Origin of the sequence: Caulobacter sp. S45, assembly GCF_009765965.1 — a bacterium.
GTDB lineage: Bacteria > Pseudomonadota > Alphaproteobacteria > Caulobacterales > Caulobacteraceae > CAHJWH01.
Window position 1 is genome coordinate 236,958 of the sequence record NZ_LMUL01000017.1, and the last position, 55,889, is coordinate 292,846.

Here is a 55,889-nt window from a genome sequence, read left to right on the forward strand (position 1 = left end):
TTCCCGCCGCCGCGCGCGCCGTGCTCGGCGGGTTCGACCTGGTGATGGGGCAGGACGACGAGGCGGCTACGGGCCTGGTCCGGCTGGGCGCGCGCGACGATGGGCGGCTGAACCTGAAGCTGGCGGGCGAGTCGCTGCCGGCGGATGCGGAAAACCTGGCGCGTCTGCGCGGGGAGATCGGCGAACGCCCGATCCTGCTCGCTGCCTCGACCCATCCCGGCGAGGAGACGTTGCTGCTGGAAGTGTTCGCCTGGCTGAAGGATCGGCCGGAGCGTCCGCTGCTGGTGATCGTTCCCCGCCATCCCGTCCGGGGCGAAGGCATCCTGATGGAGGCGCAGGGGCAAGGTTTCGTCGCCGCCCGCCGCGCTCTCGCCGAACCCTTGACGGGCGCGACCGAGGTCTATGTCGCCGACACCCTGGGCGAACTCGGGCTGTGGTTTCGGCTGGCGCGGCTGGCGGTGATCGGCGGCTCTCTGGTCGAGGGCGTGGGCGGTCACAATCCTCTGGAAGCGGCGCGGCTGGACTGTCCCGCATCGGCGGGCCCGCATGTGGTCAACTGGCGCTCGGTCTACGCCGCCCTCGAGGTCGAACATGCCGTCCGGCGTGTCGATGGCGCGGCGGCCCTGGCCGGCGTTATGGCTGAAGCCTTGACCGATCCCACGGCGTTGAGGGCGGAAGCCGGCCGGGCGAGGGCGTTTGCGGATCGCGAGAGCGGCGCGGTTCGGCCAGCCGCAGACTGGCTACTGGCCCTGATGAGGCGCATATGAAGCTCGCGACACCGCGCTGGTGGTATCGGCGGGAGGATGCGCCGGCGCCGCTGACCCGCGCCTTGCTGAAGCCGGCCTCCTGGGTCTGGGCGGCGGCGACGGCGCGGCGGATCGCACGGGCGCGCCCTCTCGATCCCGGCGTGCCGGTGATCTCGGTGGGCAACCTCACGGTCGGCGGTTCCGGTAAGACGCCCATCGTGCGCGAGGTGCTGGCGCGGCTTCGGGCCCAGGGCGTGGACGCCCATGGGCTGTCGCGGGGCTATGGCGGCCGGCTGGCGGGGCCGACGCTGGTGGACCTGGAGATCCACACCGCCGAGGACGTGGGCGACGAACCGATCATGTTGGCCCGCGATGCGCCCATGTGGGTGGCGCGGGATCGGGCGGCGGGGGCGATGACGGCCGCGGCGTCCGGGGCCAAGCTGCTGGTGCTCGACGACGCGCACCAGAACCCCAGCCTGGCGAAGACCTTGTCGCTGGTGGTGGTCGACGGCGATGTGCGCGAGGACGAATGGCCGTTCGGCGACGGCTCGGTATTCCCGTCCGGGCCGATGCGCGAACCGTTGGCGGTTGGGCTCGCCCGAGCCGATGCGGTGGTCCTGTTGCTGCCGCAGGGCGTCGAGCCCGATCCGGAGTTGCTGATCCTCTTCGGGGCCAAGCCGGTGCTGTTTGCGCGTCTGCAGCCCGATGCGCCGCCGGTGTCGGGACTGCAGCTCGCCTTCGCCGGCATCGCCAAGCCCTGGCGATTCGAGCGCAGCCTGCGCAATGCAGGCGTCCAACTCGTCGACTTCGCGCCGTTCCCCGATCATGCGGCCTTTGCGGAGCGCGACCTCGCGTTCCTGGCCGAACGGGCGCAGGTGGCCGGCGCCGGCCTGCTCACCACCGAGAAAGACTGGGCGCGTCTGCCCGCCGCCTGGCGGGAGCGCGTAGCGCCTTGGCCGGTGCGCGCGCGCTTCGAGGACGAGGCGGCGCTGGATGCGCTGCTCGCCTCGGCATTGCGGCCCGCTTCCCTGTCATCCCGGCCGTAGCGAAGCGGAGAGCCGGGACCCAGGGCGGTTCGCACTGGCCCTGGCTCCCGGATCAGCTTTGCAGGCTGTCCGGGATGATAGCGAAAGTTAATTCAGCGTCGCTGAAGTTGCTCCACATCCCGCACCGCCCCACGCGAGGCAGAGGTGGTCAGGGCGGCATAGGCCTGTAGGGCGGGCGAGACGTGGCGTTCGCGGCCGACCGGCTTCCAGGCAGTCGCGCCCCGGGCCAGCATCTCGGCCCGCCGCGTCTCAAGCTCGGCGTCGGCGACCGCCAGGACCAGCGAGCGGTTGGGGATGTCGATCTCGATCCGGTCGCCGGTCTGAACCAGGGCGATCAGGCCGCCTTCGCCCGCTTCCGGCGAGACGTGGCCGATGGACAGGCCCGAGGTTCCGCCGGAGAAGCGCCCGTCGGTGATCAGGGCGCACGCCTTCCCCAGTCCCTTCGATTTCAGATAGCTGGTCGGGTAGAGCATCTCCTGCATGCCGGGGCCGCCCTTGGGGCCTTCGTAGCGGATCACCACCACCTCGCCCGCTTTCACCTCGCCGGTCAGGATGCCCGAGACCGCCGCGTCCTGGCTCTCATAGACCCGCGCTGGGCCGGCGAAGACCAGGTTGGCGTCGTCAACGCCCGCCGTCTTCACGATGCAGCCGTCCAGCGCCAGATTGCCGGTCAGCACCGCCAGACCACCGTCCTTGGAGAAGGCGTGCTCGGCGTTGCGGATCACCCCGCCAGTGCGGTCCACGTCAACCTCGTCGTAGCGGCGCGATTGGGAGAAGGCGACCTGGGTCGGCACCCCGCCGGGCGCTGCGCGGAAGAAGTCGCGCACGGCCGGACTGTTGGTGCGCGCCACGTCCCAGCGGTCCAGCGCCTGGGCCATGGTCGGGCTGTGTACGGTCGGCAGGTCGGTGTTGAGCAGGCCGGCGCGGTCCAGTTCGCCCAGGATGGCGAACACCCCGCCGGCGCGGTGGACATCCTCCATGTGCACGTCGGCCTTGGCGGGGGCGACCTTGCACAGGCAGGGCACGCGGCGCGACAGCCGGTCGATGTCGTCCATGCCGAACGCCACCTCGCCCTCGTGGGCGGCGGCCAGCAGGTGCAGCACGGTGTTGGTCGACCCGCCCATGGCGATATCCAGGCTCATGGCGTTCTCGAACGCGCCGAAGCCGGCGATCGACCGGGGCAGCACGCCGTAGTCGTCCTGCTCGTAATGGCGCTTGGCCAGGTCCACGATCAGGTGGCCGGCCTCCAGGAACAGCCGCTCGCGATCCGAGTGGGTGGCGAGCGTGGAGCCGTTGCCGGGCAGCGACAGGCCCAGCGCCTCGGTCAGGCAGTTCATCGAGTTGGCGGTGAACATGCCCGAGCACGAGCCGCAGGTCGGGCAGGCCGAGCGCTCCATCGTCGCCACCTCGGCGTCGCTGACCGCCTCGTCGGCGGCGACCACCATGGCGTCGATCAGGTCGACCGCGCGGGTCTCGCCCTTCCACACCACCTTGCCGGCCTCCATCGGGCCGCCCGAGACGAACACCACGGGGATGTTGAGGCGCAGAGCAGCCATCAGCATGCCGGGCGTGATCTTGTCGCAGTTGGAGATGCAGACCAGCGCGTCGGCGCAATGGGCGTTGACCATGTACTCCACGCTGTCGGCGATCAGCTCGCGCGAGGGCAGGCTGTAGAGCATCCCGCCGTGGCCCATGGCGATGCCGTCGTCCACCGCGATGGTGTTGAATTCCTTGGCCACACCGCCCGCGCGCTCGATCTCGCGCGCGACCAGCTGGCCCATGTCCTTCAGGTGGACGTGGCCCGGCACGAACTGGGTGAAGGAGTTGGCGACCGCGATGATCGGCTTGCCGAAGTCCTCGTCCTTCATGCCGGTGGCGCGCCAGAGGCCGCGGGCGCCGGCCATGTTGCGGCCGTGGGTGGTGGTGCGAGAACGATAGACAGGCACGGAAGCGGTTCCTTGGAAGATCGTACCCTTTATAGGCGCTTCAGCTCATGGGCCAAGCATGACCGTGCCGCAACACGCCCTAGATCGGGAGCGAACGCCCCTGTTCGCCGGCCAGGTCGCGGATGAACTGGAACGCCGTGCGTCCCGACCGCCCGCCCCGCAGTTGGGCCCATTGCAGGGCGCGGCGCTCCAGCTCGGGATCGTCCAGGCCGAAACGATCCGCATAGGCGTGCGCGACCTCGAGATAGGTCGGCTGGTCCATCGGCGGGAAGCCGAGCCACAGGCCGAAGCGGTCGGACGCCGAGATCATCTCCTCGGCGTCCTCCGCCGCGGCCAGCCGATCCGCGTTTTCGTGTGTACGGGGCATCAGGTGGCGCCTGTTGGAGGTTGCGACGAACATGACGTTGCGCGGTGGTCCCGCGACGCCGCCTTCCAAGGCGGATTTAAGCGATTTCGCCGCCCCCGCGCCTTCCTCGAACGAAAGGTCGTCGCTCATCACCACGAACCGTTCGGGACGATCTCGCAAAGTTGCGAAGAGCTGCGGAAGCCCATTCACCGCGTCCCGGTCGACCTCGACCAGTTTGAGGGCGGAGTGTTCGGCTGCCAGCGTTGTCACCGCCGTCTTGACCAGGGAGCTCTTTCCCGTTCCCCGCGCACCCCACAGCAGCACATTGTTGAACGGTGCGCCGGCGATGAAACGGCGCAGGTTCTCCACCATCCGCCCCTTCTGCCGGTCGATGCCCAGCAGCAGGTCCAGGGGTAGCTCAAACCCAGGCGCAGCATGGAAGATCTGAGCCTGGGCGTCGTAGTGGAACAGCACGTCCCGGCCGAAGTCCGGCGCAGGAGGCGGCGGGGGGGCCAGACGATCCAGCGCGTCGGCGATACGGGTGAGGACCGCCAGGGCGTCTCGCGAAAATGTGTCGGTCAATCCGGGACTCCTGGACCACAAGGGTTGATGCGGGCCGCTGGCGCGGCTAGCAATATTGCAAATCGTTAAAGTGCGGCGCCACCGTTTGGGCGAGCACACGTTCAGGCGGCGTCAGCCGTGACCATGGAGACCCTCGTGACTCTAGCCACCGTCGTCCAAGGCCTCGATCAGGCGCCGACCCGTCACAAGAAACTTCTCGCCTGGGTGCGGGATGTGGCCGCTTTGACGGAGCCGGATCAAGTCTATTGGTGCGACGGTTCGGATGAGGAGTGGAAGTTCCTCACCGAGGCGCTGGTCGACGCCGGCACGCTGAAGCCGCTCAACCCCGCCAAGCGCCCCAACTCCTTCTACGCCGCCTCCGACCCCAAGGACGTGGCGCGGGTCGAGAGCCGCACCTTCATCTGCTCGGAAAAAGAGATCGACGCCGGCCCGACCAACAACTGGGCCGACCCCCAGGAGATGCGCACCACCCTGAACGGCCTGTTCAAGGGCGCGATGCGCGGCCGCACCATGTACGTGGTGCCCTTCTGCATGGGCCCGCTGGGCTCCAAGATCAGCGCGCTGGGGGTGGAGATCACCGACAGCGCCTATGTGGCCGTGTCGATGCGGGTGATGACCCGGATGGGCAAGGCGGCGCTGGACCTGATCGGCGACGACGGCTTCTTCGTGCCGGCCGTCCATACCCTGGGCGCCCCGCTGCAGCCCGGCCAGAAGGATGTGAGCTGGCCCTGCAACGAGACCAAGTACATCGTCCACTATCCCGAGACCCGCGAGATCTGGTCCTACGGCTCGGGCTACGGCGGCAACGCCCTGCTGGGCAAGAAGTGCTACGCCCTGCGCATCGCCAGCATCATGGCCCGCGACGAGGGCTGGTTCGCCGAGCACATGCTGATCCTCAAGCTGACCTCGCCCGAGAAGAAGACCCACTTCATCGCCGCCGCCTTCCCCAGCGCCTGCGGCAAGACCAACATGGCGATGCTCCAGCCGACCATCCCCGGCTGGAAGGCCGAGACCGTGGGCGACGACATCGCCTGGATGCGCTTCGGCGACGACGGCCGGCTCTACGCCATCAACCCGGAATACGGCATCTTCGGCGTGGCCCCGGGCACGGGCATGTCGACCAACAAGAACGCCATCGACGCGCTGACCGGCAACTGCATCTTCACCAACGTCGCCCTGACCGACGATGGCGACGTCTGGTGGGAAGGCCTGACCGACACCCCGCCCGCGCACCTGACCGACTGGCGCGGCCGCGACTGGACCCCGGCGTCGTCGGAGCCCGCCGCCCACCCCAACGCTCGCTTCACCGTGCCGGCCGGCCAGTGCCCGACCATCGCGGCGGAATGGGAGGACCCCAAGGGCGTGCCGATCAGCGCCATCCTGTTCGGCGGTCGTCGCGCCACGGCGGTGCCGCTGGTGACCGAGGCGTTCGACTGGGACCATGGCGTGTTCCTGGCCTCCAACGTCGCCTCGGAAGGCACGGCGGCGGCGGAGACCAAGCTGGGCGCCCTGCGCCGCGACCCCTTCGCCATGCTGCCCTTCTGCGGGTACAACATGGCGGACTATTTCGGCCACTGGCTGAAGATGGGCAAGAAGACCAGCGCCGATAAGCTGCCGCGCATCTACTTCGTGAACTGGTTTCGCAAGGACGAGCACGGCAAGTTCGTATGGCCGGGCTATGGCGAGAACATCCGGGTGCTGAAGTGGATCGTGGGACGGCTGGAAGGCGAGGCCGAGGCCCGCGACACCGCGATTGGCCGGCTCCCCACCGCCGCCTCGCTGGACACCTCCGGCCTGAACCTGTCGGAGCATCACCTGCGGCTGCTGCTGTCGGTGGACCGTTCGGTGTGGAAGGAAGAGGCTTCCGCCATTCCCGCCGCCTATGAACAGTTCGGTGACCGTCTACCGGCGGCGCTCTGGGCGCAGCACGAAGCCTTGGTCAAACGCCTGGAAGCCTAGCCGAGCCTATCGCGGGGTTTTCGGACCCCATTCGCCCAAGATCCACGAGCCCTTCCCCGACCCTCGGGGAAGGGCTTTGTCGTTCCGGATCGGGGTGGGCGACGCTTGCCCGGCAAAAATCGCCGTCAGTCGGCAAATTCGATTCACCATGCTCACGCGGCGCCTAAGGCAAACGTAGTAAATACAGAGGGTTAATTCCGAGATCAGAAGTGGTCCGGCGCTTGCCTTGCGCATGACCTGTACGCCGTCGACGTCGACAACGACGAGCCGGACCCTGATCTCGGAAGGACCCCCGTGGCATGTCGCTGAACAGTATCAACACCAATGTCGGCGCTCAGATTGCGCTGCAGACCCTGAACTCCACAAACGCCGCCCTCGAGAACGCTCAGAACCAGGTCTCCACTGGCCTGCGCGTCGCCGGGGCCGAGGATGACGGGGCCATCTGGTCCATCGCCCAAGGCCAGCGCTCCCAGATCACTTCGCTGGGCGCGGTGACCGATTCGCTGAACCGGGCTTCGTCCGTGCTGGACGTGGCCGTCACCACCGGCCAGACCATTTCCGACCTGCTGAACCAGCTCAAGGCGAAGGCCCTGGAAGGATCAGACACATCGCTCAGCACCAGCGACCGCGCCGCGTTGAACGACTCCTTCAAATCGCTGGTCAGCCAGATCAACAGCGCGGTGAGCAACGCCAGCTTCGACGGCGGCAATCTGATTTCCAGCGGCGCGCCCAATCTGGTCGCCCTGTCCGGTCCGAGCGGTTCCCAGAAGCTGACCATCGCGGCTCAGTCGCTGGCGCTGGGCGGCGCGAACGTAACCATTTCGGCGTCGGCGTCGTTTTCCACCGCGAGCCACGCCGCTTCGCTGCTGACCATCATCAACACCTCGATCACCAACACCAACGCGGCGGTCGCGGCGCTCGGCACCGAGGCCAATCAGGTGACATCGACCCTGACCTTCGTGTCGAACCTCACCGATTCGCTGACCAGCGGCGTCGGCAACCTGGTGGACGCGGACGTGGCGGCGCAGAGCGCGACCCTGCAGGCCCTGCAGACCAAGCAACAGCTCGGCATCCAGGCCCTGTCGATCGCCAACTCGTCGTCTTCCAACCTGCTCAGCCTGTTCAAGGGCTAAGCGGACCGCATCCTACCCGCCTGAGAGAAGGGCCCTCTCCCGAACGACGGAGAGGGCCTTTCCATTTCAGGGCGCCGTCCTGCCGGTATAGGCGATCCGCCGGACCGGGAGGGAGACCCGCCGTCCCCAGGCCCAGGTCGAGGTTGGCTATTCTCGTCGTTCCTCCGGTTTGCAAGTGCGCTTAGCTCTTTCTAGGTTCGGCGCGGCGCGCTATCGAGAGACGATTGTTCAGATCGCTTTGGGAGACGCGCATGTTGAAGCCGGTTGCAGCGGCAGCTTTGGCGATTTGGGCGATGGCGTCTGCGGCGCCCGCCTTTGCGGCCGGAGACGTCGCCCACGGCAAGTCCCTGTTCCAAGATCGCTGTGGAGTCTGTCACACCGGCGCGGCGGACGATGGCGACGGCGGCCAGGGCCCCGACCTGTGGGGCGTGATGGGCCGCAAGGCCGGCGGCGCGCCCGGCTTCAGCTACACGCCCGCGTTGAAGGCGGCCACCATGGTCTGGACCCCGGCGACGCTGGACACCTTCCTGGAAGCCCCCGCCAAGGTGGTCCCCGGCACCGCCATGCCGGTCAGCACCGCCAACCCCAAGGATCGCGCGGACCTGATCGCCTATCTCGGTACGTTGAAGGGCAAGCGCTAAGTCTCCTGCTCGCCGTCGCGGGGGCAGGGCGTTCGCTCTATTCGGCGATGAAGCGGTAGCCCACGCCGGGTTCGGTCACGATGCGATGGGGAGAGGCGGGGTCGATCTCCAGCTTCTGGCGCAGGTGGCCGACGAACACCCGCAGATAGGCCACGTCGTCCACGTGTGCGGGGCCCCAGACGGCGGTGAGCAACTGGCGGTGGGTCACCACCTTGCCGCCGCCCTCCACCAGCTTGGTCAGCAGGTCGTATTCGCGGGGCGACAGCCGGACAGCCGCGCCGTCGCGGGAAACCCGGCGACCGATCAGATCGATCTCCAGTTCGCCGCTGCGGATCACGCTGGAGATTCCCGACTGCGCGATGGTGTGGCGCAGCGCGGCCCTTAGCCGGGCCAACAACTCGCCGATGCCGAAAGGCTTCTCCACGTAATCATCGGCGCCCCGGTCCAGCGCCTCGATCTTCTCGGTCTCGCGGTCGCGCGCCGACAGGATCAGGATCGGGCCCGAATACAGGGTGCGCGCCTCGGTCAGCACGTCCTGGCCGTCCCGGTCGGGCAGGCCGAGGTCCAGGATCATCGCCTCCGGCGGTCGTTGCGACAGGGCGGCGAGCCCCTCCGCGGCGGTCATGGCACGGATGGCCTCGTAGCCGTTGGCCTCCAGCGCCGGACCGAGAAAGCGGTGGATCTGCGGCTCGTCGTCGACGACCAGAATTCTCGGACGGTGGGCGGACATGGACGGGCTGCCTACAGGAGCTGGTAGTGGGTGGGGGTTTCCTTGCGCAGGCTGATCAGCACCCGCGTGCCTCGGAAACCTTGGACCGCGTCGCCGTGGATCGGGCTAGCGGCGGCGATACGGCCGCCCATGATCTCGACGAAGCCTTTGGCGATCGACAGGCCAAGGCCCACGCCCTTGTGGCCGTCGCGGTCGGTGGGGGCCTCGATGCGCCGGAACTTGTCGAACACCCGTTCCAGCTCCGGCGTGGGGATGCCGCGGCCCTCGTCCTCGATGCTGATCACCACGTTGCCGCGATCCTCGTAGGCCGCCACCTCGATGGGCGAGCCGTCGGGGCTGTAGGCGATGGCGTTCTCCAGGATGTTGACCACCGCCTGCTCCAGCAGGCCGGCGTCCACCTTGATCAGGGACAGTTCGGCCGGGAAGTCGCGCACGAGTTTACGCGCGCCCAGCCGCCGTTCGACCCGTTCGATGGCGGCGGCCAGGACGTCGCGCACGTCGGTCCACTCCATCCGCGCATTGAGCGCGCCGCCCTCCAACCGGGTCATGTCGAGCAGGTCGCCGACGTAGCGGTTCAGGCGTTGCGCCTCCTCGCGAATGCTCTCCAGCAGGTCGCGGTAGATTTCCGGCCGCAGGTCGCCGCCGAAGTCGAGCAGGGTGGTGGCGGACCCCAGCACCGTCGACAGGGGTGTGCGCAGATCGTGGCTGATCGAGTTCAGCAGCGCGGCGCGAAGCTGGTCGGAGCGGCGCAGCGACTCGGTCTCGACCGTGGCGGCGGCCAGTTCCGCGCGCTCCAATGCCACCGCGCCCTGGTCCAGGGTGGCCAGCAGCAACCGCTCGGCCCCGCTGTCCAGCGACCGGCCCTTGATCGCCACCCCGGCGACGCCCGAGCGCGCCCGCAGCCCTTGCAGCGGCCAGAAGGTCCAGTCGATCTGGGGCAGGGTGCCGGTGCCCGCGCCCGCCGGTTCGCCCTTCTCCCAGGCCCAGCGGGCGGCGGTCATGGCGGAGGTGTTGAACGGTTTCAGGTCCGGGGAGCCGGCCGCCGGGCGGATCTCGCCCTTTTCCGGCAGCATGACCACGGCCGCGCCTCCGGCGGCGGCGGCGGCCTGCTCGGCCAGGGCCTGGGCGGCTTCGTCACGGGTCGACACCGCCGATAGCCGCCGGCTGGCCGCCAGCAGCGAGGCGATGGCCGAGGCGCGGTTGGCGGTGGTCTTGGCCTGGTCGCGCACCCGTCCGGTCAACCAGCCCGTGGTCATGGCCACGGCGAAGAAGACCGCGAAGGTGATCAGGTCGGCCGGATGACCGATCGACAGGCTCATCCGCGGCTCGAGGAAGAAGAAGTTGTAGGCGATCGCCGCCGCGCCGGCGGCCGCCAGCGCCGCACCGAAACCGAAAGCGGCGCCGGCCAACAGCACGCTGGCCAGGAAGATCATCGCCAGGTTGGCGTTCTGCATGTAGCGGTCGGCCATGGCCGCGATCCCGCCGGCCACCCCCACCATCGCCAGCGCGCCAGCGTATCCGCGCCAGGCCTGCCGCTGCATGTCCAGCACCTGGCGCACCCGCACGGCCGGTTCGTCGTGGGGCGCGGAATCGGTGATCACATGCAGCGCCGCGCCGCGCGTCTTCTCCAGCAGCACGTGGGGCAGCGAGCGGCCGAACAGGGCGCGGGTTCGCGAACCGGAGGTGCGGCCGATGACGATCTGGGTGATGTTGTTGCGCGCAGCGTATTCCTGCACCGTGGCCAGCAGGTCGTCGCCGGCGACAGTCACCACCCTGCCGCCAAGCTGGTCGGCGAGCTTGAGCGCCACGGCGGTCTGTTGGGCCGTGTCGGGCGTGGGCGGATGGTTCGGGCGCTCGACGTGCAGCACCGTCCACGGCGCGTCCATCATCAGGTCGGCCAGCCGGCGGCCCGCGCGCACCAGCGAGCTGGAGACCGGATCGCCGCCGATCAGCACCAGGATGCGCTCGCCGGCCGCCCACGGCCCCTCGATCCCCTGGCGGCGCATGGCGCCCACCAGCTTGTCGTCCACCGTCTGGGCGGCGCGGCGCAGCGCCATCTCGCGCAGCGCGGTCAGGTTCTCCGGCCGGAAGAAGCGGTCGGCCGCCAGGCGCGCGGTCTCGGGCACATAGACCTTGCCCGCCGCCAGCCGCTCGCGCAGCTCGTCGGGGGTGACGTCGATGATCTCGATCTCGTCGGCGCGGGACAGAGCGCTGTCGGGCACCGTCTCGCGCACTCGCACGCCGGTGATCTTCCAGACCACGTCGACCAGGCTTTCCAGGTGCTGGACGTTCAACGTGGTCCAGACGTCGATCCCGGCGGCGAGCAGTTCCTCCACGTCCTGCCACCGCTTGGGATGGCGCGAGCCCGGTGCGTTGGAATGGGCGTATTCGTCCACCAGCAGCAGGCCGGGACGCCGTGCGAGCGCCGCGTCCAGGTCGAATTCCATCAGCAGGCGGTCGCGATATTCGACCGGCTTGCGCGACAGGGTCTCGAGCCCCTCGCAAAGCGCCTCGGTCTCTTTGCGGCCGTGGGTCTCGACCACCCCCACCACCACCTCCACGCCCTCGGCCTTGCGGCGTCCGGCGGAGGTCAGCATGGCGTAGGTCTTGCCCACCCCCGGCGCCATGCCGAGGAATACGCGCAGTTCTCCGCGCCCCTCGCGCTTGGTGGCCGCCAGCAGGGCGTCTGGGTCGGGGCGGCGGGGTTCCTCGGGTGTCATCCGTTCAGGTCAGAAGCGATGGGACACGCCCATATAGGCCTGCCCCGCCGGGGTCTGCCGATTGAGGCCAATGTTGACCCCCGTGTCGAGCTGCAAATCATCGGGAAGTCGGCCGTGTCGCCGCAAGGTTGGCTGGATATCGTTGGATCGGCCTTGCGGGGTCGGAGCCTATCCGCAGGCAGTCGGCGGGGAGGAGACCCCGCCGACGCCTTTGACCGGCGCCGCGAACGACGCCGGTCTCGGTCATGCGATCAGAAGTGGATGATCGCATCGCCGGACAGGATCAATTCCTGCTGGCGGGCGTCGGGGACGCCGATGTTGCTGTTGCCGTCGAACGCCTTGCCCGCGTCGGCGCGGTAGTAGGCGATTTCCGGACGCAGCTCGATCTGCGGCGACAGCCAGTGCTGGACGCCGAACGCCACGCCTTCGTAGCCGGTGGCGACGCCGGTGCGCTGGCCCTGCATGTCGTCGAAATATTCTGTACGCAGGGTCAGGTTGGTCAGTGGCGTGAGCTGGTAGTTCCAATAAGCCAGCTCGGCCTGGACGTTGCTACGGCAGGTCAGTGTCGCATGGTCGTTGCACTGAGCTCCATCGGGGGCGTTGAAGCGGAAGTTGGGGCCGGAGAAGGGCGTACCTCCGTTAGACTCGATATTCAGCACCGTCGGGTTGTTCACGTTGGGAACATTGGTTTCGTGAACATTGTATGTTTCGAACGCGACGTGGAACTTGTCGGTGAACTTATGGTAGAGGGTAAAGCCCTTCCACTGGAGGTTATTGTAGCCATACGTGCCGCTATTGATGCCGTTGATGCAGGCATAGATGTCGGTGTTGGCGTCGCTGGTTTGATAACGGACGCACCCGGAGAACGACGGTATGGCGCCCGGGTCCTTCTTGAAGGTGCTGTTGGGGTAGATCGGGTTCGGGAAGGGGTTGGTCCTGTTCACCCCAGCGTTGCCGGCGAAGGTGTCGGTGCCGGCGACGATCCCTGCTTGCACCCACAGGTTCTTGGTCAACGCCAGGGTCGCCATGACCCCGGTGTTGGTGAAATTGTCGAACGTGTACGTCATCGAGTGTGAGTACATGTAGTTGTTCGGGGCGAGCTGGGCCTCGATGTCCGGGATCGAGATGAAGCGGCCGGCCCGGATCAGCAGGCCCTTGGCCACCTGCGGGATGTACAGCTCGGCGTACTCCATGGGCAGGTCCCAGCCGTAGTTCTTGTTCGACTTGGTGAGCTGGTTGCTGCCCAGGCCGTCGGAGATCGTATAGCGATAATCGACCCCGTAGATGCCCGAGATGCGGAAACCCCAGTCGATGTGGTCGCGCTGGACGGTGTCGGGCGTGCGCTCGATATAGAGCACCGTCTGGTCCATCTGGGCGGTGTTGGGGTTGTAGTCGTAGCCGGCCGGCGCGTTGCCGCCCTTACCGTGGCTGGTGCTGAGGTTGGCGCCGGCTTCCACCCAGCCATAGGCCTGGATGTGGGCGTCGCTCAGGAACTTGCCGAAGCCGGTGGGGGCCAGGGCCACCATCAGCGGGCTGTCCACCGAGTTGGGCCGGTTAGCGCCCAGCAGGGTCGCGGCGCCGTAGGGCCACTCGGTGAAGGGGTAGGGCGGCTGGGTGACGGGCTGAGGCGGATAGTCGTCGCGTCGCCCGGCCGGGGCGTTCGGATCGACCGGCGGGCCGGCCTGGCCCCACTCCAGCTTGTAGTAGTCCGCCATGCGCGTGAACACGTTGCCGCCCGTGGGTATCAGGGAGACGTTGTAGGCGGGCGTCGAGGCGGCGGCGGGCGTGGCGCCGTCCGTGGTTCCATCGGAAGCAGACGCCGGGATGTTGATATCCTCTGCATGGGCCGCGGCGGCTCCGATCGCCGCGGATAGCGCCAACGCCATCGCGCAAGAGGCGAAGTGACGGGAATTCATTCGAGTAGTCCCCTGGTCAAGTCTTGTTACGTGGCGCGATGTTGCGCCTTACGACCGCGCCGGATGGAGCGGATACTGTGCGTCCAGCGCGCGGTTCACGGCCAACACGTTTACGTGTGGCTGGCCGATGAAGCCGAGGGCTGGCTGCATGGTGTTGCGGGCGATGACCGCCTGCACTTCGGTGGCCGGGACGCCGCGCGCCTGGGCGATGCGCGGGGCCTGGCGGGTGGCGTTCTCGGGCGAGACGTCGGGGTCGAGCCCCGAGCCCGATTGGGTGACGGCGTCGGCGGGGATGGGGACGCCGGGCGCTTCCTTCTTGAGGGCCGCCGCGTCGCCGGCGATGCGGTCGGCGAGCTTCTTGTCCATCGGGCCGAGGTTGCTGGGCGACGAAGCCGTGGCGTCGTAGCCGTTCCCCGCCGACGAGCCGCGAGGATGCAGGTATTCCGGCTTGGCGAAGGCCTGGGCGATCAGGATGGAGCCTTCGATGGAGCCGTCGGGGCGGTGAAGCAGGCTGCCGCCGGCCTGGTAGGGCAGGGCGACCTTGGCGATCCCGGTGATCGCCAGCGGGTAGATCAGGCCGGTGAGGATCGTGAACAGCACGATCATCACCAGGGCGGGACGGATATGGGCGAGCATGGTTTTCGCTCCCTCAGGCCAGATGCAGGGATGAGACGATCAGGTCGATCACCTTGATGCCCACGAAGGGCGCGATGATCCCGCCGAGGCCGTAGATCAGCAGGTTGCGGGTCAGCAGGGCCTGGGCCCCGATGGCCCGGTACTTCACCCCCTTAAGCGCCAGCGGGATCAGCGCGATGATGATCAGGGCGTTGAAGATCACCGCCGAGAGGATCGCGCTCTCGGGGCTCGACAAATGCATCACGTTCATCGCGCCGAGCGAAGGCATCGAGACCACGAACAGGGCCGGGATGATGGCGAAGTACTTGGCCACGTCGTTGGCGATGCTGAAGGTGGTCAGCGCGCCACGGGTGATCAGCATCTGCTTGCCGACCTCGACGATCTCGATGACCTTGGTCGGGTCGCTGTCGAGATCGACCATGTTGCCGGCCTCGCGGGCGGCCTGGGTGCCGGTCTGCATGGCCACGCCGACATCGGCCTGGGCGAGTGCGGGCGCATCGTTGGCGCCGTCGCCGCACATGGCGACCAGGCGGCCCTTGCCCTGCTCCTCGCGGATCATCCGCAGCTTGTCCTCGGGGGTCGCTTCCGCGAGGAAGTCGTCGACGCCGGCCTCGGAGGCGATGGAGGCGGCGGTGACGGGGTTGTCGCCGGTGATCATCACCGTGCGCACGCCCATCCGGCGCAGGTCGGCGAAGCGTTCCTTGACGCCCGGCTTCACCACGTCCTTCAGGTGGATGACGCCGACCAGGCGATCACCTTCGGCCACCGCCAGCGGCGTGCCGCCGGAGCGTGCGATGCGGTCGACCGCGGCCTGCACTTCGCGCGGCAGATGGGCGCGCTCGGTCTTCAGGTGGCGGCAGACCGCGTCGACGGCGCCCTTGCGCCAGGTCAGCGAGCCGACCTCCAGGCCTGAGAGGCGGGTGGTGGCGGTGAAGGGGATCGATACCGCGTCGGCCGGGGCCTCGGCGACGACGCCCTTTTCGCGGGCCAGCTGCACGATCGAGCGGCCTTCCGGGGTCTCGTCGGCCAGCGAGGCCATCAGGGCGGCGCGCATGGCCGCGCCTTCCGGGATGCCGGGCGCCGCGATCACTTCGGTGGCCATGCGGTTGCCGAAGGTGATGGTGCCGGTCTTGTCCAGCAGCAGGGTGTCGACGTCGCCCGCGGCTTCCACCGCCCGGCCCGACGTGGCCAAGACGTTGAACTTCAGCAGGCGGTCCATGCCGGCGATGCCGATGGCCGAGAGCAGGCCGCCGATCGTCGTCGGGATGAGGCAGACGAACAGCGCGCCGAGCACTACCGGGTCGAGCTTCACCCCGGAATAGGCGCCCAGGCCCACCAGCGTCACCACCACGATCAGGAACACCAGGGTCAGGCCAGCCAGCAGCACGGCCAGCGCGATCTCGTTGGGGGTCTTGCGGCGGTCGGCGCCTTCGACCATGGCGATCATGCGGTCGAGGAAGCTGGAGCCGGCGCCGGCGGTCACCCGCACCTTGATCCAGTCCGACACTACGGTGGTGCCGCCGGTGACGGCGGAACGGTCGCCGCCGCTCTCGCGGATCACCGGCGCGCTCTCGCCGGTGATGGCGGCCTCGTTGACCGAGGCCACGCCCTCCACGATCTCGCCGTCGGCGGGGACCGCGTCGCCGGCCTCGACCAGCACGATCTGGCCGACCTCCAGCTTGTGGGCGGGGGTGGGGACAGTGGCGCCGGTCTGGGGATCGACCAGCTTGGCCATGGTGTCGACCCGCGCCGAACGCAGGCTGTCGGCGGCGGCCTTGCCCCGGCCTTCGGCCACGCTCTCAGCGAAGTTGGCGAACAGCACCGTCGCCCAGAGCCACAGGGCGAGCTGCAGCGGGAACAGGATTGGCTGATGGCCAAAGACTGCGGCGATGGTGGAGATGGTGGCGAGCGCCGCCACCACCTCGGTGGCCAGGATCACCGGGTTGCCGGTGAGCTTACGGGGGTCGAGCTTGACGAAGGCGTCGCGCGTGGCCCGGCCGAGCATCGCGCGCTGCGACCCCGACTTTGCGATTGCGGAAGGCATCTTCAGACCTTGCTTGAAAGGGTCAATGCGAGACGGCGGAGAGCATCTGGAAATGCTCGACGATGGGACCCAGCGCGAGCGGGGGGAAGTATTGCAGGCCGCCCAGGATCAGGATCAGACCGATCAGCAGGCCAATGAACTGCAGGCCGTGGGTCGGCAGGGTGCCGGCGGTCGGCTGCAGCTTGGGCTTGGCGGCGAGCGCGCCGGCCATCGCCATCACCGGGACGATGTAGGCGAAGCGGCCTAGCGCCATGGCGATGCCCAGCGTCGTGTCCCACCAGGGGGTGTTGGCGTTCAGCCCTCCGAAGGCCGACCCGTTGTTCCCCACCGCCGAGGCGTAGGCGTAGAGCATCTCGGTCAGCCCGTGCGGACCGGTCGCCGACACCGATTTCAGCGCGATCGGAGACACCGCCGACACCGCCGCGAACCCCAGGATGGTGACCGGCAGGATCAGGGTGGCGAGGACCGCGTACTTGACCTCGCGCGCCTCGATCTTCTTGCCGAGATACTCCGGCGTGCGGCCCACCATCAGCCCGGCGACGAACACCGAGATGATCGCCATGACCACGATGCCGTAGAGGCCCGAGCCGACGCCGCCCGGCAGGATCTCGCCGAGCTTGATCATGAACATGGCGGTCCCGCCGCCCAGCGGCGTGAAGCTTTCCAGCGCGCCGTTGACGCCGCCGTCGGAAGCGCCGGTGGTCATGGCGGTCCACACCGCCGTCGAGGGCGCGCCGAAGCGGACCTCCTTGCCTTCCATGTTGGGGGCGGCGGCCACGCCGGCGTGCAACAGGGCGGGGGTGACGCGGGTCTCGCTGGCGTAGATCGCCGCCGATGCGCCGACCAGCAGCACGACCATGGCGATCACCAGGGCGCGGGCCTCGCGGCCGGCCATGGCCACGCGACCGAAGGCGATGACGCAGCCGAAGCCGACCGCGTTCATGGCGATCTCTTCGATCAGGTTGGACCAGGCGTTGGGGTTCTCGAACGGATGGGCGGAGTTGGCGCCGAAGAAGCCGCCGCCGTTGGTGCCGAGTTGCTTGATGATCTCCTGGCTGGCGACCGGGCCGACCGAAATCCCCTGCTTGGCGCCTTCCAGCGTGTGGGCGTCGATGTGGGCCATCAGGGTCTGGGGCACGCCCGAGGCGACCAGCACGATGGCGAACACCACCGAGATCGGCAGCAGGATGTAGAGGGTGGTGCGGGTCAGGTCGGCCCAGAAGTTGCCGAGCGTCTCGCCCCGGTTGGCGGCGAAGGCGCGCGCCAGGGCGGCCGCCACCGCGATCCCGGAGGCGGCGGAGACGAAGTTCTGCACCGTCAACCCGCTCATTTGGGACAGGTTGGAGAGCGTGCTTTCCCCGGAATAGGACTGCCAGTTGGTGTTGGTGACGAAGCTGATGGCCGTGTTGAAGGCCAGGTGGGGGCTCATGCCCGCGAAGTGCATCGGGTTGAGCGGCAGCAGGCCCTGAGCGCGCAGGATCAGGTAGAGCAGGAAGAAGCCCGCCGCATTGAACGCCAGCAGCGCGCCCAGATAGGCCATCCAGCCCTGGCCCTTGGTCGGGTCGACGCCTGAGGCGGCGTAGAACAGCCGCTCCACCGGGCGCAGTACGGGGTCCAGCCAGGTCGACCGACCCTCCCAGACGCGCGCCATGTAGACGCCTATGGGCCAGCCGAGCAAAACGGCCAGCCCTAGCGTGAGGGCGATTTCCGCCCACCCCTGCCAGTTCATCGATGAGACCCGTGGATTTTTGTTAGAATTTGTCGGGGCGCACGAGGGCGGCCACCATGTAGACGCCGACCCCGAGGGCGGCGACGGCGTAGATCAGCGCGATCATCTCACAGCGCCCGAAGCAGGCGGCCGTACAGGCCCATGCCCGCAAAACAGGCCGCGCCGAGGATGATGAAGATCAAGTCGTCCATGACGGCTGCCCCTGGGTTTCGAGGGGCGCATAGTCGTTCAAAGCCACGTCAAGGTTCGAGTGCGCAGGACCGACGCGCTCGTAAAGGTTTCGTAAAGATCGGACGCGGAACCCGTAAGGATTCCGCGTCTTTGGCCTGTTTTACAAAGGCTTAGCTCAGGATGGGTTTTTCGCCGAGCGGCACGATGGCGCGGCCGAAGGTGGCGTTGGTGACCAGGGCGAAGCTGCCGTAGATCGCCAGCGTTCCGCACACCAGGCCCAGCCAGCCGCCCAGATGGCTGAGCGCGGCCTGCTTTAGAACTGCGCCGAAGCCGAGCAGGAAGAAGGTGATCCACAGGGTCAGGAACACCGCGAACACCACCTTGGTGAGCTTGAAGGTGCTGATCCACAGATACAGCGTCAGTACGCCCCACAGCAGCAACGCCACCCCGACCGTGGGGCCGGCGTCCTTGATGTCGATGATCCCGTTGTGGGCGAACAGCAGCAGCAGGGCGAACCACCACCAGAAGGCGCCGTAGCTGAGGAAGGCGGTCATGCCGAAGGTGTTGCCGACCTTGAACTCGAAGATGCCGGCGATCACCTGAATCAGTCCGCCATAGGCCAGGGCCAGCGGGATGACGACGCCTTCGCCGCCTGCCGGCAACAGCCCCGCATTGACCAGGCTGAGCAGCACGGTCGTCAGTCCGAAACCGACGAGGCCAAGCGCTGCGGGGTTCGCAGGCGATACAACCGTATCCGGCATCTTTTCCACCCTGTTGTTCCCGTCTTGCGAAGAGACGGGTGTTGCTTTGGACGAAGGATGGAAGCGGATCGAACCTATGGTCAAGCTCCGTCTTGTGACAATTTGAGCGGGTGTTCGGGGTATGAAAAAGGCCGCTCCGGTTTCCCGAAGCGGCCTTCCATCGTCGTCGCCACGTCGCGTGGCCGGCGACCAAACCTTGGGCGGTTAAGCCGTCAGGCGTGAGCCTTGCTAGAAAGGCTCCAGATCACCGGTTGAGACCGTAGCTGGAGACAATGAGACACTGGGTCACCTCCTTTCGACTGTTGGACAGGGACTCATAGTGTAGGGGACCGATGCGGCTGGCGAAAGACTTGCGATGCAATCCCATGAACAGGGTCCCCAATGAGCGGGGAAGCCATCGAGCGTGAGGTCGAGTGGGTCGGGATCGGCCGGGTCCGCGCCCGCGAGTTCGACGGCCACGGGCTGGAGATCACGGTCGAGGGCCTGACCACCCAGGCCAAGTACTACAAACCCCTGATCTACGAGTTCTTCCGCAAGGAATGGCGGCGCGCGCGACCTGCCTGGGGCGAGTACACCGTCGAGATCGCCATGGAGTACGTCGGCGATCCGCCCTGGCTCGACCTGGACAACCTGGCCAAGGCGCTGCTCGACGCGATCAAGGGTTACGCCTTCCACGACGACGCCCAGGTGGGGCGGTTGGTGGTGGAGCGCCACGCCGGCGAGCGGGAGCGGATCTTCATCCGGGTCAGCGAGCGATAGTCGCCACCTTTGGGGTGCGGCCAACCGTCAGTGCGGGCCGGCGCCGCCGCGGCTGCTGGAGTCGGTCAGCGATTGGCGGGCGTCGGCGCTCATCTGATCCCACTCCGCCTTGGTGTGGCACTCCTTCTTGGAGAACCGCGTACCGGCGGGGGTGAAGGTCTTGCAGACCTGCTTGGCCCCGGAGTCGCTCTGGGCGGTCGACGCCGGAGCCTGGGCCGCTTGGGCCGCCTGTGCGGGCGAGGCGGCGGCCGGGGGGGCGCTCATCGGCGGGGCTTGACTGCTGCTCATGGGCTGGGCGGCGACAGGCAGGGCCAGGACCGAGACGCCAAGGGCCGCGAGGATGACTGCGCTTCGCATGGAGGTCTCCTTTCGCGAGTGCGTACGGAGATCAACCTGCAGCGGCGCGAATCGTTGCGCCCCTCGCTTGGGCGCTACTTCTTACGGAACTGGTCCAGGGAGACGATCTTGGGGCCGTCGCCATCGGGCCGGGGCTCGTCGGGGTCCTCGGCCTCGCCTTCGACGGGCTCGGTGCGCGACCGCATCGGCAGGAACTCGGCTGGGGCGGGCGGGGCGTCCAGTTCCGGCGCCTCGAACTGCAGCAGGAACTGCACGCTGGGATCGTAGAAGCGGGTCACCGCCTGATAGGGCATCGACAGCCGCTTGGGCTGGCCGCCGAAGCGCAGGGTGACGGAAAAGAAGGTCTCGCCCGGCGCCAGGTCCCAGAACTGGTGCTGGACCACGATGGTCATCTCGTCGGGATACTTCTCCACCAGCTCCGGCGGGATCGAGACGCCCGGCGCCCGGGTCTTGAAGGTGATGTAGAAGTGATGGTTGGCGGGCAGGCCGCCGGGGCTGGCCGCCCGCTTGAGCGACGCCTTGACCACGCCACGCAGCGCTTCCTGCGCCAGCGTTTCGTAGCCCATCTGGTCCTGGTCTTGTCCGTCCTGGCTCATCTGAGGGCGATCCTGAACCATGTCCCAAGGCGCGCGGCCAGGAGCGACCGCTTCAGCGGCTGGGTTGAGGGATTGTCGCGGCGACTGCAAGAGGGAACCGCACATCGGGCCGATCCGCCGCTGATATTTGCCGCCCGGCCGACCGGATTAAGGGGAAGGTGGGGGGATTCTGTTGCCAGGCTCCCCCCGGGCCCCGCCTACGGGGGCTAACCCGCAGGGCTTCTAGGCGAGATCGTCAGAACCGCATTACGCGGCGATGGCGAACTCTTCAGCGAAGTTATCGTTCGCATTTACAAAATAGGCCGATCGCGGAGGCCCATACCGAGAGAAAGCAACGCCTTTAGACGTCCGTCGATGCTGATCGGCCCCAAGGTCGTCCACCGATAACGTGGAGGATGAGATTGGTGGAGCCGCCGGGAATCGCACCCGGGTCCAGTCCGCTTATTATACGCGCGTTTATCCCTATATTTCCGCCGAAGCGGAACATGCCGAATATGGGCCCTGATGGCGGGCGCGGCAAGGACCGTTGAGGTCGGCGCGGTATACTATGTCCTGGGGAAGGTTGCTCCGAGGAGCCTGCTCTTAAGCCCTACGCGGCTTCGCGCGCGTGAAGCCAGGCGGTCGACCGCGTCCAAGTGTGGATTTCGGCGCAGATCGCGCATCGAAATGAACGCGTGCCGTCGATCGCGTCGAATTCAGCCGGACGCATCCGATGTCCCGTGTGGACAGGGCGATCTTCGATCGTGCAAGTGAACATCACGGGAGAAATTTGCGTACGGATAGTCTGAGGCATGTCTCACTTTAGTCCATATCCCCTCAATTTGCGCGTTAATTCGGCCGGGGATTAATTTTCCACCACCGCGAGCTTTCGCTTGAGCGCTCCCCATATATTCATACGCTGCAGATGAAGCGCTTCGCGCAACGCTAGCGGTTCTAAGGTGCGTCATGTCCAAGCCTGTCCAGCCTGCGCCGCAATCCAAGTCCGGTCTCACCGATCCTCGTTCGACCGGCGCGCCGTCCCGCCCGCCTTTGGCCGATATCCTGGGCCTTCGGGGAACGATCAAATCTCCCGGCGGCGCCAAATGACGGGGCTCTCCGATCTGTTGGCGGGAATCCGGTCGCACTGGATTCCCGAGCAGGAGGTCCGGGCCGAGGCCTGGGCGCTTGGCGGCCAGTACCAGGGCCGGGTCATCGAGGGGGCGCGTTTGCAGCTCAAGAGTGCGAACCTGCCCTTTCGCCGGGCCATCCTTTTGAGAGCGGTGATCCGCAGCCAGGCCCGCGCCCAGGCCAGGGTCGGCGCAGGTTAGATGCCAGCTTCGCAAACAGCGGCCGGTTACATGTCCGGAGGTCAGTGAATGGATATTTCGGAGCGCCAACTCGTCGCCCTGCGCAATCTCGCGCGCAAGCAGGCGGGCGAAGAGGTCGACTGGATCAACATCAGCGACGCCCGCGCCCTGGTCGAGCTCGGCCTGGCCGAGCGCAGCCGTGAAGGGTGGAAGATCACCACCGCCGGCGAGGCGGCGATCAAGGACGCCCCGGTCGAGGTGGTCGACACCTCGACCGAAGTGGTCCCGATGATCGGGCGATAGGGGCTTAGCGCGTTTTAGCGCCTCAAGCGGCCGTCTTGGGCGCCCGGGCCGTCTCGGTGGTTGGCAGGGCGTGCACGACGCCGGCTCGCTGGCCCGGCTTCATGAACTTCACCAGCACCCGCTGACCCACTAGCAGCGGCGCGTTGTCCGCCGAGACCACCACCTCGACCACCCGCTCGTCGGTACGCTCGGTCGGATCGTCGGACTGGAGCTTGCGGGCGCCGAACTCCTCGGATCGGCGGAGCACGCGGCCGGCGAAAGCCTTGGTCGGATCGGCTTCCGGCACGATCTCGGCGTCCTGGCCGGCATGGATGTTGGGGATGTCGCTCTCGACGATCTCGGCGCGCACGATCCGCTCGGTGTTGGGCACCAGGTCGAACATGTTGGACACGTTCAGGGTCGAGGCGCCGGAGCCCGGATTGGCGTAGCGGCGCACGATGCGGCCGTCGGCCGAGGCGCGCACCTTGGTCAGCTCGAGCTGGTATTCGGCGGCGTTCAGCGCGGCCTGGGCGGTGACGATGGCGGCGCGCTGGGCCTCGATCTGGGCGGCGGATTCGTGGATGGCGTCCTCGGCCTTGTCCACGGCCTGGGTGGCGACGAACTGCTTGATCTTCAGCGGCAGCAGGCGGTCGTACTCGCGCTGGTTATAGGTCCTCTGCACCTGCAGCAGGTCGACCTGGGCCTGGGCCTGGGCCACGGCGGCCCGCGCATTGGCGACGTTCAGCCTTTGCTGGTCGTCCTCGAGCTGGGCCAGCATCTCGCCCTTCGTCACCGCGTCGCCTTCCTTGACGAAGACGGCGCGGATCACCCCGGAGGTGCGTGCAGCGACCTGGATCACCCCGCCCTCCACGTCGGCCTTGCCGTCGGCGATGGCGGTGTAGGGCGTGGGCGCCGCGGCCTTGGCCGCCTCCGCGCGCTTGACCTGGGCCTTCTTGGCGGCGGCCTGGTTGTAGAACACGGTCCCCCCGACCCCGACGGCCAGGACGATCAGCAGGCCGAGCCAGAAACCACGGCGGCGAAGGAAGGCGGGCATTGGGGGATCAGGCTCCGAGCGGGGCGAGGTGGACGGCGGGGTCGTGCGCTGCGACGGGACCGGGCTCGCGCGCCGGACGGACGTCGTCGAGGATATTGCCGTCCTCGATGTGGATGATGCGGTCGGCATAGGCCTGCAGCCGCGGGTCGTGGGTGACGCAGATCACCGCCGCGCCGTGCGCCTTGGCGGCGCGTTGCAGCAGGCGGATGACGATCTGACCGTTCTCGCCGTCCAGCGCCGAGGTCGGCTCGTCGGCGAACAACAGCTTGGGCTCCTTGGCCAGGGCGCGAGCGATGGCCACCCGTTGCTTCTCGCCGCCCGACAGTTCGGCCGGACGAAGGTTGAGCTTCTGGCTGAGCCCGACCTCCGCCAACGCCTCGGCGGCCTTCTTCTTCGCGGCGCCGGAGCTGAAGCCCGCGTGCTTCAGCACCATCGACACCTGGTTCAGCGCATTGATCGAGTTGAACAGGTTGAAGCCCTGGAAGATGAAGCCGCAATTATCCAGCCGGAACTTGTCGATTCGTCCCGAGGACATCTTCCACAGCGGGGCGCCGAGCGCGATCACCTCGCCCTCGTCGGGCCGCAGCAGGCCGGAGAGCATGGCGACCAAGGTCGACTTGCCAGAGCCCGACGGTCCCATGACCATGGTCAGCTCGCCGGCGCAGGCCTCGAAGTCCACCGACTTGACCACCTGGATGCGGGTGCGGCCGGTCTTGTAGCTCTTGAGCAGGCCCCTGGCTTGGAGAGCTGGCGCCTGTAGGACGGGCGCGCTCATCGCAGCAGGTCCGCAGGCTGGCTCTTCTTCAGCACGCCGAGCGACATCATGCCGGAGCCGATGGCGATGGCGAGCAGCAGCACGGCCACGTAGATCACGTTGGACAGGGGGTAGTACATCGGCACGCCGCCGGCTTGGGCCAGCAGGGTCACGCCCCAGACCAGCACGGCGGTCATGGCCAGGCCCGCCACGCCGACCCAGAACGACAGCTCCACCACGATGCGCCGCAGCGCGCCCATGGACACGCCCAGCGCCCGCAGGCTGGCGAATTCCTTGATATTGGCCAGCACCGCGCCGCGCAGGGTCTGGGAGGTGATGCCGACCCCGATCAACACCCCCAGGAACACCGAGAAGCCCAGCATCACCCCGATGATCTGGTCCTGCATCAGCTGGTTGCGATTGGCCTCGCCCAGTTCCGGCTTGGTCCAGGCGCGGTACTGGCCGTGGGCCACCGCGTTCAGGTGGTCGCGCACGATGATGGCGCGGGCCGGGTCGCGGATCTGCACCATCAGCGGGCCGGTGCGCTGCTCGTTCTGCACCATCTTCAGTAGGCGGAAGGTTTGGCGCGAGACGAAGATGTTGGGCTGGGAGATGTTGGGGTAATTGTCCAGGATCACCCGCACCTTGGCGGTCTGGTTGTTGAGCGAGGCGACGTCGCCGAGCTTGGCGCCCAGCCGGCCGAGCGCGCTCCGGTCGATGGCCACCGCATAGGGTTCCTGCAAGGCCAGGCGGGTCTGTTCGCTGAAATCGGTGGGTAGGGTCAGGGCGCCGGGCTCGGTGTCCACCGCGATCACGTCGACCCATTCGCGCTTGCGGGTCTTGGTGTTCTTGGCCTGGTTGGCGAAGGGCGCGTTGTTGTCGCTCATGTCGGCGACGTTGACGACCTCGGGGTCCATGTACACCAGGGGACCAACCCGGCGCGGCAGGCCGGAGGGACCGCCGAACAGGTTGTTGGCCTTGGCCCCCAGCACGAAGATATCGGCGCGCGAACGGTCGATGTTGGCGGTGTAGGCCTGGGCGATGCCGGAGAACATGCCGATCTGGGCGAGCACCAGCAGGCCGGAAAAGGCCAGGGCGACGACCGCAGCCAGATAGCGTCGCCATTCGAAAAGGACGGTGCTCAGCGCCAGCGACATGGCTGTTATATTTACCCGTACGCGTTGAAGATTTCCCTAGTGAAAGGCCTGGCGCGGCAGGAGCCTAGTTAAATCGCAGTAACGCCCGCGCGACCGCTGGGTCCGCGTCCATCGCTTGTCATCGCCGCGCCCTTCGTGGTCATACGGATCGGACGCGATCGCCCGGGGGGGACGCATGTACGGCTGGAACAACGCCCAGAGCCTGATCGGGCTGTTCGGGATCATGGCCGTGTGCTGGCTGGTCTCGGAGGATCGACGCCGGTTCCCGTTCAAGCTGGCCGCCGGCGCTGTGTGCGTGCAACTGGCGCTGCTGCTGGTGCTGTTCGGTTTCAAGCCGGCCCAGGGCCTGCTCAACGCGGTGGGCGCGGGCGTCGACGCCCTGGCCGGCTCGACCCAGACCGGCACCCAGTTCGTGTTCGGCTACCTGGCCGGCGGCGACCAGCCGTTCAGCGTGACCAATCCCGGCCCGCTCTACCTGTTCGCCTTCCGGGTGATCCCGGTGATCCTGGTGGTCTGCGCGCTGGCGGCGCTGCTCTGGCACTGGGGCGTGCTGCGGGTGATCACCCGTGCGTTCGGCTTCGTGTTCCAGAAGACGCTGGGCCTACGGGGCGCCCCGGCGCTGGGGACCGCCGCCACCATCTTCCTCGGCCAGGTCGAGGGGCCGATCTTCGTGCGGGCCTATCTCGACAAGCTGACCCGTTCGGAACTGTTCACCCTGATGACGGTGGGGCTAAGCTGTGTATCCGGCTCGACCATGGTGGCCTATGCGGCGCTCTTGAAGGGCACGCTGCCCAACGCCGCCGCCCACGTGCTCACCGCTTCGCTGATCTCCGCGCCGGCTGGCGTGCTGCTGGCCCGCATCCTGATCCCACCCAAGCCCGGCGAGGAGACGGAGGCCGGCGAATACGGGACCGACCGCCGCTACGACAGCTCCACCGACGCGGTGATCCGCGGCGTCGGCGACGGGCTGCAGGTGGCGCTGAACGTGGGGGCGAGCCTGATCGTGTTCGTGGCCCTGGTCTCGCTGGTCGACCGTCTGCTGGGCCTGGCCCCGCGCCTGGGCGGACAGCCGGTGACGGTGGAGGGCATGCTCGGCGTGGTCTTCACCCCGTTGGCCTGGGCCATCGGCGCGCCCTGGCGGGAAGCGGCGGCGGCGGGCCGACTGCTCGGGGTCAAGCTGGTCCTGACCGAGTTCTCCGCCTTCATCCAGTTGGGCAAGACGCCGGCCGACGTGATCGGCGGCCACACCCGGATGATCCTGACCTATGCGATCTGCGGCTTCGCCAACATCGCCTCGGTCGGCATCACCGCCTCGGGGTTCGGGGTGCTGGCGCCGGAGCGGCGGGGCGAGGTGTTCGGCCTGGTGTGGCGCGCGCTGATGGCCGGCTTCCTGGCCACCTGCATGACCGGCGCCCTGATCGGGGCGTTGCCGAACGTGCTGTTCGGGGTCAAGGCTTAGGGCCATGAAGCTCTACAGCGACCCCTTCGCCCCCAATCCGCGCCGCGTGCTCTGGCTGATGGCCGAGAAGGGCATCGACGATATCCAGGTGGTGCGCACCGAGACCATGAAGGCCGAGCACCGCGCGCCGGCCTACCTCGCCAAGGCCGGCCTTCCCCTGGTCCCGGCGCTGGAGCTGGACGACGGGACCGTGATCTCCGAATCGATCGCCATCTGCCGCTATCTGGAAAGCCTGCATCCCGAGCCGAACCTGTTCGGCCGCGATCCGCTGGAGACGGCGGTGATCGAGATGTGGACCCGCAGGGCTGAATTGCTGTTCGCCACGCCGCTGATGCTCGCGGTGCGCAACAGCCTGCCGGCGCTGGCCACGCTCGGGCCGCAATCGCCGGAGCGAGCCGCGAGCGAGGGCCGCATCATCGAGACCTACCTGCCGCTGTTCGAGCGCCGCCTGGGCGACAGCCCCTTCCTCGGCGCGGACCGGCTGACCATGGCCGACATCGTGGCGGCGGCCTCGGTCGGGTTTGGCCGGCTGATCCGGTTCGAGTTCCCCGGGGACTGCCCGAACCTGCGCCGTTGGTGGGACGTCATGCGCGAGCGGCCGGGCGCGAAGTCGGGGCGGTGAGGGGGGGCTTCGCGCCACCCATTGCCGTGCGGCCGTTTGGCCAGCTAAGCATTACGTCATGAAAGCGTCCCTCCTCGCCGCCCTGGCGGCCGGCCTGCCTGTCCTCGCCTTCGCCGCCGAGCCGCCGCCGCAAGGCGCGCTGACGCCCGAGCGGGTGTTTTCCAGCCCGTCCCTGTCGGGCCCCTCGGCGCGGGGCGTGGAGGTGTCGCCGGACGGGCGCTGGGTCACCTACCTGAAGGCCGAGACCACCAATCAGAACAAGCTCGACCTGTGGGCCGCGCCGGTGGCCGGCGGACAGGCCCGCCTGCTGGTCTCGGGCCAGACTCTGGAGCCGCCTGGCCAGCAGTTGACCGAGGTCGAGAAGAACCGTCGCGAGCGCCAGCGCGTCGCCGCCCTGTCGGGCGTAATCGACTATCGCTGGGACGAGCAGGGCAAGCGGATCCTGATCCCGGCCGGCGGCGATCTCTACACCGCCGACGCCGTCAGCGGGCAGGTGGTCAAGCTGGATGCGGGCGGCTCTGGGATCAGCGACGCCAAGGTCTCCCCGCTCGGCCGCTACGCAAGCTATGTGCGCGACCAGAACCTGTACGTGATCGATTTCGCCGACGGCCATGAGCGGGCGATCACCACCGCCGGCCAGGGACCGGTCAGCTACGGGCTGGCGGAGTTCGTCGCCCAAGAGGAGATGGACCGCTACACCGGCTACTGGTGGGCGCCTGGCGACAAGGCCATCGCCTATGCGCGGGTAGACGAAGGCCCGGTCGATATCCTGCCGCGCCTGGAGATCGGGGTCGAAGGCTCCAAGATCACCCAGCAGCGCTATCCCAAGGCCGGGCGGCCGAATGTCGGGATCGAACTCTATATCCAGGCGCCCGAAGCCGGGGCCAAGCCGGTGAAGGTCGATCTCGGCGCCGATCCGGACATCTACCTGGCGCGGGTGAACTGGTCGGCCGACGGACGCGACCTCTATGTCCAGCGCGAGACCCGCGATCAGAAGACCCTCGACCTGCTGCGGATCGATCCCGCCACCGGCGCGGCCAAGACGATCCTGACCGAGCGCCAGACGCCTTGGATCAACCTCAACGACGACTTCTACGCGCTGAAGGACGGTGACTTCATCTGGGGGTCCGAGCGCACGGGCGCCAATCACCTCTATCTCTATCATCGCGACGGGACCCTGGTGCATGCGATCACCCACGGCGACTGGCCGGTGACCGGAGCCGCCTCCGGCGCTGGGGCGCATGCGACCGGCGTGGCGGGCGTGGATGAAGCCAAGGGCCTAGTCTACTTCTTGGCGTCCAAGGACACGCCGGTGGAGCGCCAGCTCTACGTCGTCTCCTACCGCACGCCGGGCGAGCCCCAGGCCGTCACCCACGGCCACGGCTGGTGGACCGCCACCATGCCGAAGTCGGCCAAGGCGTTCGTCGGCTATTATTCCGACCCGCTCACCCCGCCGCAGACCGCCCTCTATGCACCCGACGGCCGTCGCCTGAGCTGGATCGAGCAGAACGCGCTGGACGCCGGCCACCCGTTCTTCGCCTACGCCCGCCGCTATCCCGAGCCCGAGTTCGGGGTGCTGAAGAGCGAGGACGGCCAGGACCTGCATTATATCCTGCAGAAGCCCGCCGGCTTCGATCCGGCCCGCAAATATCCCGCCATCGTCCAGGTCTACGGCGGTCCCGGCGTGCAGCAGGTGCAGCGCGCCTGGCGGCCGCCCAACGAGAAGCTGTTGCTGGAGGCGGGCTACGTGCTGTTCCAGCTCGACAACCGCGGCTCGGCCAACCGCGACATGAAGTTCGAGGGGGCGATCGCCAACCGCCTGGGCTCGGTCGAGGTGGACGACCAGCTGGTCGGCCTGGAGCACCTGCGCTCGCTGCCGTTCGTGCAGGCGGATCGGGTGGGGGTGATGGGCTGGTCGTACGGCGGCTACATGACCCTGCGCCTGCTCACCGATCCGCGCACCCACTTCCGGGCCGGCGCCTCCGGGGCCCCGCCGACCGATTGGCGCGAGTACGACACCCATTATACCGAGCGCTACATGGGCATGCCGCAGACCAATGCGGCGGCCTACGACGCCTCCGCCGTGGTCCCGCGCCTGGGCGACCTGTCGGGCCGGCTGCTGCTGTTGCAGGGCATGGCCGACGACAATGTGCAGTTCTCCAACTCCATTGCGGTGATGGCGAAGCTGCAGGGCCTGGGCACGCCGTTCGACTTGATGCTGTACCCGGGCCAGCGCCACCATATCGACGACGACCACCGGCCGCTCCAGCTCTGGCGCACCTATCTGCAGTTCTTCGCGCGCGAGCTGGGTGGACGCTGAATCTCCTTCTCCCCTTGCGGGAGAAGGAAGGGGCCCGCGTGTCGATAGACGCGTGGGAAGGTTGAGGGGTCGACGAACACCTAGCGTCTTTCCCCGGCGCGACCCCTCACCCTCCCATCGCTGACGCAACGGGCCCCTCCCTCTCCCGCAAGGGGAGAGGGGCTATGCACTTGCCCACGCGCAGCGCCGGGTCTAGACCGCCCGCCATCAATGACTTGAACGGCTCTGGAGACTCCACGCGATGGCTCGTGCGAAAATCGCCCTGATCGGCGCCGGCATGATCGGCGGCACCCTGGCCCACGTGGCCGCCCGCGAAGAGCTGGGCGACGTGATCCTGTTCGACATCGCCGAGGGCGTGCCCCAGGGCAAGGCGCTCGACATCGCCGAAGCCACCAGCGTGTTCGGCTCCGACGTCTCGCTGAAGGGCGCCAACGCCTATGCCGATATCGCCGGCGCCGACGTCTGCATCGTCACCGCCGGCGTGCCGCGCAAGCCCGGCATGAGCCGCGATGATCTGCTGGGCATCAACCTGAAGGTCATGAAGGCCGTGGGCGAGGGCATCAAGGCCCATGCGCCCGACGCCTTCGTCATCTGCATCACCAACCCGTTGGACGCCATGGTCTGGGCGCTGCGCCAGTTCTCGGGCCTGAAGGCCGAGAAGGTGGTGGGCATGGCCGGCGTGCTGGACAGCGCGCGCTTCGCCTACTTCCTGTCGGAGAAGATGGGCGTATCGGTGCAGGACGTGCATGCCTGGACGCTCGGCGGCCATGGCGACGACATGGTGCCGATGACCCGCTACTCCACTGTCGGCGGCCTGCCGCTGAACGTGCTGGTCGAGCAGGGCGCTCTGTCGCAGGAAGACCTCGACGGGATCGTCAAGCGCACGCGCGGCGGCGGCGGCGAGATCGTCGCCCTGCTCAAGACCGGCTCGGCCTTCTACGCCCCGGCCGAGAGCGCCATCGCCATGGCCAGCTCTTATCTTAAGGACAAGAAGCGCGTGCTGCCGGCCGCGGCCCACCTCTCGGGCCAGTACGGCCTCAAGGACATGTATGTCGGCGTGCCGGTGGTGATCGGCGCGGGCGGCGTGGAGCGCGTGATCGAATTCCCTATGGACGAGGCCGAAAAGGCGATGTTCGCCAAATCGATCGAGTCGGTGCAGGGCCTGGTCGAGGCCTGTAAGGGCATCGACGAGAGCCTGAAGGCCTGACCCCGTCCGGACCCCTTCCTTCCGTCGGGAGGAGGGGAGTCCTTCGTTGACTCGGGCGGCTGGATCACTATAGTCCGCCGCTCTTCGCCCGCGGGCTCGCTCGCGGGCGCTTCATTTTTGCGCGGATCCCGCGCCGAATTTCAGGGCGTTTTCCTATGTACGCGGTGATCAAGACCGGCGGAAAGCAGTACCGGGTCCAACCCGGCGATCTCCTTGTGGTGGAGAAGCTTGAAGCCGACGTCGGCGCCAATGTCGCCTTCGACCATGTGCTGATGCTGGGCGGCGCCGACGGCGAAGTCACCATCGGCGCCCCCGTCGTCGACGGCGCGGTGGTCAACGCCACGCTGATCGAGACCCGCAAGGGCGACAAGGTGAAGGTCTTCAAGAAGATCCGTCGCCAGGGCTATCGCCGCACCAAGGGCCACCGTCAGCTGGAGAGCGTCCTGCGCATCACCGGCCTCGAAGGCGCCGGCCAGAGCATCAAGTGGGACGGCGAGGTCGATCTGACCACGCGTCTGATCCTGCGCGAACGGGCCCGCAACCTGGCCCAGCGCGGCGCGACCTCGGTTGTGACCGAGACCGCTCCGGCGGTCGAAGCCGCTCCCGCCGTCGAGGCTGAAGCGCCCGCCAAGAAGCCGGCCCGCGCCAAGGCCCCCAAGGCCGAAACCGCCGTCGAGACGTCGGTCGAAGCGACGGCCGCCGAGACTCACGTCGAAGCAGCGCCCGTCGAAGCGGCCACCGAAGACAAGAAGCCCGCCAAGCCCGCCCGCGCCAAGAAGGCCGCGGCGGACGACAGCGAAGCCTGAACCCTAAGACCGTAGGAGAGCAAACATGGCTCACAAGAAATCCGGCGGCTCCTCCCGCAACGGCCGCGACTCGGCCGGCCAGCGCCTCGGCGTGAAGAAGTTCGGCGGCGAGAAGGCTCTTGCCGGCAACATCCTCGTGCGTCAGCGCGGCACCAAGTTCTGGCCGGGCGACAACGTAGGCCTCGGGCGCGACCATACCCTCTTCGCCACGGCGACCGGGGCGGTGAAGTTCACCACCAAGCGCAACGACCGAACCTATGTGAGCATTATCCCGGCGAACGATACCGTCGCCATGGCCGCCGAGGCCGCTGAATAGATCGCGATCCCTTCGACCGGATCGCCCTGACGATCCGGATCGCATCGAAGTCCCGCGGGGGAGTCCGGATCGCCGGGCTCCTCCGTTTTCGTTTCCCCTCGGGCGCGCCGGCTGGACCGGCGAGGGGGAGATATGTGCGCGCTACAACCCGAACCCAGGCCGAGGGCCAGGATCGAAACGGACCGGCTGATCCTGCGCTCGCCTGAGCTTGAGGACGCGGTCTACATCGCCGAACTGGCCAACGACGCCGAGGTGGCGCGGATGACCACCGGCATCCGCCATCCCTATCGCCTGTCCGACGCCGAAGCCTTCATCTCTCAGATGGCGGCCGGCGACGGGCGCGAGGACCGGCCTCTGCTGATCGAACACCGCGATTTCGGCCCTATCGGCATGACCGGTTTTCACCGCCACCCCCCGTCCGGCCTGATGGAGGTCGGCTACTGGTTGGGCCACACGTTCCGCCGCCGCGGCTTCGCCACCGAGGCCGTGCATGCAGCGCTTGTCTGGGCGCACGAGGGATGGGGCAAGCGGGCGGTGCTCTCCAGCCACTTCGCCGACAACCTGGCTTCCGCTCGGGTGCTGGAGAAGACGGGCTTCCTCTACACCGGCGACGTGGAGCGGCGCTTCAGCCTGGGCCGTGGCCAGGAGGCCGATACGCGCATGATGGTCTGGCTGGCCCCTTGATCCCTCCCCCTCGTAGGGGGGAGGGATCCGTTGCGACAGCAATGGGAGGGTGGGGGTGGTTGGCGGCGCCTTATCCTTTAAGCACGCTGCTTCCACCCCCACCCCGGCCCTCCCCCGTTCCAGGGGGAGGGAGCAAGATCACGCCGCCTTCAGCGTCTCCATGTCGATGACGAAGCGGTACTTGATGTCGCTCTTCAACATCCGGGCGTAGGCGGCCTCGATGTCGTGCATGGCGATCATCTCGACGTCGGCGACGATGCCGTGCTCGGCGCAGAAGTCGAGCATCTCCTGGGTTTCGGCGATGCCGCCGATGACCGACCCGCCAATGCTCTTGCGGCCCATGATCAGGATGCCGACGTTGGGCGAGGGGTGCGGGGTGGCAGGCACGCCCACCACCGTCAGAGCCCCGTCCCGCTTGAGCAGCATGGTGAAGGCGTCCAGATCGTGGGGGGCCGAGACGGTGTTGAGGATGTAGTCGAAGCTGCCGGCGTGGGCCGCCATCTCGTCCGCGTTCTTGGAGACCACCACCTCGTCGGCGCCCAGCTTCAACGCCTCTTCGCGCTTGGAGGGCGAGGTGGTGAAGGCGACCACGTGGGCGCCGAGCGCATGGGCGAGCTTAACCCCCATGTGGCCCAGGCCGCCGATCCCCACGATCCCGACCTTGCTGCCCGGCCCGACATTGTGGTGACGCAGCGGCGACCAGGTGGTGATGCCGGCGCAGAGCAGGGGCGCCACCGCCGCCAGATCCTTTTCCGCATGGGTGATCTTCAGGGTGAAGTGTTCGTCCACCACGATGGCGGCGGAATAGCCGCCGAAGGTGTTGGGGCCGCCGCCGAAGGCGAAGCCGTTATAGGTGCCGGTGAAGCCGTGCTCGTATTCGCAGTACTGCTCCAGCCCGTCCTCGCAGGAATGGCAGGTGCGGCAGCTGTCGACCATGCAGCCGACCCCGACCAGATCGCCGACCGAGACCTTGGAAACCTTGCCGCCGACCGCGGTCACCCGCCCGACGATCTCGTGGCCGGGAACGCAGGGATACTGGATGCCGGGCCATTCGCCCCGTGCGGTGTGCAGGTCGGAGTGGCAGACACCGCAGAAGAGGATGTCGATGGCCACGTCCTTGGGGCCGGGCTCACGCCGTTCGACGGCGGAGAGCAAAAGGGGTGTATCGCCGGACTGGGCAGCATAGGCTTTGACTTGCATGTTCATCTCCAAGCCCGGCCCGCGCCGGACGTTGATCGGATTGATATGTACCTATCGCGACGGCGTCGCGACGGAGCATGGGGGTCGGTTAGAGGTCGGCCATGGTGACGAAACGGGTCTGCAGATAGGGCTCGATCGCCTCGCTGCCGCCTTCGGAGCCGTAGCCGCTGTCCTTGATCCCACCGAAAGGCGTTTCGGCGAGCCCCAGGCCGAAGTGGTTGACCGAAAGCATGCCGCTCTGCACCTGCCGGCTCACCTTTTGCGCCGTCGTGGGCGAGGTGGTGAAGGCGTAGGCGGCCAGGCCGTAGGGCAGGCGATTGGCCTCCGTCGTCGCCTCGTCCAGGGTGTCGAACGGCCTAATCAGGGCCAGGGGGCCGAACGGCTCCTCGTTCATCGCCGCCGCCTCCAGCGGGATGTCGGCCAGCACGGTGGGTTCGAAGAAGTTGCCGCTATTGCCGATCCGGCGTCCGCCCGTGGTCAGGCGCGCGCCCTTGTCCACGGCGTCGGCGACCAGTCGCTCCATCGCGTCGAGCCGGCGGGGGTTGGCCACGGGACCCATCTGCGAGGACGGGTCCAGTCCCGAACCGACCTTCACGGCCTTGGCGGCCTTGGTGAAGGCCTCGACGAAGGGTTCGTAGATCGGCCGCTCGATCAGCAGGCGGGTGGCGGTGATGCAGGTCTGGCCGGCGTTGCGGTACTTGGCGCCGCTGATGATGCGCGCGGTCGCCTCAACGTCGACGTCGCCGAACACCAGCACCGGCGCGTGACCGCCAAGCTCCATGGTGGTCAGCTTCATATGCCGCCCGGCCAGGGCCGCCAGATGCTTTCCGACCACGGTGGAGCCGGTGAACGACACCTTGCGCACCAGGGGATGGGGGATGAGGTATTCGGAAATCTCCGCCGGGGTCCCGTAGACCAGGTTCAACACGCCGGGGGGCAGGCCCGCGTCGGCATAGGCCTGGACCAGGGCGGCGCAGGAGGCCGGCGTCTCCTCGGGTCCCTTGGCGATCATGGCGCAGCCAGCGGCCAGCGCGGCGGCGGCCTTGCGGGCCAGCTGGTTGACCGGGAAGTTCCACGGCGTGAAGGCGGCGACGATCCCGATCGGCTCGCGCAGGGCGACCTGGGTGACGTTCTCGGCGCGGGACGGGATGCCGCGCGAATAGATGCGCACCGCCTCGCCGGCCAGCCACTCGTTGGTGTCGGCCGTGCGTTCGACCTCGCCGATCGCCTCGACCAGGATCTTGCCCTGCTCCATCGTCATCAGGCGGCCGATCGCTTCGGCCCGCTCGCGCATCAGCACGCCGGCGCGCCGGATGATCGCCGCACGGTCGCGCGCCGGGGTTCGTCGCCACACCGCCTGGCCGCGCTCCGCCGCCTCGAGCGCGAGGTCCAGGTCGGCGATGCGGGCGTGGGCGACCTGGCCGATCACCTCGCCGGTGGCGGGGCTATGGACCGGCAGGGTCTCCTTGCCCTTTGCATCGGTCCAGCGCCCATCGATGAAGAGCTGCGTGTCGCGATACATCGGATTCTCCCGGAACCTGTCGGCCATGCCTGTAGCGTCAGCGAGCCGATGTCGTGGTGTGCGAACGGCTATCGCGCCGGGCGAAGGCCAGTGAGCAACTAGGCATTCGATCCAAGCGCCGCAATCCCCGTCCCGCGGACTTTTAGGTCTGACGCCAGACGGAAGATGGCCGATCAGGTTCGGGCTGGAGCCAAAAGCGAAATGGCGGCTCGCCAGATGGTCAGGCCTTGATATCCACGACGAGACTGCTTTTCTTCTCTATCTGGTTTTGCATTGCCTGTTTTACCTTCTCGTGTAGTTTTTGATCATGATTAAAATTGAATTGGAAGTTTTCTCACGCTATCGTGAGGCCTTTGGCGAGCGATACCCGCTACGGATTGCCGACATGAGGCGGATTGAACATGCGAATTATGCTAATCCGCACCCTGGATGAGCAACATATATACAGTATATTCACTAGATCGTTATGTGAAGCTTTTCGTGCCTATGGCGTTGATGCCGATGTATTTGACTATCCTGATAACTCCAGCAATTTTGTATCTACGTTAATACATAATCGATATGATGTTGTGATTTCTTTTAGTTCTTTTATGGGTGACGCCACGATTGATAACGGAATATCGATTTATGATGCTTTGGGTGTTAATTTTTTGGGGTGGCAATTCGATCATCCAATATATATTGATCATTTTATATCCAATCCTGCCGTTCGCCGCCATTCGATTTATCCAAATGTCAATCATATAAGGTTTGTCGAAGCTGCGGGTTTGATTGGTGGCAATACTGTTCTATTACCAGGAGCCGATCCTAGCGACATTGTCGTGAAAGATTTCGCGGACCGCAACATGGACGTCTTCGCGGCTGCCACGTGGAATGGTCTTCCGATACGTCATTGGGAGGCTCTTGAAGATAGTCCCGCTAAGCGGATCATTGCGCGCGTCGTAGATTTCTTAATTGAAGATCCCGAGGCGTCTTTAATTGATTCCTATAAAAATACCCTTGATGATCTGGGATATAATGGCTTAGCCTTAAATAAGGATATATTCCCGTTATTGCGCGCAGCTCTAACCTATGTCCGCCATCTTGACCGGATCAAAGCTCTCAAAAATTTGGCAAGCTCAGGTATCTCATTAACCGTTTGCGGTGACGGTTGGGAAGAATTTCTATCTGAGCATAAAAACGTTCGATTTATTCCGAATATTCCCTTTCCGAAGGCAATCGCATTATATGGTGATGCCAAGGTTGCAGTAAATTTGAATGCAGGTAATGGGGGATGCGAGCGAGCTATTAATGCTATGATAAGAGGGTCTTGTGTTGTGTCGGAATTCAGCAGCACATTAAGTGCTTCTTTTTCAAAAGAGGAAATTAAATTTTTTGATCGTAGAAGCCTAAGTGGAATTTCAGAGTCCGTGGCTGAAATACTTGAAAGCGATGGGGCTGAAGATATTGCAGCTCGGGGAATGAAGAAGGCGGCGGGGTCAATGTTGTGGGTCCACAAAGTCGTGACTATAATGGATATTTTTCGGTAAGAATTTTATTGCTCATCTTCTTGATGGCTGGTCCGAAAGCTGCCCGTTCTGGTCTCTCCGGCGTCACGGCGTTTCGTCGATCACCCGCGCCAGCCGGCCGAAGATCTCGTCGATCTGCGCCGTCTCGACGATCAGCGGCGGCGATAGGGCGATGATGTCGCCCGTGACGCGGATCAGCAGCCCCTCGTCGAAGCAGCGGTGGAAAATCTCCATCGCCCGGGCCCCGGGCGCGCCGGGGCGGGGCTGCAGCTCGATCCCCGCCACTAGGCCGATATTGCGCACGTCGATCACCTTGCTCCGTTCGCGCAGGGAATGGGCGGCGTCCTCCCAATAGGGGGCGAGCGCGGCGGCGCGCTGGAACAGCTGCTCGCGTTCGTACAACTCCAGCGTCGCCAGGCCGGCGGCGGCGCACAGGGGGTGGCCGGAATAGGTGTAGCCGTGGAACAGCTCGATGCCGGGGGCCGCGGAGTCCACGATCTGGTCGTGCAGGGTCCGGCTGACCGCCACCGCCCCCATGGGGGCCGCGCCGTTGGTCAGTCCCTTGGCCATGGTCAGGATGTCGGGGACCACGCCGAAAACTTCGGCCGCCGTCGCTCCGCCCAGCCGCCCGAAGGCGGTGATCACCTCGTCGAAGATCAGCACGATCCCGTGCCTGGCGGTGAGCTCGCGTAGCCGTTGCAGATAACCCTCGGGCGGGACCAGCACGCCGGTCGATCCGGCCACCGGCTCGACCATCACCGCGGCGATGGAGTCCGGCCCATGCAGGGCGACCAGCCGCTCCAGCTCGTCGGCCATGTCGGCGCCGGCCTTCGGCTGGCCGCGCGAGAAGGCCGCTTGCGGGCTGTAGGTCGCCGACAGGTGGTCCACGCCCCACACCTGAGCCTGGAAGGCGTTGCGGTTGCCGCCGATGCCGCCCATCGACATGCCGCCGAAGTTGACCCCGTGATAGCCGCGCGCCCGCCCGATCAGCCGAAAGCGCCCGCCCTGGCCGCGGGCGCGCTGATAGGCCAGCGCGATCTTCAGCGCGGTGTCGGCCGACTCCGATCCCGAATTGGTCAGGAAGATGCGGTCCATCCCCTCCGGCATGATCGCGGCCAGGCGGGTGCAGAGTTCGAACGCCTTGGGATGGCCGAGCTGAAAGGTCGGGGCGAAGTCCAGGATCGCCGCCTGCTCTTGGATCGCTTCGACGATCTCGCGCCGCCCGTGGCCGGCGTTGACGCACCACAGCCCCGCCACCCCGTCCAGGATCGGGCGGCCGGTGGGCGTGCGGTAGTACATGCCCTCTGCCGAGGCCAGCAGGCGCGGGTTCTCCTTGAAGAACCGGTTGTTGGTGAAGGGCATCCAGAACGCCGACAGGTCGGGCGTGGAGTTCGCCAGCTCGCGTCGAGCGGCTTCGCCGGACGGGGATTGGGACGTCATGCTTCACCTTCGGCCGAGCTTCATGCACCGCGCATGGATGTCGCCTGGCGCGGGACCCAGCTTCGCCTTCGTTCGGATCGTCCCGCAAGAGGCGAAATACTAGGGCCTGGAACCATCTTGATGGCTTGACAGCCGGGTTTACGGGCGTAGCCTCTGCCTCCTACGGATGTAAGCTGATGAGCATCACACCGGCCGAAAGCCACATCATGGACGCCCTTTGGCGCCGCGGACCGCTGGCGATGGAGGACGTCGCCGCCGAGGTCGCGTCCCAGGGCTGGGGCGGGGCGACAGTGAAGACGCTGGTCCACCGGCTGATGAAGCGCAAGGCGATCCGATCCGAGCGGATCGACGGACGGGTCCGCTACGTGCCCGTGCTGCAGCGCGCCGACTATCTCCAGTCCGAGAGCCAGGGCCTGCTGGACCGCCTGTTCGGCGGTCGCCTGACGCCGCTGGTCGCCCATTTCGCCGAGCATCGCTCCCTGTCCCCCGACGAGGTCAAGCGCTTGCGTCGCCTGCTCGACGAGCTCGACGATGGAAGGTGAGATGTTCGTCCTGACCCTGCTGCGGGCCCAGATCGCGGCGGGTCTTGCGGTGCTGGCGGTGCTTCTCCTGCGCGGGCCGGTGCGGCGGCTGGCTGGGCCTAGCGTAGCTTACGGCCTGTGGGCGTTGGTCCCTGCGGCGGCCGTCTCCAGCCTGTTCCCCACCCTGGCGGAGTTCCTGCGCCAGGACAGCCTGTTCGCCGCCATGCCTACGCGCGCCGGCGGCGGCTGGCTCCGGGCGCTGAGCGACGACGGCGTCTGGAGGGGATGGGCGCCCGGGCTCGCGGCTGCGTGGTTCGCCGGGGCCGTAAGCCTGGCGCTTCTGTTCGGCTGGGGCGAGGCGCGCTTCCGCCGGTTGGCGAGACTTGGCCTGGCGGGTCCCGCGGTGATCGGCATCGCCGCCCCACGGCTCGTGACGCCACACGATTACACGGAGCGGTTCACCGAAACGGAGCGCGGCTTCATCCGCCGGCACGAGCGGACGCACATGCTGCGCCAGGACCATCTCGCCAACCTGATGATCGCGGTGGTCCAGGTGGTGGGCTGGTTCAACCCCCTGATCCATCTGGCGGCGGCGATCGCGCGACTGGACCAGGAGGCGGCGTGCGACGCCCAGGTGCTTGAGGGCCGCCCCTCGGATCGCCGTCCCTACGCCGAGGCGCTGCTGAAGGCGCACATGCAGGGGACACGAACGGGTGGACTGGCCTGCGCCTGGGCGCCGGCGAACCGCCATCCGCTCGAGCTGCGTCTGCGCCTGTTGGCTCGCCCGGAGCCAAGCCTGCGCCGCTACGTGGTGGGTGTGACCACGGTGGGCGCGCTGGCGGTGCTGGCCGCCGCTGCTGTCTGGACGCTGGCGCCACGGCAATCGCCCCGCACGGCGGGCGTTGCGGCCGTCGCCGTCGCCGGGGTCGCGACCACCTCCGTTTCGGCGTGACTTCGCTGGGGGACCGCCCCTCCAAAGGCGGAGCGGCCACGTCGGGACGCAAGCGCTGGAGGCTGGGACGGCCGGGCTCGATGTTGGACGCCGCCCTGCTGGTCGTCTTCGTCGGCGCCGTGCCGATCGGGCTGGGCGCTGTGATCTACGATCATGCGACCCGCGCCGCCGCCCGCACCCGCGCCGAGCGGATATGGACCCAGATGCAGCCGGTCATGGTCGCGCACCTCAAGCAGGGTCGGCCGCTGGAATACGGCGCGGTGTGGGCCACCCATTCCGGCTTGGTCTGCGGGTTGATCAACGGCTGGGGCAGTTTCGGCGGCCTATCGGGCATGACCCCCTTCTATGTCTGGAAGGCCGGCAAGCCGGTGTTCGCGCCCGAGGTCTCAGTCACCGACTTCGCGCCGGGCTGGCGCGACTGCGCCACCGACGCCTGGATCGAACTGGTCAAGGGCTCGATGGAGACCGGCTGGTGCGCCACCCGCCAGGGCGCCAAGACCTGCAAGATGATGAGCGGGTAGGGACGTTCCTTCCCTCGCCCTCAAGCTTGGCCTTTCACAAACCGTCTTGAACGCCCGCTAGGGTGGCGCCGTCTGGAGACGTCTGCGCGGGACCGGGCCATGGCCAACCAACTCGGCAAGATCGACCATATCGTCCAGTTGATGCTGGAGAACCGCTCCTTCGACCAGATGCTGGGCTTCCTCTACGAGGACAGCGGCAACAAATCTCCCGCCGGCCATGACTTCGACGGGCTGACCGGCAACGAGTGGAACCCCGACGACGCCGGCCGGCAGGTCAAGGTCTACAAGATCAAGTCGAGCGATCCCCACCCCTACCTGATGCCCGGCGCCGATCCCGGCGAAGGCTTCCAGAACACCAACTACCAGCTGTTCTCCACCGACGACCCCCAGCCGGGCGCGGTGGCCGACAACATGGGTTTCGTGCTGAACTTCAAGTCGGCGATCGCCAGCGATCAGGCCAAGCACTACAAGGACTCGCTGCCCGGCACGGCGATGACCCAGATCATGGGCATGTACACGCCCGACCTGCTGCCGGTGCTGACGGGCCTGGCCAAGGGCTTCGCGGTCTGCGACGCCTGGTTCGCATCGGCCCCGACCGAGACCATCCCCAACCGCGCCTTCGCGGCGGCGGGCACTTCGCAGGGCCACCTGGACGACCACGTCAAGGTGTTCACCTGCCCAAGCATCTTCGGGCGGCTGACCGACAAGAAGCTGGACTGGGCGGTCTACGGCTACAACCGCGACCCGCTCACGCAACATGACTTCCCCGACGTCTCGAGCGCCGACGAAAGCCATTTCGGTCACTTCCGCGATTTCCAGGCGCGCGCGGCCAAGGGCGATCTGCCCGCCTACACCTTCCTGGAGCCGGACTTCGGCGCCAACGGCAACAGCCAGCACCCCAACTACGACGTGGCGGCCGGCGAGCAGTTGATCCACGATGTCTACTACGCGCTGCGCAACGGTCCGAACTGGGGCTCGACCCTGCTGATCGTCACCTATGACGAGCACGGCGGGAACTACGACCACGTCTCGCCGCCGACCGATGCGACGCCGCCGGACGACGGGACGGTGGGGGAGTGGGGCTTCGACTTCACCCGTTTCGGGGTGCGGGTGCCGACGGTGCTGATTTCGCCGTTGATCGCGCCGGGCACGGTCTATCGCGCCACGGACGGGACGCTCGACCACACCTCGGTGCTGAAGACGATCCAGCAGCGTTGGGGTACGGCTGTGCTGACCAAGCGGGACGCGGCGGCCGGCTCGCTGGGCGACGTGCTGACCCTAGCCGAGGCGCGCACCGACGACCCGCTCGGCGGCGTGGCGGTCCCGGTCTCCAAGGCGACCCATCCCGGCCTATCCAAGCCGTCGAAGATCGACGCGATCCACACCTCGCGCGTCGCCCGGCTCCCGATCCGCAACGAGCAGGGCTACTACACCGAGGCGGTCACGCAGCCGGGTTCGAGCGCCGAGGTGGGCGACTTCATCCGTGATCGGACGGCCGCCTGGAGTCAGCACGTCGCCCGCCAGCGCCGTCGTCGCGGCCAGGGCGGCCCGACGTCTGCGAGCTGACGCCACAGGCCGCCGGCGTTCAGCGGTGGGCGTCCATCCAGTCGGCGATCTGGCCGACGACCTGCGTCTCGATCCCATAATAGCCATGCGGGGTCAGGGAGCCGCAGGCCTTGCGCGACTTGGTCGTCCCACCTGATACGTACATCACCCTGACGCCGCGCGAGTGCGACATGGCCTGGGCGATCCTCGGCGCGTCCTCGGGCGGCGCCACGTTGCAAGCGTCGTCGCGGTTGGCCACCACCAGGGCCGGGACACGCACATCCTGGGGATCGGCGTCGAACACCGTCTCGTGGCTACCCCCCATGCGCGAGACCGACTCGGTCAACACCACGCCCGCGAGCTGACCCGGGTGGGCGTGGGCCGCGCCGTTCATCGCCGCAATCGAGCCCTGGCTGGTTCCGAGCAGGAAGACGGGACCGGAGACCTTCGAGCGGGCGAACCCGACCAGTCCGTCGATCAGGGCGCCGTATGCGGGCGAGCTGCGCAGGCCACGCATGTTCTCGTGATCCAGGGCGTCGGGGATCAGGACCGCATAGCCTCGCGCCACCCACAGGCTGCGGGTGCGCACGACGAAGTTGTCGTCGTGGCGTAAGTCCCCGTCGCGCTCGACGCCGACATCGCCCGAACCGCCGGGCGCCATCACGATCACGCCGCTCGGCCTCGCCGGGCTGGCGTAGAGCACCCGCTGGGCCAGGCCGCCGCCGAGTGGGAGGTCGAGCACGCGCTCTCCAGCCGCCACCGTCTCGTCCATCGTCGCCTGTCGGTCTGGGCGGGGCGCAGCGGCCGCGAATTGAGGGACGAGGCAGCTCCCCGCGAGGAGCAGGGCGAGAACGGGCGAGGCTCTATGCATTGGGGCGGACCTAGGTGAACGGTCGGGACGTGGCGACGATAGGTAACACCCCGGCCTGAACGGCGGCGCCAGCTCGCGCTTCAGCCGCCGTTCACCGCTCAGCCTTCGCCGCGTCCGAGCACGACCGAAGCGTTTACCCCGCCGAAGCCAAAGCCGTTGGACAGGGCGTAGCGCATGGCCAGTTTACGCGGGGCCGATCCGACCAGGTCCAGCCCTTCCGCCTTCGCATCCGGATGCTCCAGGTTCAGCGTCGGCGGCGCGATCCCGTCGCGCAGCGCCAGCACGGTGAACACCGCCTCCAGCGCCCCGGCGGCGCCCAGCAGGTGGCCGGTGGCGCCCTTGGTGGCGGAGATTGCGGCGCCTGAGCCGACGCCGAACAAGGTCTTGATCGCCGCCAACTCGCCCGCGTCGCCCACCGGCGTCGAGGTGGCGTGGGCGTTCAGGTGGTCGATGTCGGAGGGCTGCAGTCCGGCCTGCTTGAGGGCGATCCGCATCGAGCGCAGCGCGCCGTCGCCGTCCTCGGGACCGGCGGTCAGGTGGTAGGCGTCCGCCGTGGTGCCATAGCCCAGCAACTCGGCCAGGATCGGCGCGCCGCGCGCCTTGGCGTGTTCGGCGCTTTCCAGGATCAGCACGGCTGCGCCCTCGCCCATCACGAAGCCGTCGCGGTCGCTGTCATAGGGCCGCGAGGCGCGCTGGGGCGTGTCGTTGAAGCCGCTGGACAGGGCGCGGGCGGCGGCGAAGGCGCCCAGGCTGACCCGGTCGATACAGGCTTCCGCCCCTCCGGCGACCACCACGTCGGCCTCGCCGGACAGGATCAGCCGGGCCGCGTCGCCGAGCGCCTGCACGCTGGCGGCGCAGGCGGTCACCGGCGCGCCCAACGGACCCTTCAGTCCATGGCGGATGGAAATCTGGCCCGCCGCCAGGTTGACGAGGAAGGACGGGACGGTGAAGGGCGACAGCTTGCGGGGGCCGCGCTGGTCGGTGATGCGGGTGGCCTCGATCATGGCCGGGAAGCCGCCGACGCCCGAGGCGATCACCGTTGCGGTGCGCTCGCGCGCCTCCGCGTCGTCGGCAGGCGGCCAGTTGGCCGAGGCCAGGGCTTCTTCGGCGGCGACCACCGCGAACTGGATGAAGCGGTCCATCCGCTTCTGGTCGCGCGGGGTGATGTGGCGGTCGATATCGAAGCCGCCCTCGGGGTCCTCGGCGAGTGAGGGCACGACGCCGCCTACCTTGCATCCGATATCGGCGGTGGTCTCTTCGGGCAGGCTGCGCAGGCCCGAACGCCCGGCGAGCAATCGCTTCCAGGCCAGCTCCGCGCCACAGCCAAGGGGAGATACGACGCCCAGGCCGGTGACGACGACGGATGACTTCACTTAGGGGCGTCCTTGCTCTGCAGGTCGACCGTGGCGGTCACCGACAGGCCAGGACGTAGGCGCCCCAGACCCGATTGGCCAGGGTCGAGATGGATACGCACCGGCACCCGCTGGACGATCTTGGTGAAATTGCCGGTGCCGGGCTCGAACGGCAGCAGCGAGAACTCCGAGCCGGAGCCGGGGGCGAAGCTCTCCACGTGGCCGGTCAGGCGTCGGCCCGCCAGCGCGTCGACCTTCACCGTGGCGGGCTGGCCGACCAGCATCCGCGCGGTCTGGGTCTCCTTGAAGTTGGCTGTGACATAGAGCGCCTGGGTCGGCACCAGGGTCAGCAGGCGCGTGCCCGGCTGCACATAGTCGCCGACTTGGGCCTGGCGATCGCCCACCACGCCGTCGATAGGCGCGCGGATCAGGGCGTGGCCCTGGTCTTGTCGGGCGAGATCGAGCGCCGCCTTGGCGCGCGCCACGCCGGCGATGGCCTGGGCCAGGGCGGCTTGGAGATTGGGGCGGCGCGCCTGGACCACGCTGGCCTGGTTGCGGCTGACCAGGAATTCCGCACGGCTGTGGTCGGCGTCGGAGCGGGCGGCGACGGCGGTGGCGTGGGCGACGTCGACCTCGTGATCGGCCACAGCCCCGCTGCCGGCCAGGTTGTCGTAGCGCTTCTGGTCGGCGGAGGCGCGGGCGTTCTGGGCGTCGGAGGCGGCGATGGCGGTCTGGGCCGCGCGGACCTGGGAACCGGCGAGTTGTTCTTCCGCATCCAGGCTGACCAGGGCGGCCTTGGCGGAGGAGACGTTGGCCTCGGCGTTCTGCAGGTCGGCTGAGGCTGCGGCGACGCGGGCGTCGAACTCCTCCGGGTCGATGCGGATCAGGGGCTGACCGGCCTTCACCACCTGGTTGTCGCGCACCAGGATTTCGGCGATCAGGCCACGCACCTTGGGGGCGACGGTGGTGCTGTCGGCGTGCAGGTAGGCGTCGTCGGTAGAGGCGGAGGGCTTGGCCGCCAGGATGTAGGCGGCGCCGGCGGCGAACAGCAGGGCGGCCGCGCCCACCGCGATCAGTGCGCGGGGCGAGGCCTTGGATGCGCCCTTGGCCCGGGTCGGGGCCTTGGCGGGCGCCTGGACTTGCTCGGGGCCGGCGAGGGTGGCTGTGCTCATGGGGTGATCACCAGCAGGGTCGAGGTTGCGGAGGCGAGCAGGCGGCCCGAGGCGTCGGTCAGCCTGGCTTCGGTGAAGGCGGTGCGACGGCCGAACGAGATCACCCGGCCCTCGGCCCGCACCGTGCCGGTCTCCTTGGTCATGGCCTTGTGGTAGGCGACCTTCAGTTCCAGCGTGGTGTAGGACTGGCCGGGCGCCAGCTTGGCGTGGACGGCGCAGCCGCAGGCCGAGTCGAGCAGGGTCGCCGCGTAGCCGCCGTGCACGGTGCCGATCGGGTTGTAGGCGTGTTGGCCCGGAACGCCTTCGAACACGGCGAAGCCCTCGGCGTCGATCTCGACCAGCTGGAAGTCGAGGCTGACGGCGATGCCGGGCCTGCGCCCGGACGCGATCAGCGCGGTTAGCTGCTCAAAGCCGGACATGGCGGCGAGGGTGGTTTCGTCGGACTGGCTCATGCCTGCGCTCCCAGGCCCAGCCGCTCGGCCACCGATGTGCGGGAGCGTGCCAGGATTGCATCGGATTGTACCGGGTCGGAGATGGCGCGGGCCAGAGAGACGGCGCCGATCATCTCCGCCAGGACGGAGCTGGCTACGACCTCCGCGTTCGGCTGTTCGAGCTGTTCGAGCTGGCCTTGGATCGAGCCGGTCAGCCGCGCCACACCTTTGGCGAAATACTCCCGGGCCGGATCGGTCATGCGCGGCAGGTCGCTCGACAGCACCGGTAACGGACAGCCGCTCTCGCGGGCGTCGCGATGTCCGGCGGAAAGGTAGAAGTCCACGTAGGCCTGCAGCGCCTCGCGGGGCGGTCGGCCTTCGGTGTGGCGTTGGAAGGTGTCGCGCGCGCCGTTGAACATCTCCCCGATCGCCGCCAGCACTAGGTCGTCCTTGGATTGGAAGTGGGCGTAGAAGCCGCCGTGGGTCAGGCCTGCGCGCGACATCACTCCCGCCACGCCGATGCGGTGCGGACCCTCCGCCCGGATCGCCTTGACGGCTTCCTTCAGCACCCGGGCGCGGGTGCGTTCCTTGTGCTCGGCGTCGTAGCGCATCGACCTTGCGTCCTCGCTTTATATGATACATGTAATATGAAGCTGGCGCGGATCGCAAGAGGGACGGCCCATGTTCAACCTGTTCCGCGCCGAAACCGGGGGAGCCACCCCGTTCCGGCCGCCCTCCGAACTGCCCAAGGCCACGAAGTTCCTGATCTTCTTCGTAATGGCGTTCGGCCAGTTCATGGCCCTGATCGACATCCAGATCGTCGCCGCCTCGCTGAACGACGTGCAGGCCGGGCTGTCGGCGGGGCCCGACGAGATCAGCTGGGTGCAGACCGCCTACCTGATGGCCGAGCTGGTGATGATCCCCTTCTCGGCCTTCCTGGCCCAGGCGATGTCGACCCGGGTGCTGTTCTCGCTGTCGGCGGCCTTGTTCACGATCTCGAGCGCGCTATGCGGCATGGCCTGGGACATCCAGTCGATGATCGTGTTCCGCGCCATCCAGGGCTTCGTCGGCGGGGCCATGGTGCCCACCGTGTTCGCCACCGGCTACGCCCTGTTCACCGGCAAGGACCGGGCGATGATCCCGGCCATCCTGGGCATGGTCTCGGTGCTGGCCCCGACGCTGGGTCCCACGGTCGGGGGCTGGATCACCGACGCGATCGGCTGGCGCTGGATCTTCTACATCAACATCGCGCCGGGGATCGCGGTGGCGGTGCTGTCGCTGGCGGTGATCAGAGGGGTGGACCGGCCGAACCTGGGGATGCTCAAGCGCATCGACTACGCCCACCTGGCCGCCATGGCGGTGTTCTTGGGGGGGCTGGAATACGTGCTGGAGGAGGGCCAGAGGAACGACTGGTTCAGCGATCCCAAGATCGCCATCGCCGCCTGGGCCTCCTTCGTCGCCTTTCTGCTGTTCCTGGAGCGCTCGTTCCGTTCGGCCTCGCCGGTGGTCAAGCTGACCCCGTTCCGCAACCCGACCTTCGCCTTCGCCTGCCTGTTCAACCTGGTGATCGGGTTCGGGCTCTACGCTTCCAACTATCTGATCCCGGTGTTCCTGGGGCGGGTGCGCGACTATAACAGCCTGCAGATCGGGCTGACGGTGTTCGTCACCGGGATCGCCCAGCTCGCCAGCACCTTCATCGCCGCGCGCCTATCCCAGCGGGCCGATCCGCGGATCATGATCACCGTCGGGCTCTGCCTGTTCGCCACCAGCCTGTGGATGATGTCCTACATCACCCCGGAGTGGGGGTTTGGGGCCCTGCTGGCGCCGCAGCTGCTGCGCGGCTTTTCGATGATGCTGTGCATCGTGCCGAGCGTCGGCATGGCGCTGGCGGGCTTCGAGGCGGCGGAGCTGCGCTATGCCTCGGGACTGTTCAACCTGATGCGCAACCTGGGCGGCGCCATCGGCATCGCCATCGTCAGCGTCTGGCTCTACGACCAGACCCGCATCCATACCGCGCACCTGGGCGAGGCCATGGACGTTCCCGGCCGCACCGCCGCCGGCTTCGTCGCCAGGCTGGCGCACCAGATGGGGACCGTCACCCCCGATCCCGCCCACGCCCTGGCCATGGCCCGAGGCGAGCTGGCCCGGCTGGTGGGGCGGCAGACCCTGGCGCTGGCGTTCGAGGAGGTGTTCCGCACCACCGCCTGGCTGTTCATCTTCGCCCTGGTCCTGGTCCCCTTCTGTCGCCCCGCCAAGCCAAACCAGGCCGCCCCACCGCCCGAGGCGCACTGAGGTGTGTTGATTTGGACCAAAGCTCTCTTCTCCGCTTATCCCGGCATCCGCCGGGATGAGCGGTTATTAAGTAGGAACCTAAACCAGCTCCACCGCCATCGCCGTGGCCTCGCCGCCGCCGATGCAGAGCGCCGCCACGCCGCGCTTGCCGCCGCGATGCTCCAGCGCCGACAGCAGGGTGGCGATCAGGCGGGCGCCGGAAGCGCCGATCGGGTGGCCGAGCGCGCAGGCGCCGCCATTGACGTTCAGCTTGTCGGCGGGAATGCCCAGGTCCTTGGCCGCCACCATGGCCACCACGGCGAAGGCCTCGTTGATCTCGAACAGGTCGACGTCGCCCACCGTCCAGCCGGCCTTAGCCAGGGCCTTGCGGATCGCCGGGACGGGGGCGGTGGTGAATCGGCTCGGCTCATGGGCGTGGGCGGCGTGGGCGACGACCCGGGCCAGGATCGGCATGCCGAGCGCCTTGGCCACGCTCTCGCGGGTCATCACCAGGGCGGCGGCGCCGTCGCTGATCGAGGAGGCGTTGGCGGCGGTGACGGTGCCATCCTTGGCGAAGGCGGGCTTGAGCGTGGGGATGCGGGCGGGGTCGGCCTTGGCGGGTTGTTCGTCCCTGGCCACGGTCTCCACGCCCTTGCGGGTCTTGACCTCGACCGGGGCGATCTCGCGGTCGAAGGCGCCGCTGTCGGAGGCCTGTTTGGCCTTGGTCAAGCTGGCGATGGCGTAGTTGTCCTGGGCCTCGCGGGTGAATTGGTATTCGCGCGCGGTGTCTTCGGCGAACACGCCCATCAGCTTGCCGGGGTCGTAGGCGTCCTCCAGCCCGTCCAGGTACATGCTGTCCTGCATGACGTCGTGGCCGATGCGCGCGCCCGAACGGTGCTTGGTCAGCAGGTAGGGGGCGTTGGACATGCTCTCCATGCCGCCGGCCACGATCACGTCGGCGGTCCCGGCCCTGAGCGCGTCATGGGCCATGATCGCCGCCTGCATGCCGGAGCCGCACATCTTGTTGACCGTGGTCGCCTCCACGCTCAGCGGCAGGCCGGCGCCCAAGGCGGCCTGACGGGCGGGCGCTTGGCCGAGGCCTGCCGGCAGCACGCAACCCATGAAGATCTGCTCGACCTTGTCGCCCGCGATCCCAGCGCGCTCGAGCGCGGCCTTGACCGCGACCGACCCGAGTGCGGTCGCCTTGACCGAGGACAGCGCGCCCTGGAACCCGCCCATCGGCGTGCGGGCGTAGGCGGCGATGACCACGGGGTCAGCGGCTTGGGACTGGGTGGGCATGGATGCGGCCTCCGAACGGTACGCCTGCACTCTGCGGTCCAGGTCTTGCGTCGGATATAGCGACGGCCGTGCGCCATCTCCAGCTTCGCCGGTTCAACTCACCTTGCGGCGGCGATCTTACAGGATGGTTCTGCCTTCAGCGCGCGCCCGAAGGTCAGGACGCGCCCAGCACCATGCAGGGATGGCCATGGGCCGACAGCGTGCGGCACGCGGCCTTGGCGTCGTGCTGGCTCAGGCCGAGGAAGCGGGCCCGATAGTTGCCGCCGGCGTGCTCGACCTGGCCGCGACCGTCGACCATCGATGCGATCTTATCGAGCTGATCCTTGGCCAGGCTGTGGTTCTTGTAGGCGCCGACCTGGATCATGTAGCCGCCGTCCTTGTGCTTCTCGGACTTGTCGGCGCGGGCGACCTGCGCCTCGTCGGCATGGCAGGCGGCGGCGTGGCGATGATGGCGACCGTGGGCCGTGGGGCAGGGCGCGGCGGCGGCCTGTTCGGTTTCGTCGCGATGGAGCTTGGCCTTGCGCGTCTCCGCCTTGGCGAGAGCCGCCTTGCAGGCCTTGGTCTCTACGTGGCGATGGTGGCGGCGATCGTGGCGCGTCGGCGCGCAATCGGCGGCTGCGGTCTTTTCCGCCTGCGCGGCCTCGCGTTCGGCACGGGCGGTCTCGCGCTTCGGCTCCTCGGACAAGGCTTGGGCGGCGGCCATGACCGGCATGGTGCGGACCTGGGGCTGCACCTCGACCTGCAGGCCGGCCTGATCGGCGGAGCCTTCCTCGATCGGCGGCCGCTCCAGCGGGCCGCTCATGTCGTCGGGCTCGGAGATCAGCGAGGCGATGGTCATGCGTTGACCGGCGGCGCGGCGGTTGATGACGTTGAAGCCGGCGTCGAGCAGCTCTTCGACGTTCTCGTCGCGTGCGGCGGTGGAGGGGCCGCCCAGCACCACGGTGATCAGGCGATGTCCGCCCCGCACCGCGGAGGCCGCAAGGTTGAATCCGGCGGCGTTGGTGTAGCCGGTCTTCAGACCGTCAACCCCGGGCATCTTCTGCAGCAGGTGGTTGTGGTTGATCAGCACCTTGCCGTGGAAGTCGAAGCTGCGCTCGCCGAAATAGGCGTAATATTGCGGATAATCGCGCATCACGGCGCGGGCGAGGATGGATATGTCGCGGGCGGTGACGATCTGTCGGCTGTCCGGCAGACCCGAGGCGTTGACGAAATAGCTGTGGGTCATGCCCAGTTCGCGGGCGCGGAGCGTCATCAGCTGGGCGAAGCGGGACTCGCTGCCGCCGACCTTCTCGGCCAGGGCGACGGCGACGTCGTTGGCGGAGTGCACCGTCACCGCCTGGATCGCCTCTTCGACGCTGAGGGTCTCGCCGGCGTGGGTGGACACCTTGGACGGAGCCATCGAATAGGCGTGCGGGGAGATCGTCACCGTGTCGTGCATCGACAGCCGCCCGGTCGCGAGCGCCTCGAACGTCAGATACAGCGTCATGATCTTGGTGATGGAGGCGGGGAAGCGCAGGGCGTCGGCCCGCTTGGCGTAGAGCACCTCGCCGGAGTTCGCGTCGAGCACGATGGCTGCGTATTTGGGCTGTGAGAACACGCCGAGCGCCGCCGCGGGCGTCGCCAGACCCGCGAGCGCCGTCGTCATCGTGACGGCCAGGCCGACGGCGGTGAAAAGGCGGCGGGCGGAGTTCATCATTGGGGCGTATCCGTTGAGATGGCGGCCCCCCCGACCGCCTTCAGAATGTTTTATGATGAGTGCCGAGTGTTTCTCCAAGGTAAACAATTGGTGACGAACGCGAATGTCGCAACCCTGCCTGTTTTCCGTACAGCCAAGGTTGCGTTGCAGCATGACGTTTTTGTGCACTGCACAAAATTCCATTGACCCTAAGGTTGAGGAGCGTCATTATGTGGTTGTGGCGAGGTTGTTTTTCGCCCACCCCCTGGGCGCGGGCGAGCGCTCAAAAACAATTCGCGCTCTGGGAGAAATCTTATGGCTGAAGCCGCCGTCAAAGAAAACGCCGCCAAGACCGCCGCCACCGAAGCCGAGAAGGCTACGGCGACTGGCGACAAGTTCATGAAGGACGCCATGTCCAAGGCCACCGCGATGGGCGACCAAGCCTTCCGCGAAGGCATGGACAAGTCGCTGAGCTCGCTCAATGAAATGAACGCGCACAGCAAGCGCAACCTGGAAGCCGTGGTGGCCAGCGTCACCGCCGCCACCAAGGGCGCCGAAGCGCTGAGCGCTCAGGCGATGGCCTACACCAAGAAGACCGTCGAAGGTCAGGTCGAGCAAGCCCGCGCCCTCTCCGGCGCCCGCAGCATGCAGGAAGTGGTCGAGCTTCAGACCACCTACGCCAAGTCGGCGCTGGAAGCCTACGTGGCCGAGCTGAGCCGCCTGACCGAGACCCTCTCCAGCGCGGTGAAGGAAAGCTTCCGCCCGCTGAACGAGCGCACCACCGCGGTGGTCGAGACCCTGCAGGCCGTCCGCTAAGCCCGACTTCCTAAACCTAGACGTTAGAGGGCCCGGGACGGCGACGTCCCGGGCCTTTCCCGTTTTGGACCAGTCGTGTCGAGCGCTTCGCAAATGCGGCGTGCATGGGCGCCGAGTTTACTTACCCGCGCAACTTCGGACGGAAGCGACTCCGGACCTACCGATCCGAGGTGCGGGCGACCATATGGCTTAGGGGAGAGGAGCGCCTTTTGGCGGAGTTCATCCCCACGGAGCCCATGTCTCGTGGGAAATCGACGCCTAAAGAGTGAACAGTCCCCATCCTTAATGTCGCGGCCCCTCTGTCAAGGCCTTCCAACCGGGACTGATTTCCATATCTAATCAACAGGCGGCGGAGTCGTTCTGCGCCGTGGAGACTGGTTTGAATGCCCGAGCGGAAACAAGGTAATCCGGGGGACGAGATTGGCTCTGCGGTCGTAACGCAGGTCAAGCCAAAGACTCAAAAGCCGTCGCTTTATCGCGTTCTGATCTTGAACGACGACTATACGCCTATGGAATTCGTGGTCTACGTTTTGGAGCGCTTTTTCAATAAGTCGCGCGAAGAAGCCACGAGAATTATGCTTCATGTTCATCAGCATGGCGTTGGGGTGTGCGGCGTCTTCACTTACGAAGTCGCCGAAACCAAGGTGGCGCAGGTCGTGGATACGGCCCGGCGGCACCAGCATCCGCTCCAATGCACCATGGAAAAGGATTGAGAGGTCCGCCCATGCCGTCCTTCTCGCGTAACCTCGAAGAGACCCTGCATCGGGCCGTCGCCTACGCCAACCAGCGTAAGCACGAGTACGCAACGCTCGAACACCTGCTGCTGTCGCTCGCCGACGACCAGGAGGCGACCGCGGTCATGCGCGCCTGCAACGTCGACCTGCCGGTGCTGAAGAAGAATCTCGTCAACTACCTCGACACCGAGCTGCGCTCGCTGATCGTAGAGGATGGCGAGGACGCCAAGCCGACCGCCGGCTTCCAGCGGGTGATCCAGCGCGCCGTGATCCACGTCCAGTCCTCCGGGCGCGACGAGGTCACCGGCGCCAACGTGCTGGTCGCGGTCTTCTCCGAGCGGGAGAGCCATGCGGCCTTTTTCCTGCAAGAGCAGGACATGACCCGCTACGACGCGGTCAACTTCATCGCCCACGGCATCGCCAAGAAGGCCGGCGCGTCGGAGCCCCGCTCCGCCAAGGGCGCGGTCGCCGATCCCGAGGGCGACGACAAGAACACCAAGACCGGCGGCGAGGCGCTCGAGGCCTATTGCGTCAACCTCAACGAGAAGGCGCGCGCCGGTAAGGTCGATCCCCTGATCGGCCGGATGCAGGAGGTCGAGCGCGCCATCCAGGTGCTCTGCCGCCGCACCAAGAACAACCCGCTGCTGGTGGGCGACCCCGGCGTCGGCAAGACCGCCATCGCCGAAGGACTGGCCCGCAAGATCGTCACCGGCGACGTGCCCGAGGTGCTGTCGGGCGCCACCATCTTCTCGCTCGACATGGGCGCGCTACTGGCTGGCACCCGCTATCGCGGCGACTTCGAGGAGCGGGTCAAGCAGGTGGTCAAGGAACTGGAAAGCCACCCCAACGCCATCCTGTTCATCGATGAGATCCACACTGTGATCGGCGCCGGCGCCACCAGCGGCGGGGCGATGGACGCCTCCAACCTGCTGAAGCCGGCCCTGGCCTCGGGCACGCTGAAGTGCATGGGCTCGACCACCTACAAGGAGTTCCGCCAGCACTTCGAGAAGGACCGCGCCCTGGTCCGACGGTTCCAGAAGATCGACGTGGTGGAGCCGACGCTTGACGACACCATCAAGATCCTCAAGGGCCTGAAGACCTATTACGAGGATTTCCACAAGCTCAAGTACACCGACGACGCCATCAAGGCGGCGGTGGAGCTGTCGGCCCGCTACATCACCGACCGCAAGCTGCCCGACAAGGCGATCGACGTGATCGACGAGGCGGGCGCCTCGCAGATGCTGCTGCCCGAACATAAGCGGCGCAAGAAGATCGGCGCCAAGGAGATCGAGCAGGTCATCGCCAAGATGGCTCGTATCCCGCCGAAGTCCGTCTCCAAGTCCGACACCGAGGCGCTGAAAAGCCTCGAGGACGACCTGAAGCGGGCGGTGTACGGCCAGGACGAAGCCATCGCCCAGCTCTCCGCCGCCATGAAGATGGCGCGCGCGGGCCTGCGCGACGCACAGAAGCCGATCGGCTCCTACCTGTTCTCCGGCCCGACCGGGGTGGGCAAGACCGAGGTGTCGCGCCAGTTGGCCTCCACGCTCGGTATCGAGCTGCTGCGCTTCGACATGAGCGAGTACATGGAGCGCCACACGGTCTCACGGCTGATCGGCGCCCCCCCGGGCTATGTCGGCCACGACCAGGGCGGCCAGCTCACCGACGCGGTGGACCAGCACAAGCACGCGGTGGTCCTGCTCGACGAGATCGAGAAGGCGCACCCCGATGTGTTCAACATCCTGCTGCAGGTGATGGACCACGGCACGCTGACCGACTCCAACGGCAAGAAGGTCGACTTCCGCAACGTGGTCCTGATCATGACCACCAATGCGGGGGCTGCGGACAACAACCGCAACGGCATCGGCTTCGGTCGCGGCCGGGTCTCGGGCGAGGACGACGCGGCGATCTCGCGCCTGTTCACACCCGAGTTCAGGAACCGGCTGGACGCCATCGTCACCTTCAAGACCCTGGCCCCGGAAACTATCCGCCACGTGGTGCAGAAGTTCATCATGCAGCTCGAGGCCCAGCTCGCCGACCGCAACGTCACCGTCGAGCTGTCCGACGAGGCGGCCGACTGGCTGTCGAAGAACGGCTACGACGAGCTCTATGGCGCCCGGCCGCTCGCCCGGGTGATCCAGGAGCACATCAAGAAGCCGTTGGCCGATGAGATCCTGTTCGGTCGGCTGGTGCGGGGCGGTCACGTCAAGATCGACCTGAAGGACGCCAAGATCATCTTCGAGATCGACTCGCTGTCCGGCGAGACGCGTCCCGGCGAGGTCGACGTCACCGCCGGCGACGTGCTGGAAGAGCCGCTGGACGAGAGTGATACGCCCGAGGCGGACGAGACCGCGCTGGTGTGATCTCGATCTTTGCTATCAAGGCGAGTAACGAGGGGCGCTCCGATCGGAGCGCCCTTTTTATTTGCACGAGAGCAATATGAGCTTGGCATTGATAGTTTTTGCCGTGGCCCTCGCGCAGAACGGGCCGCCGCCTCCCGATCTCGTGCATCCGACCGAGATGGATGCCTATGTCGCTTGGCGAAATGCGATCGAAAAGGCCCAAGCCGTTCGGGAACTCGCTGCAGGGTGCCAGGCGATTACGGCTTTAGGCGGCCATTCCGTTGGGACGGTGACGGACCTCGGCAAGCAATTCCAAGCTGAAGAGTTCGAGGGGCCGGCCTTCAAAGAGGTGTATCTGGCTCAAAGTTGCGCCGACAAGGTGCGCCACAACATACTCGTCCTGCGATATAAGGTTGGTGGGTGGCGCGCCAGCAAATTGATGGCAGGGGAGACGCTTCTCGGACCGGAGATGGTCCCTTCCGTAATGAAAGCTGCTTTCGGGGTTGCGGCGCAAAAGGAGCCCAGACTTAGCTGCACCCAGGAGGAAATGTTGAAGACCTACAAGGTCACGGATACCAAGGTGGTTTCCGAGAACTTCTCGGGTGGCGGGAATGGGGAGTGGGTCGAGCGCTGGACGCAGACCCCCTGCGGTTAGGATCGACCGGTGGAGATCCAATATCTGCACAAGTCGTCTGATGGTCCTTTGATTGTCAATCCAAAGCCCCTCTGGAACGCTTCAGGCGCGGTTGCCGGCGTAACGCCTTAGGTCATTCGTCCGGAACGATGATGTCCGGTGATTCCGGCAGGCGGTATTCGAACAGGCCGATGTCCAGCGGCTGTTGCGGCCGCATCGGCTGGAGCGGCTGGCGGGTGAGGGCGGTCAGGGCCTGCACGTCCAGGTCGCGTCCCTCCTCGGTCTTGCGCAGTTGGCGGGCTGCGTGGTCGGGCGTGGCGG

General features: G+C 67.2%; 50 protein-coding genes, 1 other RNA gene and 2 pseudogenes. 26 read left to right on the top strand and 27 right to left on the bottom strand.

Annotated elements, in window-relative coordinates; all coding sequences use genetic code 11:
• From GSQ87_RS22895 to GSQ87_RS22900, 3 genes and pseudogenes are all read left to right on the top strand, one after another.
• Window positions 1–767, top strand: a 767-nt coding sequence (locus GSQ87_RS22895; RefSeq protein ID WP_371416712.1) for a 3-deoxy-D-manno-octulosonic acid transferase, incomplete at its 5' end; no start/stop codon positions are given.
• Complete coding sequence (lpxK, locus tag GSQ87_RS20910; protein ID WP_158918380.1) at window positions 764–1,792, top strand: tetraacyldisaccharide 4'-kinase; 1,029 nt, start codon at window positions 764–766, stop codon at window positions 1,790–1,792. The genes GSQ87_RS22895 and lpxK, both read left to right, overlap by 4 nt.
• Window positions 1,776–1,883: pseudogene (locus tag GSQ87_RS22900) on the top strand (hypothetical protein); the annotation flags it as partial. The gene lpxK and the pseudogene GSQ87_RS22900, both read left to right, overlap by 17 nt.
• A gap of 1 nt (window position 1,884) precedes the next feature.
• Here GSQ87_RS22900 and ilvD read toward each other — a convergent pair.
• Both ilvD and GSQ87_RS20920 read right to left on the bottom strand, forming a co-directional pair.
• Window positions 1,885–3,738 carry a dihydroxy-acid dehydratase gene (ilvD, locus tag GSQ87_RS20915; protein ID WP_158918382.1) on the bottom strand — a complete coding sequence of 618 codons (1,854 nt, stop codon included), beginning with the start codon at window positions 3,736–3,738 and terminating at the stop codon, window positions 1,885–1,887.
• A 79-nt stretch (window positions 3,739–3,817) separates the two neighbouring features.
• Window positions 3,818–4,666 carry an ATP-binding protein gene (locus GSQ87_RS20920; RefSeq protein ID WP_158918384.1) on the bottom strand — a complete coding sequence of 283 codons (849 nt, stop codon included), beginning with the start codon at window positions 4,664–4,666 and terminating at the stop codon, window positions 3,818–3,820.
• 135 nt (window positions 4,667–4,801) lie between these two features.
• Between GSQ87_RS20920 and GSQ87_RS20925 the strand changes: the two genes are divergently transcribed.
• From GSQ87_RS20925 to GSQ87_RS20935, 3 genes are all read left to right on the top strand, one after another.
• Window positions 4,802–6,625, top strand: a complete 1,824-nt coding sequence (locus GSQ87_RS20925) for a phosphoenolpyruvate carboxykinase (GTP) (protein WP_254063186.1) — start codon at window positions 4,802–4,804, stop codon at window positions 6,623–6,625.
• 299 nt (window positions 6,626–6,924) lie between these two features.
• Entirely contained in the window at window positions 6,925–7,758 is an 834-nt protein-coding gene (locus GSQ87_RS20930; RefSeq protein ID WP_158918386.1) for a flagellin, read from the top strand.
• 251 nt (window positions 7,759–8,009) lie between these two features.
• Window positions 8,010–8,399, top strand: a complete 390-nt coding sequence (locus GSQ87_RS20935; protein ID WP_158918388.1) for a cytochrome c family protein — start codon at window positions 8,010–8,012, stop codon at window positions 8,397–8,399.
• A 37-nt stretch (window positions 8,400–8,436) separates the two neighbouring features.
• Here GSQ87_RS20935 and GSQ87_RS20940 read toward each other — a convergent pair whose 3' ends face one another.
• The 8 genes from GSQ87_RS20940 to GSQ87_RS20975 form a co-directional block, all read right to left on the bottom strand.
• Window positions 8,437–9,129, bottom strand: coding sequence for a response regulator (locus GSQ87_RS20940; RefSeq protein WP_158918390.1), 693 nt, complete (start codon window positions 9,127–9,129; stop codon window positions 8,437–8,439).
• An 11-nt stretch (window positions 9,130–9,140) separates the two neighbouring features.
• Window positions 9,141–11,849, bottom strand: a complete 2,709-nt coding sequence (locus tag GSQ87_RS20945; RefSeq protein WP_158918392.1) for a sensor histidine kinase KdpD — start codon at window positions 11,847–11,849, stop codon at window positions 9,141–9,143.
• A 251-nt stretch (window positions 11,850–12,100) separates the two neighbouring features.
• Window positions 12,101–13,765: an outer membrane beta-barrel protein gene (locus tag GSQ87_RS20950; RefSeq protein ID WP_158918394.1), complete on the bottom strand. Its 1,665-nt coding sequence runs from the start codon at window positions 13,763–13,765 to the stop codon at window positions 12,101–12,103.
• Between the two features lie 48 nt (window positions 13,766–13,813).
• Complete coding sequence (gene kdpC, locus GSQ87_RS20955; RefSeq protein ID WP_158918396.1) at window positions 13,814–14,401, bottom strand: potassium-transporting ATPase subunit KdpC; 588 nt, start codon at window positions 14,399–14,401, stop codon at window positions 13,814–13,816.
• A 13-nt stretch (window positions 14,402–14,414) separates the two neighbouring features.
• Entirely contained in the window at window positions 14,415–16,445 is a 2,031-nt protein-coding gene (gene kdpB / locus GSQ87_RS20960) for a potassium-transporting ATPase subunit KdpB (RefSeq protein WP_158918398.1), read from the bottom strand.
• Between the two features lie 22 nt (window positions 16,446–16,467).
• The gene (kdpA, locus tag GSQ87_RS20965) at window positions 16,468–18,174 is read right to left on the bottom strand and encodes a potassium-transporting ATPase subunit KdpA (RefSeq protein WP_158918400.1); all 1,707 of its coding nucleotides are present in this window, start codon (window positions 18,172–18,174) and stop codon (window positions 16,468–16,470) included.
• A gap of 22 nt (window positions 18,175–18,196) precedes the next feature.
• The gene (locus tag GSQ87_RS20970; protein WP_158918402.1) at window positions 18,197–18,325 is read right to left on the bottom strand and encodes a potassium-transporting ATPase subunit F; all 129 of its coding nucleotides are present in this window, start codon (window positions 18,323–18,325) and stop codon (window positions 18,197–18,199) included.
• A gap of 190 nt (window positions 18,326–18,515) precedes the next feature.
• Window positions 18,516–19,106, bottom strand: coding sequence for an acetate uptake transporter family protein (locus GSQ87_RS20975; protein WP_158918404.1), 591 nt, complete (start codon window positions 19,104–19,106; stop codon window positions 18,516–18,518).
• A gap of 381 nt (window positions 19,107–19,487) precedes the next feature.
• Between GSQ87_RS20975 and GSQ87_RS20980 the strand changes: the two genes are divergently transcribed.
• Window positions 19,488–19,865, top strand: a complete 378-nt coding sequence (locus GSQ87_RS20980; RefSeq protein ID WP_158918407.1) for a RusA family crossover junction endodeoxyribonuclease — start codon at window positions 19,488–19,490, stop codon at window positions 19,863–19,865.
• Between the two features lie 27 nt (window positions 19,866–19,892).
• On the opposite strand, the gene GSQ87_RS20985 is transcribed toward GSQ87_RS20980, so the two are convergent.
• From GSQ87_RS20985 to ssrA, 3 genes are all read right to left on the bottom strand, one after another.
• The gene (locus GSQ87_RS20985; protein ID WP_158918409.1) at window positions 19,893–20,222 is read right to left on the bottom strand and encodes a hypothetical protein; all 330 of its coding nucleotides are present in this window, start codon (window positions 20,220–20,222) and stop codon (window positions 19,893–19,895) included.
• A 74-nt stretch (window positions 20,223–20,296) separates the two neighbouring features.
• Window positions 20,297–20,818 (bottom strand): SspB family protein, encoded by a 522-nt coding sequence (locus GSQ87_RS20990; RefSeq protein ID WP_158918411.1) that lies wholly within the window; start codon window positions 20,816–20,818, stop codon window positions 20,297–20,299.
• A gap of 157 nt (window positions 20,819–20,975) precedes the next feature.
• Window positions 20,976–21,342: a transfer-messenger RNA gene (gene ssrA, locus GSQ87_RS20995) on the bottom strand.
• A gap of 558 nt (window positions 21,343–21,900) precedes the next feature.
• On the opposite strand from ssrA, the gene GSQ87_RS21000 reads away from it, so the two are divergent.
• Together GSQ87_RS21000 and GSQ87_RS21005 are read left to right on the top strand one after the other, a co-directional pair.
• On the top strand, window positions 21,901–22,125 hold the full coding sequence (locus GSQ87_RS21000) for a hypothetical protein (RefSeq protein WP_158918413.1): 225 nt from the start codon (window positions 21,901–21,903) through the stop codon (window positions 22,123–22,125).
• Between the two features lie 48 nt (window positions 22,126–22,173).
• Window positions 22,174–22,407 (top strand): hypothetical protein, encoded by a 234-nt coding sequence (locus tag GSQ87_RS21005; RefSeq protein ID WP_158918415.1) that lies wholly within the window; start codon window positions 22,174–22,176, stop codon window positions 22,405–22,407.
• Between the two features lie 22 nt (window positions 22,408–22,429).
• Here the strand turns inward: GSQ87_RS21005 and GSQ87_RS21010 are convergent, their stop codons facing one another.
• The 3 genes from GSQ87_RS21010 to GSQ87_RS21020 are packed head-to-tail and all read right to left on the bottom strand — an operon-like array spanning window position 22,430 to window position 25,351.
• Window positions 22,430–23,440 (bottom strand): HlyD family secretion protein, encoded by a 1,011-nt coding sequence (locus GSQ87_RS21010; RefSeq protein WP_158918417.1) that lies wholly within the window; start codon window positions 23,438–23,440, stop codon window positions 22,430–22,432.
• A 7-nt stretch (window positions 23,441–23,447) separates the two neighbouring features.
• On the bottom strand, window positions 23,448–24,215 hold the full coding sequence (locus tag GSQ87_RS21015; RefSeq protein WP_158918419.1) for an ABC transporter ATP-binding protein: 768 nt from the start codon (window positions 24,213–24,215) through the stop codon (window positions 23,448–23,450).
• Window positions 24,212–25,351, bottom strand: a complete 1,140-nt coding sequence (locus tag GSQ87_RS21020; protein WP_158918421.1) for an ABC transporter permease — start codon at window positions 25,349–25,351, stop codon at window positions 24,212–24,214. The genes GSQ87_RS21015 and GSQ87_RS21020 overlap by 4 nt, the downstream gene beginning before the upstream one ends.
• 175 nt (window positions 25,352–25,526) lie before the next feature.
• Between GSQ87_RS21020 and GSQ87_RS21025 the strand changes: the two genes are divergently transcribed.
• From GSQ87_RS21025 to GSQ87_RS21055, 7 genes are all read left to right on the top strand, one after another.
• Window positions 25,527–26,810 carry a NupC/NupG family nucleoside CNT transporter gene (locus GSQ87_RS21025; RefSeq protein ID WP_158918423.1) on the top strand — a complete coding sequence of 428 codons (1,284 nt, stop codon included), beginning with the start codon at window positions 25,527–25,529 and terminating at the stop codon, window positions 26,808–26,810.
• A 4-nt stretch (window positions 26,811–26,814) separates the two neighbouring features.
• Window positions 26,815–27,432, top strand: a complete 618-nt coding sequence (locus tag GSQ87_RS21030) for a glutathione S-transferase family protein (RefSeq protein WP_158918425.1) — start codon at window positions 26,815–26,817, stop codon at window positions 27,430–27,432.
• A gap of 58 nt (window positions 27,433–27,490) precedes the next feature.
• Complete coding sequence (locus GSQ87_RS21035) at window positions 27,491–29,752, top strand: S9 family peptidase (protein WP_158918427.1); 2,262 nt, start codon at window positions 27,491–27,493, stop codon at window positions 29,750–29,752.
• 241 nt (window positions 29,753–29,993) lie between these two features.
• On the top strand, window positions 29,994–30,959 hold the full coding sequence (mdh, locus tag GSQ87_RS21040) for a malate dehydrogenase (RefSeq protein ID WP_158918429.1): 966 nt from the start codon (window positions 29,994–29,996) through the stop codon (window positions 30,957–30,959).
• Window positions 30,960–31,114: 155 nt separating this feature from the next.
• Window positions 31,115–31,765, top strand: coding sequence for a 50S ribosomal protein L21 (gene rplU / locus GSQ87_RS21045; protein ID WP_158918431.1), 651 nt, complete (start codon window positions 31,115–31,117; stop codon window positions 31,763–31,765).
• 25 nt (window positions 31,766–31,790) lie between these two features.
• Window positions 31,791–32,081 carry a 50S ribosomal protein L27 gene (gene rpmA, locus GSQ87_RS21050; RefSeq protein ID WP_158918433.1) on the top strand — a complete coding sequence of 97 codons (291 nt, stop codon included), beginning with the start codon at window positions 31,791–31,793 and terminating at the stop codon, window positions 32,079–32,081.
• Window positions 32,082–32,213: 132 nt separating this feature from the next.
• Window positions 32,214–32,765, top strand: coding sequence for a GNAT family N-acetyltransferase (locus GSQ87_RS21055; RefSeq protein ID WP_158918435.1), 552 nt, complete (start codon window positions 32,214–32,216; stop codon window positions 32,763–32,765).
• A gap of 138 nt (window positions 32,766–32,903) precedes the next feature.
• Here GSQ87_RS21055 and GSQ87_RS21060 read toward each other — a convergent pair whose 3' ends face one another.
• Window positions 32,904–33,971 carry an NAD(P)-dependent alcohol dehydrogenase gene (locus tag GSQ87_RS21060; protein WP_305764195.1) on the bottom strand — a complete coding sequence of 356 codons (1,068 nt, stop codon included), beginning with the start codon at window positions 33,969–33,971 and terminating at the stop codon, window positions 32,904–32,906.
• Between the two features lie 82 nt (window positions 33,972–34,053).
• Window positions 34,054–35,487 (bottom strand): NAD-dependent succinate-semialdehyde dehydrogenase, encoded by a 1,434-nt coding sequence (locus GSQ87_RS21065; RefSeq protein WP_158918439.1) that lies wholly within the window; start codon window positions 35,485–35,487, stop codon window positions 34,054–34,056.
• A gap of 401 nt (window positions 35,488–35,888) precedes the next feature.
• On the opposite strand from GSQ87_RS21065, the gene GSQ87_RS21070 reads away from it, so the two are divergent.
• Entirely contained in the window at window positions 35,889–37,016 is a 1,128-nt protein-coding gene (locus GSQ87_RS21070) for a hypothetical protein (protein ID WP_158918441.1), read from the top strand.
• Between the two features lie 63 nt (window positions 37,017–37,079).
• Here the strand turns inward: GSQ87_RS21070 and GSQ87_RS21075 are convergent, their stop codons facing one another.
• Window positions 37,080–38,435: an aspartate aminotransferase family protein gene (locus GSQ87_RS21075; protein ID WP_158918443.1), complete on the bottom strand. Its 1,356-nt coding sequence runs from the start codon at window positions 38,433–38,435 to the stop codon at window positions 37,080–37,082.
• A 176-nt stretch (window positions 38,436–38,611) separates the two neighbouring features.
• Between GSQ87_RS21075 and GSQ87_RS21080 the strand changes: the two genes are divergently transcribed.
• From GSQ87_RS21080 to GSQ87_RS21095, 4 genes are all read left to right on the top strand, one after another.
• Window positions 38,612–38,977 (top strand): BlaI/MecI/CopY family transcriptional regulator, encoded by a 366-nt coding sequence (locus GSQ87_RS21080; protein WP_158918445.1) that lies wholly within the window; start codon window positions 38,612–38,614, stop codon window positions 38,975–38,977.
• 1 nt (window position 38,978) lies between these two features.
• Window positions 38,979–39,908: a M56 family metallopeptidase gene (locus tag GSQ87_RS21085; RefSeq protein ID WP_158918447.1), complete on the top strand. Its 930-nt coding sequence runs from the start codon at window positions 38,979–38,981 to the stop codon at window positions 39,906–39,908.
• A gap of 80 nt (window positions 39,909–39,988) precedes the next feature.
• A complete protein-coding gene (locus GSQ87_RS21090; RefSeq protein ID WP_158918449.1) occupies window positions 39,989–40,429 on the top strand; it encodes a hypothetical protein in 441 nt (146 codons plus the stop codon).
• A gap of 99 nt (window positions 40,430–40,528) precedes the next feature.
• Window positions 40,529–41,995, top strand: a complete 1,467-nt coding sequence (locus GSQ87_RS21095; RefSeq protein WP_158918451.1) for an alkaline phosphatase family protein — start codon at window positions 40,529–40,531, stop codon at window positions 41,993–41,995.
• 19 nt (window positions 41,996–42,014) lie between these two features.
• Here the strand turns inward: GSQ87_RS21095 and GSQ87_RS21100 are convergent, their stop codons facing one another.
• The 5 genes from GSQ87_RS21100 to GSQ87_RS21120 all read right to left on the bottom strand — a co-directional run bounded on the left by GSQ87_RS21100 (window position 42,015) and on the right by GSQ87_RS21120 (window position 46,411).
• A complete protein-coding gene (locus GSQ87_RS21100) occupies window positions 42,015–42,716 on the bottom strand; it encodes an alpha/beta hydrolase (RefSeq protein ID WP_216839509.1) in 702 nt (233 codons plus the stop codon).
• Window positions 42,717–42,943: 227 nt separating this feature from the next.
• On the bottom strand, window positions 42,944–44,218 hold the full coding sequence (gene fabF / locus GSQ87_RS21105; RefSeq protein WP_158918453.1) for a beta-ketoacyl-ACP synthase II: 1,275 nt from the start codon (window positions 44,216–44,218) through the stop codon (window positions 42,944–42,946).
• Window positions 44,215–45,369 carry an HlyD family secretion protein gene (locus GSQ87_RS21110; RefSeq protein WP_158918455.1) on the bottom strand — a complete coding sequence of 385 codons (1,155 nt, stop codon included), beginning with the start codon at window positions 45,367–45,369 and terminating at the stop codon, window positions 44,215–44,217. The genes fabF and GSQ87_RS21110 overlap by 4 nt, the downstream gene beginning before the upstream one ends.
• Entirely contained in the window at window positions 45,366–45,821 is a 456-nt protein-coding gene (locus tag GSQ87_RS21115; RefSeq protein WP_158918457.1) for a PaaI family thioesterase, read from the bottom strand. Before GSQ87_RS21115 ends, GSQ87_RS21110 begins: the two co-directional genes overlap by 4 nt.
• Window positions 45,818–46,411: a TetR/AcrR family transcriptional regulator gene (locus tag GSQ87_RS21120; RefSeq protein WP_158918459.1), complete on the bottom strand. Its 594-nt coding sequence runs from the start codon at window positions 46,409–46,411 to the stop codon at window positions 45,818–45,820. The genes GSQ87_RS21115 and GSQ87_RS21120 overlap by 4 nt, the downstream gene beginning before the upstream one ends.
• A gap of 70 nt (window positions 46,412–46,481) precedes the next feature.
• Here GSQ87_RS21120 and GSQ87_RS21125 point away from each other — a divergent pair, with 70 nt between their 5' ends.
• A complete protein-coding gene (locus GSQ87_RS21125) occupies window positions 46,482–48,092 on the top strand; it encodes a DHA2 family efflux MFS transporter permease subunit (RefSeq protein ID WP_158918461.1) in 1,611 nt (536 codons plus the stop codon).
• Between the two features lie 78 nt (window positions 48,093–48,170).
• Here the strand turns inward: GSQ87_RS21125 and GSQ87_RS21130 are convergent, their stop codons facing one another.
• Together GSQ87_RS21130 and GSQ87_RS21135 are read right to left on the bottom strand one after the other, a co-directional pair.
• A complete protein-coding gene (locus GSQ87_RS21130) occupies window positions 48,171–49,370 on the bottom strand; it encodes an acetyl-CoA C-acyltransferase (RefSeq protein WP_158918463.1) in 1,200 nt (399 codons plus the stop codon).
• A 154-nt stretch (window positions 49,371–49,524) separates the two neighbouring features.
• Window positions 49,525–51,066, bottom strand: a complete 1,542-nt coding sequence (locus GSQ87_RS21135; RefSeq protein ID WP_158918465.1) for a D-alanyl-D-alanine carboxypeptidase — start codon at window positions 51,064–51,066, stop codon at window positions 49,525–49,527.
• 294 nt (window positions 51,067–51,360) lie between these two features.
• Between GSQ87_RS21135 and GSQ87_RS21140 the strand changes: the two genes are divergently transcribed.
• The 4 genes from GSQ87_RS21140 to GSQ87_RS21155 all read left to right on the top strand — a co-directional run bounded on the left by GSQ87_RS21140 (window position 51,361) and on the right by GSQ87_RS21155 (window position 55,589).
• Window positions 51,361–51,861 (top strand): phasin family protein, encoded by a 501-nt coding sequence (locus GSQ87_RS21140; protein ID WP_371416714.1) that lies wholly within the window; start codon window positions 51,361–51,363, stop codon window positions 51,859–51,861.
• 383 nt (window positions 51,862–52,244) lie between these two features.
• Entirely contained in the window at window positions 52,245–52,574 is a 330-nt protein-coding gene (gene clpS / locus GSQ87_RS21145) for an ATP-dependent Clp protease adapter ClpS (protein WP_158918467.1), read from the top strand.
• 11 nt (window positions 52,575–52,585) lie between these two features.
• Window positions 52,586–54,955, top strand: coding sequence for an ATP-dependent Clp protease ATP-binding subunit ClpA (clpA, locus tag GSQ87_RS21150; protein WP_158918469.1), 2,370 nt, complete (start codon window positions 52,586–52,588; stop codon window positions 54,953–54,955).
• 76 nt (window positions 54,956–55,031) lie between these two features.
• Window positions 55,032–55,589, top strand: a complete 558-nt coding sequence (locus tag GSQ87_RS21155) for a hypothetical protein (RefSeq protein ID WP_158918471.1) — start codon at window positions 55,032–55,034, stop codon at window positions 55,587–55,589.
• 112 nt (window positions 55,590–55,701) lie between these two features.
• On the opposite strand, the pseudogene GSQ87_RS21160 reads toward GSQ87_RS21155, so the two are convergent.
• Window positions 55,702–55,889, bottom strand: a pseudogene (locus tag GSQ87_RS21160) (hypothetical protein); the annotation flags it as partial.

Coding starts and splice junctions, on each gene's coding strand:
- GSQ87_RS21130 (WP_158918463.1), bottom strand. CDS start 49,370: ATGCCCACCCAGTCCCAAGCCGCTGACCCCGTGGTCATCGCCGCCTAC.
- kdpB (WP_158918398.1), bottom strand. CDS start 16,445: ATGCCTTCCGCAATCGCAAAGTCGGGGTCGCAGCGCGCGATGCTCGGC.
- GSQ87_RS21000 (WP_158918413.1), top strand. CDS start 21,901: ATGACGGGGCTCTCCGATCTGTTGGCGGGAATCCGGTCGCACTGGATT.
- GSQ87_RS21020 (WP_158918421.1), bottom strand. CDS start 25,351: ATGTCGCTGGCGCTGAGCACCGTCCTTTTCGAATGGCGACGCTATCTG.
- mdh (WP_158918429.1), top strand. CDS start 29,994: ATGGCTCGTGCGAAAATCGCCCTGATCGGCGCCGGCATGATCGGCGGC.
- GSQ87_RS20935 (WP_158918388.1), top strand. CDS start 8,010: ATGTTGAAGCCGGTTGCAGCGGCAGCTTTGGCGATTTGGGCGATGGCG.
- GSQ87_RS20945 (WP_158918392.1), bottom strand. CDS start 11,849: ATGACACCCGAGGAACCCCGCCGCCCCGACCCAGACGCCCTGCTGGCG.
- GSQ87_RS21010 (WP_158918417.1), bottom strand. CDS start 23,440: ATGCCCGCCTTCCTTCGCCGCCGTGGTTTCTGGCTCGGCCTGCTGATC.
- GSQ87_RS20990 (WP_158918411.1), bottom strand. CDS start 20,818: ATGAGCCAGGACGGACAAGACCAGGACCAGATGGGCTACGAAACGCTG.
- lpxK (WP_158918380.1), top strand. CDS start 764: ATGAAGCTCGCGACACCGCGCTGGTGGTATCGGCGGGAGGATGCGCCG.
- GSQ87_RS21025 (WP_158918423.1), top strand. CDS start 25,527: ATGTACGGCTGGAACAACGCCCAGAGCCTGATCGGGCTGTTCGGGATC.
- GSQ87_RS21030 (WP_158918425.1), top strand. CDS start 26,815: ATGAAGCTCTACAGCGACCCCTTCGCCCCCAATCCGCGCCGCGTGCTC.
- GSQ87_RS21120 (WP_158918459.1), bottom strand. CDS start 46,411: ATGCGCTACGACGCCGAGCACAAGGAACGCACCCGCGCCCGGGTGCTG.
- kdpC (WP_158918396.1), bottom strand. CDS start 14,401: ATGCTCGCCCATATCCGTCCCGCCCTGGTGATGATCGTGCTGTTCACG.
- GSQ87_RS21035 (WP_158918427.1), top strand. CDS start 27,491: ATGAAAGCGTCCCTCCTCGCCGCCCTGGCGGCCGGCCTGCCTGTCCTC.
- GSQ87_RS21090 (WP_158918449.1), top strand. CDS start 39,989: ATGTTGGACGCCGCCCTGCTGGTCGTCTTCGTCGGCGCCGTGCCGATC.
- GSQ87_RS21075 (WP_158918443.1), bottom strand. CDS start 38,435: ATGACGTCCCAATCCCCGTCCGGCGAAGCCGCTCGACGCGAGCTGGCG.
- clpA (WP_158918469.1), top strand. CDS start 52,586: ATGCCGTCCTTCTCGCGTAACCTCGAAGAGACCCTGCATCGGGCCGTC.
- GSQ87_RS21005 (WP_158918415.1), top strand. CDS start 22,174: ATGGATATTTCGGAGCGCCAACTCGTCGCCCTGCGCAATCTCGCGCGC.
- GSQ87_RS20975 (WP_158918404.1), bottom strand. CDS start 19,106: ATGCCGGATACGGTTGTATCGCCTGCGAACCCCGCAGCGCTTGGCCTC.
- GSQ87_RS21115 (WP_158918457.1), bottom strand. CDS start 45,821: ATGAGCCAGTCCGACGAAACCACCCTCGCCGCCATGTCCGGCTTTGAG.
- GSQ87_RS21065 (WP_158918439.1), bottom strand. CDS start 35,487: ATGTATCGCGACACGCAGCTCTTCATCGATGGGCGCTGGACCGATGCA.
- GSQ87_RS20940 (WP_158918390.1), bottom strand. CDS start 9,129: ATGTCCGCCCACCGTCCGAGAATTCTGGTCGTCGACGACGAGCCGCAG.
- GSQ87_RS20980 (WP_158918407.1), top strand. CDS start 19,488: ATGAGCGGGGAAGCCATCGAGCGTGAGGTCGAGTGGGTCGGGATCGGC.
- clpS (WP_158918467.1), top strand. CDS start 52,245: ATGCCCGAGCGGAAACAAGGTAATCCGGGGGACGAGATTGGCTCTGCG.
- GSQ87_RS21140 (WP_371416714.1), top strand. CDS start 51,361: ATGGCTGAAGCCGCCGTCAAAGAAAACGCCGCCAAGACCGCCGCCACC.
- GSQ87_RS21155 (WP_158918471.1), top strand. CDS start 55,032: ATGAGCTTGGCATTGATAGTTTTTGCCGTGGCCCTCGCGCAGAACGGG.
- GSQ87_RS21085 (WP_158918447.1), top strand. CDS start 38,979: ATGTTCGTCCTGACCCTGCTGCGGGCCCAGATCGCGGCGGGTCTTGCG.
- GSQ87_RS21135 (WP_158918465.1), bottom strand. CDS start 51,066: ATGATGAACTCCGCCCGCCGCCTTTTCACCGCCGTCGGCCTGGCCGTC.
- GSQ87_RS21060 (WP_305764195.1), bottom strand. CDS start 33,971: ATGAACATGCAAGTCAAAGCCTATGCTGCCCAGTCCGGCGATACACCC.
- GSQ87_RS21080 (WP_158918445.1), top strand. CDS start 38,612: ATGAGCATCACACCGGCCGAAAGCCACATCATGGACGCCCTTTGGCGC.
- GSQ87_RS20930 (WP_158918386.1), top strand. CDS start 6,925: ATGTCGCTGAACAGTATCAACACCAATGTCGGCGCTCAGATTGCGCTG.
- GSQ87_RS21110 (WP_158918455.1), bottom strand. CDS start 45,369: ATGAGCACAGCCACCCTCGCCGGCCCCGAGCAAGTCCAGGCGCCCGCC.
- GSQ87_RS21095 (WP_158918451.1), top strand. CDS start 40,529: ATGGCCAACCAACTCGGCAAGATCGACCATATCGTCCAGTTGATGCTG.
- GSQ87_RS20950 (WP_158918394.1), bottom strand. CDS start 13,765: ATGAATTCCCGTCACTTCGCCTCTTGCGCGATGGCGTTGGCGCTATCC.
- rpmA (WP_158918433.1), top strand. CDS start 31,791: ATGGCTCACAAGAAATCCGGCGGCTCCTCCCGCAACGGCCGCGACTCG.
- GSQ87_RS21055 (WP_158918435.1), top strand. CDS start 32,214: ATGTGCGCGCTACAACCCGAACCCAGGCCGAGGGCCAGGATCGAAACG.
- kdpA (WP_158918400.1), bottom strand. CDS start 18,174: ATGAACTGGCAGGGGTGGGCGGAAATCGCCCTCACGCTAGGGCTGGCC.
- GSQ87_RS20985 (WP_158918409.1), bottom strand. CDS start 20,222: ATGCGAAGCGCAGTCATCCTCGCGGCCCTTGGCGTCTCGGTCCTGGCC.
- GSQ87_RS21070 (WP_158918441.1), top strand. CDS start 35,889: ATGCGAATTATGCTAATCCGCACCCTGGATGAGCAACATATATACAGT.
- rplU (WP_158918431.1), top strand. CDS start 31,115: ATGTACGCGGTGATCAAGACCGGCGGAAAGCAGTACCGGGTCCAACCC.
- GSQ87_RS21015 (WP_158918419.1), bottom strand. CDS start 24,215: ATGAGCGCGCCCGTCCTACAGGCGCCAGCTCTCCAAGCCAGGGGCCTG.
- GSQ87_RS21125 (WP_158918461.1), top strand. CDS start 46,482: ATGTTCAACCTGTTCCGCGCCGAAACCGGGGGAGCCACCCCGTTCCGG.